The following is a 56,154-nucleotide window of genomic DNA, read 5'->3' as shown; positions in this document are numbered from 1 at the left end:
GCTTCGGCGTCAACATGCTGGCGATCGTCGACGGCGTGCCCCGCACGCTGCGGCTGGACCAGGTCGTCCGGAACTACATCCGGCACCAGATCGAGGTCATCGTCCGGCGCACCCGGTACCGGCTGCGCAAGGCCGAGGAGCGGGCCCACATCCTGCGTGGTCTGGTCAAGGCGCTCGACGCGCTCGACGAGGTCATCGCGCTGATCCGGGCGTCGGAGACGGTCGACGTCGCGCGGCAGGGCCTCATCGACCTGCTCGAGGTCGACGAGATCCAGGCACAGGCGATCCTGGACATGCAGCTGCGCCGCCTGGCGGCCCTGGAGCGGCAGAAGATCGTCGACGAGCTGGCCGAGATCGAGCTCGAGATCGCCGACTACGAGGACATCCTGGCCCGGCCCGAGCGGCAGCGGCAGATCGTCCGCGACGAGCTCATGGAGATCGTCGACAAGCACGGCGACGAGCGGCGCACCCGCCTCGTCGCCGACGACGGCGACGTCACCAACGAGGACCTCATCGCCGTCGAGGACGTGGTCGTCACGATCACCGAGACCGGCTACGCGAAGCGCACCAAGACGGACCTGTACCGGGCGCAGAAGCGCGGCGGCAAGGGCGTGCAGGGCGCAACGCTGAAGCAGGACGACATCGTCGCCCACTTCTTCGTGTGCTCCACGCACGACTGGATCCTGTTCTTCACGAACAAGGGCCGCGTGTACCGGCTCAAGGCCTACGAGCTGCCCGAGGCGAACCGCAACGCCCGCGGCCAGCACGTCGCCAACCTGCTGGCCTTCCAGCCGGACGAGCACATCGCCCAGGTCATGCAGATCAAGGACTACCAGGCCTCGCCGTACCTCGTCCTCGCGACGCGGAACGGCCTGGTGAAGAAGTCCCGCCTCGAGGACTTCGACTCCAACCGCTCCGGCGGCCTGATCGGCATCAACCTGCGCGACGAGGACGAGCTGATCGGCGCGGTGCTCTGCGCCGCGGACGACGACCTGCTGCTCGTCTCCGCCGAGGGCCAGTCGATCCGGTTCACCGCCAGCGACGAGGTGCTGCGCCCGATGGGCCGGGCCACGTCCGGCGTGCTGGGCATGCGCTTCAACGACGGGGACCGGCTGCTGTCGATCGGCGTCGTCCAGCCGGACCGCTTCGTCCTGGTCGCCACCGCGGGCGGGTACGCGAAGCGCACCCCGATCGAGGACTACCCGGTCCAGGGGCGCGGCGGCAAGGGAGTGTTGACCCTCCAGTACGACCGCCGCCGTGGCACGCTGGTCGGCGCACTCATCGTCGGGATCGACGACGAGCTGTACGCGATCACGTCGACCGGCGGCGTCATCCGGACCTCGGCTCGCGAGGTGCGGAAGGCCGGCCGGCAGACGAAGGGGGTCCGCCTCATGAACCTCGGCGAGAACGCCACGCTGCTGGCGGTCGCGCGCAACGCGGAGGACGATGCGGACGCCCCCGAGGTGACCGGCTGAGGCCGGCCCACCCGATGACGCCGTTGTCCTGCACGCCGACCGACGAGGAGTGCTCCACCTCGTGAGCGAGAACGAAGAGCCGGCGACGCCGCCGGGCGCCAAGGACGAGGGGCGCGTGGTCACGGACAGCCCGGACGCCCCCCCGCTGCCCGCCGACGGCGCCGCGGCGCCGGCCGAGGCCGACACGGCCGAGGACCGGACCACGCCCGCGGCGGCCGAGGCGGGGCCGGCCGTGAACGGGGCCGCGTCGTCCGCATCGGCGGCGCCGTCCGGGACCTCGGCCAACGGGTCGGGGTCGAACGGATCCGCGAGGTCCGCGGGTGCGGCGGCCGCGTCGGCGGAGACCGAGGGTGCCTCGGCCCGGCCGGTGCCGAGCCCGCGGCCGGAGGCCGCGTCGAGCCCGGCCGCCGCACCGGGGTCCGAGGGCGCGGAGGTGGGGGAGACCCAGGAGGCCCACCCCGGCACCGCGGCCACGCCGCCGCCGTGGCGACGAGCGCAGGGCGAGGAGGGTGCGGAGACGGCGCGCACGCCTCGGCCCGGCCCGCAGCGCTCGCCCGCGGTGGACTCGCTTCTCAGCGAGGCGCCCACGGCCTACATCGACCGGAGCCGGTCGTCGGACGGGACGCCGGACGCCGCGGCGGCCTCCGCCGCCTCGGGGACCGCGACCTTCCCGGGCGGTTCCCGGGCCGAGGTCCACGCCGAGGTGCCGAACGTGGCCGGCCGGGCCCCGCGGCAGGCGCTGTTGCAGGTCAAGCGGTTCGACCCGTGGTCGGTGCTCAAGCTGGCGCTGGTGCTGGCCGTGGTGCTGTTCTTCATCTGGCTCGTCGCGGTCGGCGTGCTCTACGGCGTGCTCGACGGCATGGGGGTCTGGGACCGGCTCAACGGCACCTACGCCGACCTCGTCTCCGGCGGTGGCCAGAGCGGCGGCGGCTCGCTCATCAGCGCCGGCAGCGTCTTCGGCTTCGCCGCGATCATCGGCGCGATCAACAGCCTGCTGTTCGCGGTCGCGCTCACCGTGGGCGCGTTCGTCTACAACGTCTCCGCCGACCTCGTCGGTGGGATCGAGGTCACGCTCTCCGAGCGCGACTGAGGTCCGCGCCCGTGGCGGCCCCGCGACGGGCCGCCCACCTGCGGATACGCCTCCCGCCCCGGTTCGAGGGGCCGGTGCGGGAGGGCCGCGGGGGCTCCTGTATCGTCGTTCCTGCCGCAAGGGCCTATAGCTCAGTTGGTTAGAGCGCATCGCTGATAACGATGAGGTCGCTGGTTCAAATCCAGCTAGGCCCACTCCTCCCGGCACCGGCTCCGAAGGTGATCGACGTGAAGAAGATCCTCGCTCTCGTCGCCGCAGCCGGCGCCGCCCTCCTGGTCCTCCTGAAGGTCAAGAGCCGTCCCGGCGAGGACCCCTGGCACGAAGCCACGAAGTGAACGCCTGTACCTCGGGTCGCACGCGGTAGCGTGGGTCCCACGGGGACGTAGCTCAATTGGCAGAGCACCGCCTTTGCAAGGCGGGGGTTAGGGGTTCGATTCCCCTCGTCTCCACCACCGCTCACCAGCGGAATCGCTGGTGGGAGATCGACGAGGCCGAGGCGATCGGCAAGGTCACCACGCACGTCCTCGAGCGTCTCTACGCCGAGCTCCGCCGCTGCGCCGCAGCGCTTCGTGTCCGGGCTCGGTGATGGCGTCGGGGAACACCTGCCAACTCCCAGCCCTGTATTGGTCACTGGGGGTCGCCTTGGGAGTGCGGGTTGGCTCCCTGTCGCAGCGACGTTGCGCCGGGTGGTGGGGTCGACGGCGCCTTCGACGTGGAACGCTTCGGGTCGGAGCGGAGGTGGGTCGATGGATCAGATTGATCGGATCGACTTCAGCACGTCCGACCCGGACGAGGCCGCCGCGGTGATCCGCGACAGCTACCGGGTCACCGGCGGGGTGCGCATCTCCGGCGATACCGACGGGTTCGCGTTCTCCCAGAACATCCGCAGCACCGCCGACTTCGCGGTGACCCGGTTCCAGTGCTCGGTCACCGTCGACTACGCCGGGCCGCTGGGTGGGCTGCTGTGCGTCGAGCAGATCCACGCAGGCCGGTTGTCCTTCCGCACGGCCGGGGCCGAACTGCTCACCGTGGCCGGGGACATCTGTCTGGTCCCGCCGCACACGCCCTGGCGGGCCACCAGCGAGGAGATCGACCTCGCCCCGTTGACCCTGGACCGCGACCGAGTCGCCGATCATGCTGCGGGCGTCAGCGGGATCATCCCCGAGGCGCTCCGCTTCACCAGCCTCGAGCCGGTCTCGCCGGCGTCGGCGCGCTACTGGGCGGCGACCGTGGCCCACGTGCGCGAGGAGGTGCTGGGTAACCCGGCCGCCGCCGCCGAGCCCCTGGTCGACGAGGCCTTCCGTACCCTCGCGACGGGCATGCTGACGGTTTTCCCCCAACACGGCGCTGGCAGCCCTGCACGACCGGCCCGCACTCGGATGGGGGTCGGCCGCGCCCGCCGCGCTGCGCAGGGGGCTGGCGTTCATCGACGACAACGCCCAGCGCCCGATCGGGCTGACCGACATCGCCACCGCCGCCCGGATCGGCCCGCGCGGGCTGCAGCAACTGTTCCGCCGGCACTACGGGCGCAGTCCCCTGGAGCACCTGCGCCATGTCCGGCTCGCCCGGGCCCACACCGACCTGCAGACGGCCGACCCCACCCGCGGTGACACCGTCGACACCATCGCCGCCCGGTGGGGCTTTGCCCATCCCGGCCGCTTCGCCAGCCGATATCAGCGACTGCGCCTGCCCACCGGCTAGCGACGACGCCACGGGCTGACACGACAGGCGCGACAAGTCGTCCCTTGTGGACTCGTTGACCACGACGATGACTGCGAACGGTGCGTGGTCATGGGCAGCGGAGGCAACGCGGACGCGGCGACGGCGGCCCTGAACAGGCGACTCCACCAGCGGCTGACTGGCCTTCTACTGATGGTCGGCGAGCGCGTCCTCGACGTCGTGGTAGAGCTTGAGCAGCTGGTCGAGCCCGCTGACCTGGATCGATCGGATGACCGGCCGGGTGCCGTCGACGACGATGCGAAAGGGGCCGGCGGTGGTGAGCTGGTGCTCGGCTTCAGCAGCGCTGTCCACCAGGGTCGCGAGGCCGGCCGACCCCAGCAAGGTCACTCCGGTCAGATCGAGGACCAACGGCCGGGTGCTCAGCCGGTCGAGGGCGTCTGCGATGGCCTTTCGGAGGGAGGGCGTGGTCGTGTAGTCGAGTTCTCCGGCTACGGCGATGACGACGGCGTCGGCGCGCTCTGCGAGGCTGATCGATGCTGGTTCGTTCGCTGGGCGAGTCGGCTTGCCCTCGCTGTCGTACATGACTCGTGAATGTAGCTGCGGCTGCGCTCCGGTGCCTGCGCAAGGGGACTCTGCGGCTGTGCCGTCAGGTGGCGCATCTCGTTCCGGCCGGAACCTAGCGGATCGATCCTATGCTCACCGCCATGTCTGACTGGGAGGGGTGGGTGCCGGATCTTCGCACGCTGTTGGAGCGTGTCGAGGCGGCCCCGCCGGTCGACGCGATCGACGTCGCTGCCGACGAGCTCGCGAGGATGCTGGGAGCGCGTGAGGTCAGCCTTCTCGTCGCGGACTACAGCGGCCGGATCCTCGTCCGCCTCGGGCGCACTCCGGGCGCGGCGGGTGGGCGGGTGCAGGGCAGCGAGAACGCGGAGTCGGTGCCCCTGGCGGGAACCGTGTACGAGGAGGTGCTGCGCACTCAGCAGGTCGTGGTCCGCGAGCTCGACGAGGGCATCCAGGTGACCGCTCCGGTGACCGTGCGCGGAGACGCCATCGGCGCGATGGATCTCGTGCTCACCACCCGCCCGACCACTCGGCAGATCGCGGACATCGCGGGAATCGGACACCTGCTCGGCCACATCGTGGTCGTCAACCGGCGCTACACGGATCTGTTCGAGTGGGGACAACGCACCACCGCCCTGTCGCTGTCGGCCGAGATCCAGCGCCGGCTCCTACCGGCCGCGTTCACCTGCGAGGCGGGGCAGTGCACCCTCGCCGGCTGGCTCGAACCCGCCAGCACCGTCGGCGGCGACACCTTCGACTATGCCCTCGACCGGGGAACCCTGCACCTCTCGATCACCGACGCCGCTGGCCACGACGTGGAAGCGGCGATGCTCGCCACGGTCCTCGTCAGCGCGCTGCGTAACGCTCGACGGGCGGGAAGTGACCTGCATTCGCAGGTCGTCAGCGCCAACGACGAGCTCGCGGCGTACTCCCCGGTGGGCTGGTTCGTCACCGGCCAGGTCATCCGGGTCGACCTGGACCGCGAGTCCGCGATCATCGTCAACGCCGGCCACCCGGGCCCGCTGCGGCTGCGCCGGGGTCGGGTCGAGGAGATCAAGCTGGCCATCGACATGCCGTTCGGCCTCGAGCCAGGCAGGTCCTTCCAGGTGCAGTCGCTCGCGCTCGAACCCGGCGACCGGATCGTGTTCGTCACGGACGGCATGCTCGAGCGGCACGCCGCCGACCTGGACTTTCACACCACGCTTCGGAACACGGCCCACCTGCATCCGCGCGAGGTCGTGCACGCGCTCGGCGCGGCCGTGCTCCGGATCACCGGCGGAAACCTGCGCGACGACGCCACCGTGCTCTGCCTCGACTGGTACGGCGGGTCGGGCGGCCGGGAGGCCCACCACGGGGCCAGCCAGGAGCATGCATCCCCGTGAGCCGGGCGGCCGGACCAATCGCGGCCGGCACCTGGCGGCTCGTCCCCGGGGAGTCAGGGGGCGGTGAGCGGCCTTGACCGTCCGTGGCGCCGGCGCCTCTACCTGGACCAGAAAATCTCATCTCTCCGAGGTAGACATCCACGCACGGCTGTGTGTAACCTCCTGTATGCCAGAGCGAAGAGACGATCGGCGCGGGAGATGACGTAACTACCCGCGAAGCAACACCGGCAAGTCGCAACACCAGCAAGTCGCAACACGGAGGAGAAGGGAAAACAGCACCACTGTCAGACCTGCTGCGGCCCTCGAGGGCCGAGTGGGTACCCGCTCGTCGGAACGGAAGGTGATTCTCGGTTACCACGCGGATGCGTTGTCTCGCAGGAGTCGTTGTTCGAAGTTCTGCGAGTCGAGGAAGCCGACCTTCGAGTCGGTAGATGGTGTGAAGAGCTCAACCCTCGGGGCCCCGGTGCGACTGCACCGGGGCCCCTCGTCTGTGGAGGTGGAATGACCCAAGACCCCAGAACCGCGGCGGACAAGTTCGACGACGAGCACTACCCCGCCTACACGATGGGCCGAGCGGCCGAGATGCTCGGCACGACGGCGGGATTCCTGCGCAGCCTGGACGAGGCGAAGCTGCTCGTCCCGCAGCGCTCGTCCGGGGGCCATCGTCGCTACTCCCGGTACCAGCTGCGGTTGGCCGCTCGGGTCCGGGCACTGGTCGACGAGGGCACGGCGGTGGAGGCGGCGTGCCGCATCGTCGTCCTGGAGGACCAGCTCGAGGACGCCCGGCGCATGAACACGGAGCTGAACCAGCGCGTGCAGGCGGGCGGGCTCATCACGACCACCGACACCGACTCGTCCTGACCGGTCGAGCAGGGAGGCAGGGGGCGACTCCCGCCGCTGCATCCCAGAGGTCGACGCTGACGACGAGAACGCGACCGTACATCCTCCAGGACCCGATCGCGCTGCCCGAGAGCGACCGAACCCGGGCGGCCGCAGATCGCCGGGAAGGGTCCGTCAGTCCCCTGCGGCAGGTGGAGAGGCGTGCGGCGCAGCGCCGACGCCGGCGTAGCGGTTGCGGAAGGGCGCGCCGGCCGCGGGACCGGCGGCGAAGACGAACCCCTCGCCGTCGACCCGGCGTCCGGTGGGGTCACCGGGGGCACGAAGGGCACCGGCGCCGCCGTCGCGCAGCGGCTGCGCGCGGCCGGCGCGGACGTGACGGTGACGGCGAGGTCCCTGCCGGCCGGCGGCACCGATCCGTCCTCGTTCGTCGCAGCGGACGCGACGACTCCCGAGGGGGTGGGAACCGTCGTCGAGCAGGTCGTGCGGAACGATCCAGCGCACCATGCCCCTGTTCGATGCGACCCTGGGCTACGCGGCCGCCTGGCGCGCCGGCGGCCCGCTCGTCACCCACACGGTCACCGAGGTCGAGCCTTCCGCGAACGCACTGGTCGTGACCTGCACGATCTCCGGTGACTTCCCGGGCAGCCCGTTCGCCGGGCTTCAGTTCCACTTCGAGGAGTTCGACGACGAGCAGGTGAAGGTGTTGCGCATCCGTCCGAAGGCTGACTGCACCTCGCCGCGCGGCCGCCCGGTCCGCTCCGATGCGCTGCCGACGCAGGGTTCCGCGTGGCCCTCCCGCGCGGGATCAGCGGTTCGACTCCCCTCGTCCCGACCAGATCGCCCAAGACCGCAACGCCCCGGCCCACCGCGGGTGCGGCGGACCGGGGCGTCGGCGGACGGGTGCCTGCTTACCGCAGGTCGAACCGGTCCAGGTTCATGACCTTGTCCCACGCCTTGACGAAGTCGCGGACGAACTTCTCCTTGGCGTCGTCGGCGCCGTAGACCTCGACGATGCCGCGCAGGATCGAGTTCGAGCCGAAGACCAGGTCGACCGCGGTGGCGGTGCGGACGACGTTGCCGTCGGCGTCGCGGGCCTCGTAGACGCCCTCCTGGTCCTTCGACGTGCTCCACTCCACGCCGAGGTCGAGCAGGTTGCGGAAGAAGTCCTGCGACAGGACGCCCGGCCGGTCGGTGAAGACGCCGTGCTGCGTGCCGCCGGTGTTCGCCGCCAGCACGCGCAGGCCGCCGACCAGCACGGTCAGGTCCTTCGCCGAGAGCTCGAGGTTGTAGGCCCGGTCGACGAGCAGCGCCTCCGGCTCCAGCTTCACGTTCGGCGAGATCCAGTTGCGGAACCCGTCGGCACGGGGCTCGAGGAAGGCGAACGTCTCGACGTCCGTCTGCTCCTGCGAGGCGTCGGTGCGGCCGGGCGCGAACGGCACGGTGATGGTCACACCCGCGTCGGCGGCGGCCTTCTCGACGGCCGCGGCGCCGCCCAGGACGATCGTGTCGGCGAGCGAGACGGGCTTGCCGAAGGCCTGCCGGACCTCGTCCAGCTTGGCGATGACCTCGGCCGTCCCGGCGTTGACCGCCCAGCTCGCCTGCGGCTCGAGGCGCAGCCGGGCGCCGTTCGCGCCGCCGCGCTTGTCGGTGGTGCGGAACGACGCGGCGGACGACCAGGCCGTGTGCACGAGCTGGGAGACCGACAGGCCCGACGCCAGGATCTGCTTCTTGAGCTCGGCGGCGTCGGCCTCCGACAGCAGCTCGTGGTCGACGGCCGGAACCGGGTCCTGCCAGAGCTGGACCTCCTGCGGCACCCACGGGCCGACGTAGCGCGAGACGGGGCCCATGTCACGGTGCAGGAGCTTGAACCACGCCCGACGGTAGGCCTCGGCGAACTCCTCGGGGTTGTCCCGGAACCGCTCGGAGATCTTGCGGTACTCCGGGTCGGCGAGCAGCGAGAGGTCGCTCGTGGCCATCATCGGCGGGTTCTTCTTGCCCGGGATGTGCGCGTCGGGCACGAGCTCCTGGCCCTCGGCCTCCTTGGGCTTCCACTGCTTGGCGCCCGCGGGGCTCTGGGTGAGCTCCCACTCGAAGCCGAACAGCATGTCCCAGTAGCCGTTGTCCCACTGGGTGGGGTTCGGGGTCCAGGCGCCCTCGAGGCCGCTGGTGATGGTATCGGCGCCCTTGCCGGTGCCGTTCTGGTTCTTCCAGCCCAGGCCGCCGGAGAACACCGGGCAGCCCTCCGGCTCCGGGCCGACGAGGTCGGGGTTCCCGGCACCGTGCGCCTTGCCGAAGGTGTGGCCGCCGGCGATGAGCGCGACGGTCTCCTCGTCGTTCATCGCCATCCGGCCGAAGGTCACCCGGATGTCGTGGGCCGTGGCGAGCGGGTCCCCCTCGCCCTTCGCGCCCTCCGGGTTGACGTAGATGAGGCCCATGGTGACGGCACCGAGGGCGCCCTCGAGCTCGAGCGGGGCGTCGCCGCTGTAGCGCTCGTCGCCGAGCCAGGTGTCCTCCGGACCCCAGAAGACCTCGTCCGGCTGCCACACGTCCGGGCGGCCGAAGGCGAAGCCGAAGGTCTCGAAGCCCATGTCCTCGTGGGCCACGTTGCCGGCGAGCACCAGCAGGTCCGCCCAGGAGAGGCTCCGGCCGTACTTCTGCTTGACCGGCAGCAGCAGGCGGCGGGCCTTGTCGAGGTTGCCGTTGTCCGGCCAGCTGTTGAGCGGGGCGAAGCGCTGGGCGCCCTCGCCGGCGCCACCGCGGCCGTCGTGCTGACGGTAGGTGCCGGCGGCGTGCCAGGACATGCGGATGAACAGCGGGCCGTAGTGACCCCAGTCCGCCGGCCACCAGTCCTGCGAGGTGTGCATGACCTCGATGATGTCGGCCTTGACGGCCTCGAAGTCGAGCTGGGAGACGGCCTTCTTGTAGTCGAAGTCGTCGTCGCCGAGCGGGTCCGACTCACGCGAGGTCCGGGTGAGGACGGACAGGTCGACCTGGTTCGGCCACCAGTCGCGGTTGGTCCGGGGCCGGTGCTCGGCGTGGGGGGTGGGCCCGGCGAGGGCCGGGTTCTCGCTCTCGCTCCGGCTCGCGGTGGTGTCGGTGCCCTGCGGGCTCGCGGAGGTGTCGCGGGGCTTCGGGTCGGTCACGTCAGGTCCTTCCTCACGGGGACGCCGGTCCTGGAGGGCCGGCCGGTGGTGGGTGCGGTCTGGTCGGTGGAGGCCGCGCTCAGCGGCCCACGGGCGGGGTTCGGCAGGCGGGGCAGAGGCCCCAGTAGACGACCTCGGCCTCGTGGATCTCGAAGCCGGCGTCGTCGGACGCGGTCAGACAGGGCGTCTGGCCGACGGCGCAGTCGACGTCGCTCACCGTGCCGCAGGAGCGGCACACGAGGTGGTGGTGGTTGTCGCCCACCCGCGCCTCGTAGCGCGCGACCGACCCCGCCGGTTGGAAGCGGCGGACCAGCCCCGCGTCGGTGAGGACGCGCAGGACGTCGTACACGGCCTGGTGCGACACCGACCCGAGCCGCTCCCGGGTCGCCGCGATCAAGGTCTCGGTGTCGGCGTGCGGGTGCTCGTGCACCGCCGACAGCACGGCCTTGCGCGGCGCGGTGACACGCAGCTCAGCACCACGAAGGGAACGTTCGATCTCCTCGCGGCTCTGCACGACGCCGATCCCACCACGAAGAGCTGACTGGATCAAGTCCAGAAAGAGTGGACATGCGGAGACGAATCCGTGAGGGGTGACCGAACCGACGGATGCGGGAGGCGGCCGGCGAGGATGCGGCGTGCCGCCGCCTACGAGGAGCTCACCGCGTGGGCGCGGGGGAGGCAGGCTGCGGGGGCAGCGAGAAGACCTGGCCGACCACCGTGTTGAGCAGGGCGTTCGCCGTCTGCCCGCCGTCCAGGCCGATGGTGAGGTTGCTCCGGACCACGACGGTGACGCCGTTGCCCGGCCGCGGCGCCGCCGCAGCCAGCGTCCGGACGAGCCACGATGGGTGCGTCCCCGCCGACAGCGGGTGGTGGATCGGCGGGTGGGCGGGATGATGGACCACGGGAGAGGGGGGAGCGTGACGGAGGAGGAGCTGGTCGTCGAGTTCGCGCTCACCCGGCTGGACAACCCCGGCGTCGACCTGGAGGAGGTCGCGGCGCTGGTGGTGCGCCGGGTCGGGCCCGAGCGCATGCTCCAGTTCGCCTCGCAGAACCTCGCGACCCGCGGCGAGCTGCGCGGGGCGCTGTTCGAGTCGGCCGTGGAGCACGTGCTCCGCGTGGTCCTGACCCTGCGCGACGGCGCCGGCGACTGAGCGGCCCAGGTCTCCTAGGCGTCGGTCAGGTCGTGCTCGGGGAGCCGGCCCAGGGACTCGAAGGCCGCGCGGAAGGGGCCGACGTCGCCCCGCTCGGTCCAGCGCGCGAGCTGCGCGGCCGAGCGGCGGGTCATCAGCAGGCGGGCGAGGTCGAAGTCCGAGGCGCGGACCAGCACCGGGGCCTCGTCGACGGTGCCGGTGGGCGTCCACCGCCACGTGTCGCCGACGAGGGCGACCGACGGCCCGTCGGGCAGCCGCCCGGCCAGCCGATCGGCGAAGCGGTCCCGGATCGCCCACAGGCCGGGGGTGTCGCGAGCGCCCGGCGCGTGCAGGGCGCCGCGCAGGTCCTGCTCGTGGATGATCACGTCACCGAGCGGGCGGGCGCCGTGCGCGTGCATCCACCCCCGCAGCGGCTCGGCGATCTCCTGCCACTCGGCCACCAGCTCGGCCACGGAGCGCCAGCGCCGCTTCGCGACCTGGGCGGCGGTCCAGGTCTCGTTGTGGTCGTCGGGCTCGTCGCCCGCGACGACGTCCGCCCCGAGGCCGACCATGTGCGAGAACAGGTCACGCACCGTCCAGTCCGGGCACGCCGGCACCCGCACCTCCGGATCGGGCGCGTTCGCCACCAGCGCCACGACCCGCTGCTGCGCCCGGGTCCACTCCTCGATCGGGTCCACGTCGGGGAGCCAACCACCCGGCGGAGGTGCGTGCGAGACGGGATGTCGAGAACGGCGGGCCGGCTCCGACCACCCTCCCGACGGACCCACCACACGGAGGTACCGATGGACTTCGACCGGCATTGCACCGAGATCGTCACCCAGACCGACCTGCTCGTCCGCGACGCCGGCGACGCCGACCTGCGCGTGCCGGTGCCCTCCTGCCCGGGCTGGACCCTCGGCGCACTCGCCCGGCACGTCGACGGCGGCCACCGCTGGGCCGAGGAGATCGTGCGGACCCGGGCCACGGACTTCCTCGACGACACCATCGTCCGCGACGTCCTCGGCGACGACGGCGGGGCGCTGCCCGCGGACCGGCTGCGCGAGGGGTCCGACGGGCTGGCCGCGACCCTGCGGGCCGCCGGTCCGAGCGCGGAGGTCTGGGCGCCCTTCGACTTCCGCAGCACCGGTTTCTGGGCCCGGCGGTTCGCGCACGAGACGCTGATGCACCGGGCGGATGCCGCGCTCGCCGCCGGCACCCCGTTCGTCGTGGAGCCGGAGGTGGCGCTCGACGCCGTGGACGAGTGGATGGAGCTCGACGTCCTGCCGCAGCACTTCGACCTCCGCCCGGAGAAGCGGGAGCTCCTCGCCCCCGGCCGCACGCTCGCGCTGGAGGCCACCGATGCGGACGCGGCGTGGTTCCTCGACCTCACCGGCCCGGTCATCACCTGGCGGCGCGGGACCGGCGAGGCGGCCGTGACCGTCCGGGCGCCGCTCACCGAGCTCCTCCTGCTCGTCTACCGGCGGCGCGGCGACGCGGGCCTGGAGGTCTCCGGGGACGCCGGACTGCTCGCCTTCTGGCTGCACCACGTGGCATTCGGGTGAACACCCGCCGTTCGGCGCCTGCCGGTGACCGGCCACGGCGCGGCCGTTTCCCGTGTGGGTGGGCGCGCGTTGGAGGGGATGCCCGGTCCCCGGCGGAGATCTACGTACCGTGACCGAGCAACCCCGGAGGGTGTGTGGGCGTCTTCCTCTCGGAAGCCACCACACCGACACGAGGAGCGGCAGGGCTTGGGTACGCGGCGCTACGCATCAGCCACACGCACCGGCAGACGCAGGGCGGTGCTCGCCACCGTCGTCGCCGCCATCGGGCTCGGCGGGGCCCTCGTCGCCGGTCCCGCCTTCGCCGAGTCGCCCGCCGCGCAGCGGGCGCACGCGGAACCGCTCGTGGAGGGCACACCCTGTTCGGTCTCGGCCAAGGCCTGCGTGGACCTCGAGTCCCAGCAGGCCTGGCTGATCCAGGACGGGAAGGTCACCCGCGGGCCGGTCCGCATCTCGTCGGGCGGCAACGGCCAGGAGACCCCGGTCGGCCACTCCCTGCGCGTGTACCGCAAGGAGAAGGACCACCTGAGCCAGGAGTCGCGGCTGCCCAACGGTGACCCGGCGCCCATGCCGTGGTCGGTGTTCTTCAACGACGGCGGCATCGCCTTCCACTCCGGCAGCCCCGACCGGTCGTCGGCCGGGTGCATCCACCTGGAGCCCGCCGACGCCGAGGCCTGGTTCAACTACCTGCAGATCGGCGACATGGTGCAGGTGGTCAAGGCGTCGGAGGAGATGGCGGCGCGCAACCCGCAGCCCGCCCAGAAGTAGCCCCGGAACCACCGCCGCGCGACGACGGCCCGGCCGTATCGGCCGGGCCGCGCGCACCCGTGCGTCAGCCGGCCGACCCGGCGACCGCTCGGGTGCGCTCGCGGCGCCGCCGCTCCCGCAGCGGGTGCGCGGCCACGAGGGGTCCCACCTCGGCGAGGACCTCGGCGTCGCGGCCGGTCGGCCGCCCGCAGCGTCGCGCGTTCCTCGATCACGGTCAGCCGCAGCTCCTGCTCGGGGGCGGCCCACGCGTCGTCGGCGAAACTCGGCGAGCGGTCGCCGTGCCACAGCGCGAGCGCGGTGGGGTGCAGCTCCTCAGCGCGGGGCGGTCGGCACGGCCGTGCCGGTCTGCAGCGCCAGCAACGCCAACAGGGCCCCAGCAACGCCAACAGGGCCGGCTCGCTGCTCCGGCCGACCTCGCGGACATCCCCGTCGACCGCGACGGGGCCGAGGAGGGGTACCTCGATCACCCGGTCCGCCACCTCCGGCGCGGGTCCGTCGGCTCGGAGCGCACGGCGGCGACCCACCAACGCGGCGACCTTCCGGGGCGAGCCTGGTGGGCAGCACCACCGCTTGACACGGATACTCCTGCTCTCCATTATTGGACAGCGACGCTATCTGCTATCTGAGGAGGCCGGGATGGTGCGGACGGACGGCGGGCGGATGACCCACGACCACGAAGGCGAGCTGGTGGTCTTCCTCATCGGCATGACGATCAACCGCTGGTGGCGGGTCGACCAGTGGCTGCCCACGCTGCTGGCGATGGGGCCGATGCTGCGGGAGCTGGCGACGGACCCGGACTCGGGTCTGCTCGGCTTCCGTGGACTGCTCGGCGCCGGGGGACCGACCGTGGTGCAGTACTGGAGCTCGGTCGACAAGCTGTACGCCTACGCGAGCGACCGCACCGCCACGCACCGGCCGGCCTGGGCCGCGTTCAACCGGCGCGCGCGGAAGGCACCAGGGGTCGTCGGGGTGTGGCACGAGACCTACCGGGTGGCGCAGGCCGAGAGCGTCTACGTCGGCACGCCGGAGATGGGCCTGGCGAGGGCGACCGGCCGCGTTCCTGTGACGGGCCGCACCGACGCCGCGCGGCAGCGGCTCGAGGCCGGCCGCAGGTCGGCCTGACCGGTCCGACCGCCGGGCGCGCCGGAAGGCCCCGAACGTGCGCTCCGGCCGAGGTCAGGCGCGGCTAACATCGTCACGTGGGGACCATGACACCCGCCGTCGAGGACTACCTCAAGACGATCTTCCTGCTGGCCACGCGCGGGGAGGCCGTCACCACCGGCGCGCTCGCGAAGGAGCTGCAGGTGTCCTCGCCGTCGGTGTCGGCCATGGTCAAGCGGCTGGCCGACGGCGAGCTGGTCCGCCGGGGCCGCACCCTCACCCTCACCGCGGCCGGCGAGCGCGAGGCGCTGCGGGTCGTCCGGCGGCACCGGCTGCTGGAGACGTTCCTGGTCCGGGCGCTGGAGATGCCCTGGGACGAGGTGCACGAGGAGGCCGAGCAGCTCGAGCACGCACTGAGCGACCGGCTGGAGGCCCGGATCGACGCGGCACTGGGCCATCCCACGCACGACCCGCACGGCGATCCCATCCCGGGCGCGGCGGGCCGGCACGACGAGAGCTGGGGCCAGCCGCTCGCCGTCGCCCCGGAGGGTTGCCGCTTCGCGATCGAGCGGGTGTCGGACCGGCGCAGCGACGCCCTGCGCTACCTCGGCGAGCGCGGGCTGCGGCCGGGCGTGGTCGTCGAGGTCGAGGAGCAGGACCCGTACGGCGGGCCCCGATGGGTGCGGGTGTCCGGGGAGCGGGTCGCGCTGGCGCCGCTGCTCACCGGGCTGATCCACGGGCGCGTCGTCGTCCGCTAGCCAGGGACCGCGGAAAGGCCGACGCGCCGGCGGCCCCGGGGGAGGGCCGGCCGGCGCGTCGGAATGGGTGCGCCCGGTTCGGGGTTCCGGGCACCTGGGGAGCGGACGCTCAGCCCGCGAGGGCGGCGATCTGCTGGGCGATGTCGCCCGCGGAGGGAGCCGCCAGGTCACTGCTGGGAAGCGCGGCGTCCTGGGTGTCGAGGTCCTGGTCCGCGGTCGAGGGCAGAGCCGGCAGCTCCGGCGCGGCCGGCAGCTGCGGTGCGGTCGGCAGCTGCGGTGCGGTCGGCAGCTCGGGGCCGGCCAGCGGCAGCGTGGCCTGCGGGGTGGCGAGCTCGCCACCCGTGTTCGGCAGGTGGCCCTGCAGGGCCCCCGGGAGCTCCGGCAGCGCCGGCGCGTCGTGGGCCGCCTCGTGCGAGGCAGCCGGGAGCTCACCCGCGGTGGAGCTGTTGCCGCTGCTGTCGAAGGACACGTTCGGGGTCTCGAGGTTCGCGACACCCGGCACCGAGAAGGAGCTGAAGTCCGTCGGCAGCTGCGGGGCGGAGTCGAGCGACGGGGCCTCCAGCGCCGGGGCCTCGGGCAGGGCGGTGGCCTCCGTCGGCAGCTCGGGCGTCGCGGGCAGCGACGGCAGGTCGGCGGCGAACGCCTGGCCCGCGAAGGCGGCACCGAGTGCGGCGACACCGGCGACGGTGGCCGTCGTGGCAAGCGTGCGCCTGGCGAGACTGCTCATGACTGGGGGTCCTTCCGATCGGGGGAAACCGGATGTCGGGCATCGGTAACTCGCGTGTGGATCTGCGGGGCCAACGAAGCCGTCGTTACCGGGTTGTGCCCCGACGCCGTGCTTCACCCGATGCGGTGGGAGCAAAGACGCAGGTCACACGCGTTTCACCACGTCGGGGGAGCGGCGGTGCTTGACGGCGCGAACATCTCGGTCCCGTCACGCCGTCGGGCGCCTCGACGCGGCCCCGGTCCACTCGGGAAGATCGGTCGCGTGGGTGTTCGGGGACTGCTCGCGGCCGGCGTCGGCGCGGGGCTGGGACTGGTGGGTGCGGGCGCGGTCGGCGTCGGCCGGCACTACGCCGCCGTGCTGCTCGACCCCGTGCGGGTCGTCGCCTATCCCGAGCGGGTGCTGCGGGCCGACGCCGAGGCCGTGACCCTGGCCGGCAGCCGGCTCGTCCGCCAGCCCGGGGTGTGGGGCCTGCGCTGGGAGGAGGGGCTCGCGGTGCTCGGCCGCGTGCTCGCCGACGACCGGCACGGGGTCCGCCGGGCCCTGCTGTCCGGGCCCGTCCCGCCGGAGGGGCCCGCCGTCGTCGACGCCGGACCGTTCGACCCGGACCCGGGGGCGCGCGGTCTGCCGGTCCCCGTGGCCCGGGCCGCGACCCCGCTCGGCCCGGCGCCGGCGTGGGAGGTCCCGGGTCCGCGCGACGTCTGGGCGGTCGCCGTGCACGGGCGGGGCGGGCGCCGGCGCGAGGCGCTGCGGATCCTCCCCGCGCTGCACCGGCTCGGCCTGCCGAGCCTGGTGATCAGCTACCGCAACGACGACGACGCCCCGCCCAGCCCCGACGGCCGCTTCCACCTCGGCGACACCGAGTGGGAGGACCTCGAGGCCGCGGTCCGGTACGCGCAGGAGCGCGGAGCCCGGCGGATCGTGCTCGTCGGCTGGTCGATGGGCGCGGCGATCGGCGGCGCCTTCCTCGACCGCTCGCCCGCCGCCGAGCTCGTCGACGCCGTGGTGTGGGACGCGCCGCTCGTCGACTGGCGGGCGACGCTGCGCCGGCAGGCCCGGAACCGGCTGCTGCCACCGCAGCTGATCCCGATCGCGACCGCGGTCACCCGCCGCCGGATCGGCATCGACTTCGACGACTTCGACCTGCTCCGGCACCCGCCGGCCCGGCGCCCGCCCACCCTCCTCGTGCACAGCACGCCGGACACCGCGGTGCCGGTCGGGCCCAGTCGCGCGCTCGCCGCGGCCGGCCGCGAGCTCGGCTGGCCCATCCGGTACGTCGAGGTCGGCGGGGTGGAGCACACCGCCGCCTGGAACGCCGACCCCGAGCGCTACGAGCGCGCGGTCGCGGCCTTCCTCACGGAGGTCCTCGGTCAGGAATGACCGTTGCGGGCCGCCGCCGGTGACCCGGCCGTGTCCTCGACGTCGACGTCGACGGTCGCGGGCGGGTTCGTCGCCGGCGGCTCGGCGGCCTGCTCGACGGGCTGCGGGCGCCGGGACAGCACGAACCACCCGACGATCGACAGGGCCGTGACGAGCAGGCCCGCGCCGATCCACCACCAGCGGCGCCGGGCCGGGGTGCCCGGGTCGATCCGGGCGGCCAGCTCGCGGCGGGCGGTGAGCACGCCCTCGTCGAGCCGTTCGAGGGCCGTCGCGGCGGCCGCGCCGGCGACGGCCTCGGCCTGGCCGGCGAGCCGTCCCGCGCGCTCGGCCAGCACCGGGAGGTTCTCCTCCACCTTGCCGGCGACCTCGTGGGCGAGTTCCTCGACCGTCCCGCCCAACGCGGCCAGAGCGGCCTCCGCCTGGTCGCGGGCGCGGCCGAGCGCCTCGCGCGTGCCGGTGGGGATGCTGGGGGCGTTCATGGGGCCTCCGCTCGTGGTGTGCCGGGGTGGCGTGCCCCACCGACCCTGGCACGATGGACGACGTGACTGCACCAGGCAACTCGAAGCAGACCGCGACGCTGCGGACGTCCGAGGGCGACATCCGGATCCTCCTCTTCCCGGACCACGCGCCCAAGACGGTGGAGAACTTCGTCGGTCTCGCGACCGGCAAGAAGGAGTACTCGCAGCCGAACGCCGCCGGCGGCGACAGCGGGCCGTTCTACGACGGCTCGGTCTTCCACCGCGTGATCAGCGGCTTCATGATCCAGGGCGGCGACCCGACCGGCACCGGCCGGGGCGGCCCGGGCTACCAGTTCGGGGACGAGTTCCACCCCGAGCTCAAGTTCGACCGTCCCTACCTGCTGGCGATGGCGAACGCGGGGCCCGGCACCAACGGCTCGCAGTTCTTCATCACCGTGGGCCCGACGCCGCACCTCAACCGTCGCCACACCATCTTCGGCGAGGTGGCCGACGCCGAGTCCCGCGCCGTCGTCGACACCATCGCGAGCACCGCGACCGACCGCGCCGACCGGCCGCTCACGGACGTCGTGATCCAGCACATCGACGTCGAGTAGGACCCGGGTGACGTACCCCGCCGGACCGCCCGAACCCACGGCGGCGCTGCCCGCCTGCGCCCGGCACCCGGACCGGCCGACCGGGCTGCGCTGCACACGGTGCGGCCGGCCAGCGTGCCCGGAGTGCCTGTGCGACGCCGCGGTCGGCCAGCAGTGCGTCGACTGCGTGTACCAGGGCGGCCGGGGCGTCCGGCGGGGAAGGACGGTGGCGGGCGCCGCGCCCGGCGGCCGTCCGCTCGTGGTGCCCGTGCTCGTGGCGCTCAACGTGGCGCTGTACGTGTTCACCGCCGCCCAGGCGCGCAGCATCGGGTCCAACGAGGCCGCGCCGCTCTTCCGCGAGTGGGTGCTGGTCCCGGGGCTGGTGGCCACCGGCGACTGGTGGCGGCCACTCACGGCGGGCTTCCTGCACTACGGGCCGCTGCACCTCGTGTTCAACATGATGGCGCTGTGGATCATCGGGCGGGAGCTCGAGCCCGTGCTGGGGCGGGTCCGCTTCCTCGCGGTCTACCTGGTGGCGCTGCTCGGCGGCGCGGCCGCCGTGATGCTGTTCTCCCCGCCCGCATCGCTCGTCGCCGGCGCCTCGGGCGCCGTGTTCGGGCTGATGGGCGCGCTCTTCGTGGTCGCCCGGCGGCTGCGGGTCCCGACCGGCCAGGTCGTGGGACTCGTCGTGGTGAACCTCGTGCTGAGCGTGGTCGTGCCGGGGATCTCGCTGGTCGGCCATCTCGGCGGGCTGGTGCTCGGCGCCGCCGCCACGGCCGCGCTGGTGCACGTGCCGAACGTGCGCAACCGCACGGTCCTGCAGGCCGGGGCGCTGGTCGTGCTCACGGTCGCGGTGCTCACGGTCATCGCCGGGCGGGCCGTCGCGGTCGCCTTCGTCTGAGCCGGTCCGTGCCCCGGGTGGGCCGGGGAGCATCGTCGGTCCCCGGCCACCGGCTCACTCCGGCTTGCTGCACCCGCAGCCGGTGGAGCAGCCGTCGGTCCCACGCATCGGCGTCCTGGCGATCATGGTGATCTCCCTTTCCTCGTCGGCAGATCGAGCCTAGGAAGCCCGTGGCCGCCGGGGCGAGCCTCCGGAGGTGGCACGCGTGCCCGCCGACGCTCGGCGGAGGGTGAGGATCACTGGGCCGTCAGGGTGATCAGCAGGGATCCACCAGGTGCACCCCGGGAGGGGCCCGTCAGCCGTGATCATTCGTCATGGACGCAGAGCGTTTCGACCGTCCCCGTCCACAGCTGGTGATCACGACCGGGGCGCGGTGGCTTCGACCGTCCCCGTCCGTCGACGATGATCACTACCTGGGCCCGGGCCGGCGCTGATCTTCCACAGGAAGCGCCGTCCACGACAGGGAATCCCGAGCCCCGAGACCAGCACCACCGCCGGGGCGAAGCAGTGCGTCATCCGTGACTGCGGCTCATGAGGACAGGCCGACCGCTGGGAGGCTCGGCGCCGTCATGATCACTTGTTCGGGACCCAGCCGGTCGGCTTTCGTCCCTCCTGGTCCATGCAGGGTGATCCCACCCTGGGGGCACGCGAAGCCCTAACCATGATCACCTGTCAGGGAAGCAGAGCGTCGAGTTTCGACCACTCTCGTCCATAGGCGGTGATCAAGACCTGGGACACGCACCCCGGGCCGTGATCATCAGCCTGGGATGGAGAGGGTCGAGATCCGACCCTTCTCGTCCAGGAACGGTGATCACGGCCCGGGGTGGTGCGTGCCGCAGGCCGTGATCATGGGTTGCGGGTGGGGAGGGTCGAGGTCCGCACCTTCTTGTCCCGGAACAGTGATCACAGGCGGGGGTGATGCTTGCCCCAGGCCGTGATCATCGGTCGCGGGCAGAGCGGGTCGAAATCCGGCCCTTCTCGTCCCGGAACGGCGATCACAGCCCGGGGAGATGCGTGCCGCGGGTCGTGATCATCAGCCCGGGTCGGGGAGGATCGAGATCCGACCCTGCTCGTCCAGGAACAGTGATCACAGGCCGGGGTGCGACGCGCCGCAAGTCGTGATCATCAGTCACGGGTGGGGAGGGTCGAGATCCGACCTTTCTTGTCCCGGAACAGTGATCACAGGCGGGGGTGATGCGTGCCGCGGGTCGTGATCATCAGCCCGGGTCGGGGAGGGGCGAGATCCGACCTTTCTTGTCCAGGAACAGTGATCACAGGCCGGGGTGCGACGCGCCGCAAGTCGTGATCATCGGTCGCGGGTGGGGAGGGTCGAGATCCGACCTTTCTCGTCCGGAACGGCGATCGCAGCCCGGGGTGATGCGTGCCGTGGGTGTGATCATCAGCCCGGGGCGGAGAGGGTCGAGATCCGCCCCTTCTCGTCCAGGAACAGTGATCACAGCCCGGGGTGAAGCGCACCCCGGACCCATGATCGTCCGGTCCGCACAGCGAAGACCGACGGGCCGTTCAGGAGCGGCTGGACCGTTCAGGAGCGGTTGGGGAGATACGGCCGGAGGACCTCGGCGACGTCCTCGGGGTCGGCGCCCAGGTCCAACCGGCCCAGCACGACGAGCCGTTCCTCGCCGCCGACCAGCAGGTCCAGCTCGAGGAGGCTGGTCTCGCGGCCGAAGCGCCGCGTCCGCAGCACGCGCACCCGCTGCACCGCGGGCCAGTCGACCGACCGCCTGCGGGTGAGGCTCCGGACCTCGAGTCCGTGGCGGTGCAGGGCCAGCCGGGGCCGGGCGATCGTGCCCACCAGTGCGGCGTACGCGAGCCCGAGTGCGGCGACGCCGGCGATCAGCCGTCCGGCCGGGTCGGCGTCGCCCAGCAGCAGGACGACGAGCCAGCCGACGGCGCCCGCCGCGAGGACCCAGGCCAGCGCGACGAGCCCTGCGGTCGGGGCCCACTGGTGCTCACGCATGGTAGCTGTCAAGGTTATCCACAGGGCTTGTCCACAGTGGGGATGAATAACACACCTGTAGTTTTCGCTGTTCAAAGCCCTGCGGAGGCAGATATGGCCTGGATCACGCTGTGTAACTACTTGATCGACTAGCGCCAGCGCATCGACATGAGCAGCGCGATGACGATCAGCCCGAAGCCCACGAGGAAGTTCGCGCCGCCCAGCGCCTGCATGAAGGGGATCGCGTCGCGGGCCAGGTAGTCGGTGATCAGCCAGGCCAGCCCGAGCAGGCCGACGCCCAGCATGATGACGACGTACGCGGGATGGGTGGGGCCCTTGATCTTCACCGGCTTCCGGTCGGCCGCCGGGGGCGTGTAGGCGACCTTCTTGCGGACCTTGGACTTGGGCATCGGGGACCTCGTGGAGCGATCGGTGCGGTGACACGGGGGTGGTGCGCGCCGGTCGCGCGCACCGCTCGCGACCACCGTAGCCGACGCGCGGGCGGCGCGGGCCCGGTACGAGGCCCGCGATCAGCGCGAACACCGCGGATCGGACACACCGGTACCCGGCGCGGCGCGCCGGGGAAGGGTCAGACCTGGGCGGTCAGGGCCGCGACCTCGTCGCCGAGCCGGCGGACGAGCTCCTCGGGCACCTCGTGCCCGGCGCTCGCGAGCCAGTTGGCCAGCATCCGGTGCCCGCCCTCGGTGAGCACGGACTCGGGGTGGAACTGGACACCCTCGATCGGCAGGTCCTTGTGCCGCACCGCCATGATCAGGCCGGTCTCCGTGCGCCCGGTGACCTCGAGCTCGACCGGCAGCGTGTCCGGCCGGATCGACAGCGAGTGGTATCGGGTGGCCGTGAAGGGCCCGGGCAGGCCGCGCAGCACGCCGACGCCCTCGTGGAACACCAGCGAGGTCTTGCCATGCAACAGCTCCGGGGCCCGCTCCACCACGCCGCCCCACGCCACGCCGATGGCCTGGTGGCCGAGGCAGACCCCCAGCAGCGGCAGGTTGCGGTCCCCGGCGGCCTTGATGACGTCGATGCTGCGGCCGGCCTCCTCGGGGGTGCCGGGGCCGGGGCTGACCAGCACCGCGCCCACCTCACCGAGCTCGTCGAGCCCGGCGGAGAGGGCGTCGTTGCGCACGACGACCGGCTCGACGCCGAGCTGCGCGAGGTACTGGACGAGGTTGTAGACGAAGCTGTCGTAGTTGTCGACGACCAGGACGCGCATCAGTTCCCGCCTCCGAAGAAGCCGCCGCCGCCGTTCCCGGACGACTGACCGACGACCAGTGTGACGGTGTCCTCCGGGTCGACGGACTTCCCGGCCGAGGGGTCGGTCCGGACCACCCGGTTGTTCTGCGAGGAGTCGTTCACCTGCGTGGCCTGCAGCTGGTAGTTCCGGATGCCGGCCGAGCGCAGCTGGTCGACGGCGTCGTTGACCGACTGGCCGACGACGTTGGGCATCTGCACCTGGTTGCCGCGGGAGATCTGCAGCGTGATGGTGGTGCCCGGCGCGACCCGGGTCCCGGCCGCGGGGTTGGTGCCCACGACGGAGCCCTCCTGGCCGCCGCCGTCGACGTTCTGCGTCTGCACGGAGGTGAACCCGGAGTTGGCCAGCGTCTGCTTGGCCTGGTCCTCGCTCTGCCCGCTGACGTCCGGCACCGAGACGGTGGTCTGCTTCGTGCCGACGACGACCGAGACGGCGCTGCCGCCCGGCGCGTCGACGCCGGCCGCGGGCGACGAGGAGATGATCTTGCCGACGAGACTCGAGTCCGAGGTCTCCTGCGTGTTCTGCTCGCCGAGCTTGAGGCCCCGCTGCTGCAGCAGCGCCGCGGCCTCGTCCGTGGTCTTGCCGGACAGCGCCGGCACGGTGGCCGACGCGGGGCCGGTGCCCACGTAGATGGTGACGCGGCTGCGCTCGGCGACCTGCACGTTGGACCCGGGATCGGTGCGCGTGACCTTGTTGGTCAGCGCCACGTCGGACGCCTCCTGCTTGAGGTCCACGAGCAGCCCGGCGTTGACGACGGCGGTGCGCGCGGCGTCGGGATCCTGCCCGACGACGTTGGGCACGGCGACCTGGTCGGGCTGCGCCGGCCCGCCGAACACCTGGTAGGCGAAGAAGCCGATCAGACCGAGCGCGGCGAGCACCGCGACGACGATCCCGACCGTGCGCCCGGTGCGCCGGCGCGGCTCCTCGTCCTCCCAGGTCTGTGCGGGCGGCGGCGGGGCGTGCCGGCCGCCGCCGGAGATCCGCCGGGTGGCGGCGGTCTGCTCGGCGAGCAGCGCGGTGCGCTCGTCCTCGCTCATCACCATCGGCGCGAGCGGCTGCTGGCCGTTGCGCACGCGGATGAGATCGGCGCGCATCTCGGCGGCCGACTGGTACCGGTTGGCCGGGTTCTTCGACAGCGCCTTGAGCACGACGGCGTCGAGCGCGGGCGGGATCTGCGGGTTGACGTCCGACGGGCGCCGCGGGTCCTCCCGCACGTGCTGGTAGGCGACCGCGACCGGGGTGTCGCCGGTGAACGGCGGCTCGCCGGTGAGCAGCTCGAAGAGCACACAGCCCGCGGCGTAGACGTCCGACCGCGCGTCGACCTGCTCGCCGCGCGCCTGCTCCGGGGAGAGGTACTGCGCGGTGCCGATGACGGCCGCCGTCTGCGTGACGTTCTGCCCCTCGCCCAGCGCGCGGGCGATGCCGAAGTCCATCACCTTCACCGCGCCGTTGCGGGTGATCATGATGTTCGCGGGCTTGACGTCCCGGTGGATGATGTTGTGCCGGTGGCTGAAGTCGAGGGCGGCGCAGACGTCGGCCATGACCTCGATGACCCGCTGCTGGGACAGCGGGCCGGTGGTCTTGACGATCTCGCGGAGCGTCTGGCCGTCGACGTACTCCATGACGATGTACGGCAGCGGGCCGAACTCGGTCTGGGTCTCGCCGGTGTCGTACACGGCGACGATCGCGGGATGGTTGAGGGCCGCGGCGTTCTGGGCCTCCCGGCGGAACCGCAGCTGGAACTGCGGGTCGCGCGCGAGGTCGGCGCGCAGCACCTTGATCGCGACGTCCCGGCCCAGCCGCGTGTCCATCCCGCGATGGACCTCGGACATGCCGCCGTAGCCGAGCGTGTCGCCCAGCTGGTAGCGCTCGGAGAGCAGCTTGGGGGTCGTCATCGGGTCCGGTTCCTGAGGGGGTGGGGGGCGGGTCTCATCATGCCCGGGCCGTGCGACGCCGCGGTCCCCGGCCACCCCGAACGTGCGCCGACCCGGCGACTGCGAGGGCTCACCGGGCCTCCTCCGTGCGGGTCGGGACGGCCGTGGGTCCGGCCGGTGCCGCCGGACGGGCGAGGACGGCCACCTGGCCGGACACGCTACCCGGCGGGGTGCTCGTGTGCGTTCCGTCCGGTACGGGCCCGGTGGACGGTGCGGGGGCGTCGGCGAACAGCTTGGGGACCGTGAGCGCCGCCACGACGACGGCCGCCACGATCAGCAGCACGAAGGCCACGAGCAGCACCTGGCCCGAGCGCTGCGACTGCTGCCGGGCGACGAGCTTGAGCGGCTCGGTCGGCGGCGCGGGCGCGACCGGCGGCCGGGGCGGGGGCGTGCGTGACGCGGCCCCGGGGGTCGGCGGCCCGGAGGCCGTGCGGGTCGCGCTCCCGGGCGCCGGGGTCGCGGTGCGCGCGGAGCCGCCGGGACCGGTGGGGTTCGGCGAGGGCCGGGGGGCCTCGCCGCCCGGGGTCGGCGAGCGGAGCGCCTGCGGGCCGGAGGCGGTGCCGCCGGGTGACGGGCGCCCGCCCGGGTCCGGCTCGGCGGTCCGACGCCCCGACCCGGACCGGTTCGGGGCCGGCGTGGCCGGCCCGCCGCGCGCCGGGGACTCGGGCCGCGCCTCCGGCCGGGTCCCGGGCGCGGGCGACGCGGTGGCGGGCGAGGGGGTGGAGGACGCGGCAGGGGAGGACGAGGCGGTGGCAGGCGAGGCGGGCGAGTGCGACCCGGGGGGAGACACCGTGGGAGACGCCGTGGGAGACACCGGCGGCAGGGACGGGATGGAGGAGACCTCGGCCGACCCCACCGCACGGGAGCCGCCCGACGACGTCGCCGACGGCGAGGACGCGCCCCGGCTCCGGTCCCGCCCCCGGGTGGCCCGCCGCTCCCGCTTGCTGCGGCGGCGGTGCGTGGTGGGGCTCTCGGCGGCGCCGGCGGGCTCGCCGGCGGCAGCCCCGACCGGTCCGGCGGACGGCAGCCGCAGCCCCTGGGCGGTCATCCGGTTCGGGGTGGGCAGCGCCTCCTCGCGGCGCACCGCGGCGACGGCGGCGGCGAGCTCGGCCCCGTCGGCGTACCGCCGGTCCGGGTCCTTGACCAGGATCGTCTCGATCAGCTGCCGGACCCGCCACGGCACGGACTCCGGCAGCGGCGGCGGCTCGTCCCGGACCTGCATCATCGCGACGGCCACGGCGTTGTCGGCGCGGAACGGGCGGTGGCCCGCCAGGCACTCGTAGCCGACGATGCCGAGCGAGTAGACGTCGCCCTCCGGCCCGGCCTCGCCGCCGCTGGCCTGCTCCGGCGCGATGTAGTGGGCCGTGCCCATCACCATGCCGGTGCGCGTGACCGGGACGGCGTTGGCGGCCTTGGCGATGCCGAAGTCCGTGAGCTTCACGGTGCCGTCGACGCGGATGAGGATGTTTCCCGGCTTCACGTCCCGGTGCACGAACCCGCGCTCGTGGGCCGCGTAGAGCGAGTGGGCGGCCTGCTCCATGATCCGCATCGTCTCGCCGGGGTCCATCGGGCCGCGCGCGATCACCGCGGACAACGGCTCGCCCCGCACCAGCTCCATCACCAGGTACGCCGTGCGCCGGCCGTCCTGGGTGACCTCGTCCTCGCCGTAGTCGTGGATGGCCGCGACGCCGGAGTGGTTGAGCGAGGCCACCGTGCGGGCCTCGATGCGGAAGCGGTGGAGGAACTCGTCGTCGTCGGAGAGCTCGCCGCGCAGCACCTTGACGGCCACGTGGCGGCCGAGCCGCTCGTCGAGCGCCTCCCAGACCTCGCCCATCCCGCCGACGGCGATCCGCCGTTCCAGCTTGTAGCGGTCGGCGATGAGCCGGCCCGCGGCGAGGCTGCCGGGGACGGGGAGCGGGCCGCCCGCGGCCGTCACTGGCCGCCCCGCAACGCCTCCGCGATCACGGCCCGCCCGATCGGGGCGGCGACGGACCCGCCGGTCGCCTCGAGGGCCCGGTCGCCGCCGTTCTCCACGAGGACGGCCACCGCGACCTGCGGGTCGTTCGCCGGGGCGAAGGCGACGTACCAGGCGTGCGGCGGGGTGTTCTTGGGGTCGGTGCCGTGCTCCGCGGTGCCCGTCTTCGACGCGATCTGGACGCCGGTGATCTTGCCGCCGCCCGAGGTGCGCGCCTCGGAGCCGAGCATCAGGTCCGTGAGCGTGGAGGCGACGCCGGCCGGCATCGAGCGGCCGAGCCGGTCCGGCTCCGTGGTGTCGATGACGTCGAGGTTGGGGCCCTGCACCTCCTTGATGAGGTGCGGCGCCATGGTCTGCCCGCCGTTGGCGATCGAGGCGACGATCATGGCGTTCTGCAGCGGGGTCAGCCGCACGTCCCGCTGGCCGATCGCGGACTGCTGAACGGCCGCGGTGTCCGGCAGGTCGCCGACGCCCGAGGCCGTGACCGGCATCGGGATCGACAGGTCGGAGCGCCCGATGCCGAACGCGTCCGCCTGGGCCCGGATCTTGTCCGCCCCGAGCTCGCCGCCGAGCTGCGCGAACGCCGTGTTGCAGGAGCGCGCCAGCGCCTCGCGCAACGACGCGGTCTGGCCGGTGCCGCACTGGGTGCCGGCGTAGTTCTCCAGCGTGGTGTTCGTGCCGGTCAGCGTGATGTTCGGGGCCGCGGTGAGCTGGCTGTCCGGGGTGTAGCCGTTCTGCAGCGCGGCCGCGGTGTCGACGAGCTTGAACGTCGACCCCGGCGGGAAGGTCTGGTCGATCGCGCGGTTCGGCAGGGTCGCCGGGTCCGCATTGTTGTCGGCCTTCCACGCCTGCTGCTGGGTGCCGGAGCTGTGGCTGGCCAGCGGGTTCGGGTCGAACGACGGCGTGGACACCATCGCCAGGATCTCGCCGGTCTTGGGCTGCAGGGCCACGACCGCGCCCTCGTAGCCCTTCTTCGACATCTCCTCGTACGCCCGCTCCTGCACGGACGGCTTGACCGTGAGCACGACGTTGCCGCCGCTCGGGTCCCGCCCGGTGATCAGGTCCGAGAGCCGGCGGGCGAACAGCCGGTCGTCGCTGCCGTTGAGCACCGGGTCCGCGTACCGCTCGATGCCGCTGGAGCTGTAGATGACCGAGTAGTAGCCGGTCAGCGGCGAGTAGGCCGGCCCGTCCGTGTACTGGCGCTGGTACTTGAGCCGGTCGTCCGTCTCGACGCTCTGCGCGAGCACCTGCCCGTCGGCCGAGATCTGGCCGCGCTTGCGGGCGTACTCGGCGAGCAGGACCCGCTGGTTGCGCGGGTCGTCCCGGTAGTCGCCGGCCTTCACGACCTGCACGTAGGTCAGGTTGCCGAGCAGCAGCAGGATCAGCGCCATCACGGCGATGGCGATCCGGCGGATCGGGGTGTTCACGGGCGGCCCCCCGTCGGGCCGGGGAGGGGTCCGGTCGTCGGGCCGACGGCCGGGCGCTGGACCAGTTCGGTGCCGGCATCGGCGATCGGGACGGCGGGGGCGGCGGGCCGGCGCGTGAGCGGGGCCCGCGCCGCGTTCGAGATCCGCAGGAGCATCGCGACGAGAGCGTAGTTCGCCACGAGCGACGACCCGCCGTAGGACAGGAACGGCAGGGTCAGGCCGGTCAGCGGGATCAGCTTGGTGACGCCGCCGATGACCACGAAGATCTGCAGCGCCACCGCGAACGACAGGCCGGTGGCCAGCAGCTTCCCGAAGCTGTCCCGCACCGCGAGCGCGCTGCGCAGGCCGCGGGTGATCAGCACCAGGTAGACGACCAGGATCGAGGCCAGCCCGATCAGCCCCAGCTCCTCGCCGAGCGAGGACCAGATGAAGTCGCTCTCGGCGAAGGGCACCAGGTCGGGGCGGCCCGCGCCCAGGCCGGTGCCGCCGACGCCGCCGGTGCCGAGCCCGAACAGTGCCTGCGCGATCTGGTAGCCGCGGTTCTCGTAGTCCGAGAAGGGGTCCAGCCACACCTGCACGCGGACCTGCACGTGTCCGAACAGCTGGTAGGCGATCAGCGCGCCGATCACGAAGAACCCGAGGCCGATCAGCATCCAGGACACGCGCTCGGTGGCCGCGTACAGCAGGACCAGCAGGATCCCGAAGAACAGCAGCGAGGAGCCGAGATCGCGCTCGACCACGAGCACGCCGACCGAGAGCCCCCACGCCACCAGCAGCGGCGCGAGGTCGCGGGCGCGCGGCAGCTCCATGCCGAGGAACCGGCGCCCGGCCGTGGAGAACAGGTCCCGCTTCTGCACCAGGAACGCGGCGAAGAAGATGATCAGCAGGATCTTGGCGAACTCGCCGGGCTGGATGCCGGCGCCGCCGACGCGGATCCACAGCTTCGCGCCGTTGACCTCGGAGATCGACGACGGCAGCAGGCCGGGCAGGGCCAGCAGCACCAGGCCGACGAGGCCGCAGGTGAAGCCGTAGCGCGCCAGCGTGCGGTGGTCGGAGACCCGCCACAGCACGGCGATGAACAGGGCCAGCCCGACGGCCGTCCACAGGATCTGCTTGAACACCAGCGAGTCCGGCACGGGCTGGCCGAGCAGTGCCGCGCGGTCCTGGTCGGCCAGGTCGAGCCGGTGGATCATCACCAGGCCCAGGCCGTTGAGCAGGGCGACCGAGGGCAGGATCAGCGGGTCGGCGTAGGGCGCGAACCTCCGCACCGCCAGGTGCGCGAGCGTGAGCACCACCAGGTACGCCAGCCCCACGTAGAGCAGCGTCGGGGTGAGCTCCTGCTCCTGGTTCGCCTCCACCAGCACCAGCGCGCCGGTCACGATGACCGCGGCGAACACCAGCAACAGCAGCTCGATGGTGCGCCCGGTGGGCAGCACGGGGCCGCCCTCCCGGCCGTTCGCCCCGCCCGGCCGGGCCGCCGTCGACTCCGGGGCCGCCATCAGCTCGCCGGCCGGCAGGTCAAGCCCGGCTCGGGGGTGACGGTCGGCAGCGGGGTGGTGTCGGTGGGCGGCGCGTTCGGGTCGGGCTGCGCGGCACCGGCGGGGGCCGGCGGGGCGGCCGGCGTGGGCGTGGCGGGCTGTTCGACGGGGCAGACCGGCAGCATGCGCTGGTGCAGCCGGGCGACGGTGCCGCGCGCGGAGTCGAGGCCGTCCGAGGCGGGGATGCCGGCGGCGACCGTGCTGCGCGCGTCCTCGGGCAGGTCGGACAGGGTGATGTCCGTCCGCTCGGCCACGGTCTGCAACGGCACGCCCAGCACGCTCCCGCGCACCCCCTGGTAGATCACGACCTGTTGGGCCTCGGTCCCGACGTAGTACTGCTGCAGCACCCAGCTGCGCGCCAGCCACCCGCCCACGGCGAGGAGGACGAGCAGACCCGCGACCGCGATCCCGACCCGCACCGCGGTGCGCCGGTGCGGGCGGTCCGGCCGGGGCGCGGTCGCCGGCTCGACGCGGCGGGGCAGGGCGCGGGGGAGGGTGGTCGCCGAGGCCCGCGACGCGGCCGTGTCGGCGCCGGCGATCCCGTCGTCGCTGCCGTCGCCCGCCGCGCCCCCGATGATCGGGGCGTCGTCGCCGTAGTCCACGTCGAGGACGTCGGCGACGATGCAGGTGATGTTGTCCGGGCCGCCGCCGCGCAGGGCCAGCTCGATGAGCCGGTCGGCGCACTGGCGGGGGTCGCGGTACTCGCGCAGGGTCTCGGCCAGCGTCTCGTCGCTCACCGGGCCGGACAGCCCGTCCGAGCAGAGCAGGTAGCGGTCGCCGGCGCGGGCCTCGCGGATGGTCAGCGAGGGCTCGACCTCGGCCCCGGTGATCGCCCGCAGCAGCAGCGAGCGCTGCGGGTGGGTGTGCGCCTCGTCCTCGCTGATCCGGCCCTCGTCGATCAGCGACTGGACGAACGTGTCGTCCTTGGTGATCTGGGTGAAGGCCCCGTCGCGGAGCTGGTAGCACCGCGAGTCGCCGACGTGGACCAGGCCGAGCCGGTTGCCCGCGAACAGGATCGCGGTCAGCGTGGTGCCCATGCCCTCGAGGTCGGGGGACTCGGCGACGTGCCGGGTGATGGCCGCGTTGCCCTCGAAGGTGGCCTCGCGCAGCTCGGCCAGCAGGTCGTCGCCGGGCTGGTCCTCGTCGAGCGGGGCCAGGGCGGAGATGACCAGGGACGACGCCACCTCGCCGGCGGCGTGCCCGCCCATCCCGTCGGCCAGCGCCAGCAGCCGCGGACCGGCGTAGACCGCGTCCTGGTTGTTCTGCCGGACGAGCCCGCGATCGCTGCGGGCGGAGTAGCGCAGGACCAGCGTCATGAGCGCAGCTCGATCACCGTCTTGCCGATACGGACAGGGACCCCCAGGGGCACCCGGGTGGGTCCGGTGACCTTAGCCCGGTCCAGGTAGGTCCCGTTCGTCGACCCGAGGTCCTCGACGTACCACTCCTCGCCCTGCTGGCTGATCCGCGCGTGCCGGGTGGAGGCGTAGTCGTCGTCGAGCTTGAGGGTCGAGTCGTCCGCGCGGCCGACGAGGATCGGCCGCGAGTCCAACGTGATCCGGGTGCCGGCCAGCGGCCCCTGCGTGACCAGCAGCTGCCGGGCGGTCCGGCTGCGTCCCGCGCGGGCCGTGACCCGCCCGCCACCGGGCATGATCGCCCGCAGGCCGGACGCCGCGTAGAGGTCCGACCGGACCACCCGCAGCGCGACCAGCACGAACAGCCAGAGCAGGGCGAGGAAACCCGCTCTGGTCAGCTGCAGCACCAATTCGGGCACTCGCCGGGCACTCCGATCTCGTGAGGTGGGCAGGGGACGAAGCAGGGACGGTGCAGCCTACCGACCCCGCCCGCACGACCTCCCGCCCGGACCGCGGGTCGGCTCAGCCCTGGGTGCGGAAGACCAGGCTGGAGTGCCCGACCCGGATCACGTCGCCGTCCGTGAGCTGCCACTGCTGCACCGGGTTGCCGTTCACGGTGGTGCCGTTCGTGGAGCCGAGGTCCGACAGCGTGGCGGCGTGCCCGTCCCAGCTGATCTCCAGGTGCCGGCGCGAGACGCCGGTGTCCGGGAGCCGGAAGTTGGAGTCCTGCCCGCGCCCGATGACGTGCGTGCCCTCGGTCAGCGGGTAGCTGCGGCCCGAGCCGTCGTCGAGGGTCAGCGTGGCCTGCAGCTGCTGGCCGTAGCCCGGCTGGCCGCCCCAGCCCTGCTGCTGGCCGTAGCCCTGCTGGTCGTAGCCGCCGTCGTAGCCCTGGTCGTACTGCTGGCCGTAGCCGTCGTACCCGGGCTGCGCGTAACCCTGCTGGCCGTACTGGGGCTGGCCGTAGCCGGGCTGGGCGTAGGCCTGCTGGCCGCCGTACTGCTGGCCGCCGTCGTAGCCCTGGTCGTAGCCCTGCTGCGGGTAGCCGCCCTGCTGGCCGTAGCCCGGCTGGCCGCCGTACTGCTGGCCGTAGCCCTGCTGCTGGCCGTAGCCCTGGTCGTAGCCCTGCTGGGGGTAGCCGCCCTGCTGGCCGTAGGCCTGCTGGTCGTACCCGCCCTGCTGGTCGTACCCGCCCTGCTGGCCGTAACCCTGCTGGCCCTGCTGGCCCTGCTGGCCGTAGCCCTGCTGGCCCTGCTGACCGTGCTGGTCCTGCGGCGGCGCGTACGTCTGCTGGCCGTACGGGGCGCCACGGTCGTAGCCGTACTGCCCGTTCTCCTCGGGGTGGCCCGGTTGCTGGCTCATGGGTGCTTCTCCTGCGTTGCGTGCTCGTCCGGAGGATCGACGGGAAGCGTCGGGGTCCACGGCCGAGCGGGTGCGGAACTGTCCCGTGTGCAGCGCCTCGGAGCGCTCCAGGAAGACTACGACCTCGCCGTAGGTGTCCCATCCCTGGTCGGCGAGTTGCGCGGCGACGTGCGCGGAGAGCGAGTCGGTGACTCCCGCGGTGTCGCCCGCCATGCGGTCCAGATCGGCGGGGCTGAGCTGCACGGTGTAGGCGTTGGGTGCGAGCACCCGGCCCCCCGCGAGCTGCCGGAGATGGTCCTCGGCTTCCCTGAGCAGCGCCTGGGCGACCTCCTGGGGAACGACGCTGCCTCCGAAGACCCGCGCGAAGGCGTCGTCCACCATCCCCTGGAGGCGGCGTTCGAAGCGATCGACACGGCCCACTCGATCTTCCTTTCCGTCCGCTCGGCGTGTTACCGGCGTGTCCGATGGTATCCGTGGTAGGCCCACGTCCGGTGACACCCGACCCGGTGGTGCGGTGACCGTCCGCCCGCGCGCGCCAAGTCGACGGGTGACGATCGCGTAGGGGACCCCCCTCGCACGGGGCTCCCCGGTGCCGTGCTAGCTTTTCCCAGTCGCTCGGGCGAGTGGCGGAATGGCAGACGCGCACGGTTCAGGTCCGTGTGTCCGAAAGGACGTGAGGGTTCAACTCCCTCCTCGCCCACCATCACCAGAAGGCCCGCCGGATCCGGCGGGCCTTCGTCCGTTCTCGGGTCGCCGAGCCGTCCGTTCCGTGCGCCGACCGGTCGGCCCAGCCCCGCTGCCCGCTCGCGGCGCTCACTCGCGCATGGCGGGCCGGTCCGGGTGGTCGGCCATCACCAGCACGTCGGCGGCGTCGGACGGGTCGCGCTCGCGCGCGTAGCGCTCGAACACGGGCAGGGTCCAGCGCTCGTCCTCCGGGGTGCGGCGGGCGAGCGCGGCCCGGCCCATGTGCAGGTGCGCCACGAGCTCGAAGGGCAGCCCGCGGCCCAGCAGCAGGGCGCCCGCGACCACCACCACACCGGCCGGACCCAGCTCGCGGTACTCCTCGCGGTAGGCCCGGTCGCGCGCGGCGTCCCAGAGCCGGGGCAGCACCCGCCCCGCGCCGTCCGGGCCGGCGGGGTCGAGGACCTCCCGGCGAAGCGCGCCCTCGTCGAGCCAGCCGTCGAGGTACATGTCCTCGTCGTGGTGGCCGTACTCCAGGCGCAGCGAGGCGGGCCGCAGGAAGTCCCCGGCCCGCACGACCACGGTCTCCCGCCCGCGCAGCCGCAGCCCGTCGGCCACCGCCTCGGCGAGCTCGGCGGTCCCGGTCGGCGGCGGGCCGTCGACCGCGACGCGGACCCGCCCGGGAAGCGCGTCGATCCGTGCGGTCAGGTGCTCCGCGAGCGCCTCCCGGCTCACCGCGCGGATCGAGCGCGTCGGCGTCACTGGCGGTAGTTCTCCACGGTCGAGGCGTCGCGGGTGGTCGCCTCGTCCGGGTCCTGACCGGCGGCCCGGCGCGCGTCGCGCTGGCGCAACAGGTCCCAGCACCGGTCCAGGTCGACCGCGATCCGGTCGAGCCGGGCCTTCTCGTCGTCGCTCAGCGCCTTCCCGATGTGGGAGCGCTCGAGCCGGTGCTCCTCCTCGACGAGCTCGGTGATCCGATGGCGCAGGTCGGCATCGTCCGTCATGGGTGGATCCTCCGCTGTGGTGCTTGCTGCGAGATCGCTGCGGATCCGACACTAGTCGCGTGACCTCGGGACAGGGCGGCTCGCTGGTCCGGGCGCTGCGGGTGCTCGAGGCCGTCTCCGCGCTGGGCGACGGGGTCACGGCCAAGGCCATCGCCCGCCGGCTCGGCTGCCCGTTGCCCACCGTTTACCGCGCACTCGGCACCCTGGTCGAGGAAGGCTACCTGGTGCGGCTCAACGCGGTGCGGGGTTACGGGCTCGGCTACAAGGTCGCCGAGCTGCACCGCGGCCTCACCACGCAGGTCCGGCCGTCGGCGGCGGTGCGCGGGCTGCTCCACGAGGTGCACGACGGGGTGGGCGCCGCCGCGTACCTCGCCGTCCGGCGCGACGTCGACGTCGTGGTCGCCCACGTCGACCGGTGTGCCGAGCACCCCGGGCCGCTGGGCCTGCGCGTCGGCGAGCCCGCCCCCGTGCACGCGACGGCCCTGGGCAAGGTGCTGCTCGCGGGCCTCGCCCCCGCCGAGCTCGGCGAGGTGCTGGAGAGGACGCCGCTCACCGCCTACACCCCACGGACCCTCGCGGACCGCCGCGGCCTGGACCGGGAGCTGCAGCGCATCCGGGCGGCCGGCGCGGCCGTGGAGGTCGAGGAGTTCCACCGCGGGGTCGCCGGCGTGGCCGTGGCGCTGCGGGGCGCGACGGCGGCGGTCGGGGTCGCGGTGAGCCGGGCCGAGTTCTCCGCGCGGCGCTGGGAGCTGGAGCACGCGGTCCGCGAGGCGGCGGACCGCGTGTCCCGCGTTCTCACCGCGTGAGCAGGCCCGCCAGGGTGTCGAGCTCGGCCAGGGTGTTCGCCTCGGCGTCCGGCCCGTCCTGGTCGGTGAGGGTGAACAGCACCCGGTCGACGCCCGCCTTCGCGTAGGAGTCCACGGCGTCGGGCTCGGGCACGGCCCCGAAGATCGTCACGGACAGGTGGTCGCGGCCGGCGTCGGCCGTGCGGCGGCGCAGCTCGGTGATCCGCTCGGCGAAGGCGTCGAGCTCGCGCAGCCGGACCCGCAGCGGGATCCAGCCGTCGCCGTGCGACAGGACGCGGTCGAGCACCGTCGGCCCGCCGCCGCCGATCAGCACGGGCGGCGCGGCCGTCGGCTTCGGCCAGGACCACGACGGGTCGAAGTCGACGTACTCGCCGTGGTACTCCGCCTCGTCCTGCGTCCAGATCGCGCGCAGCGCCTCGATCCGCTCGAGCATCTGCGCGGTCCGGTTCCGCGGGTCGATGCCGTGGTGCGCCATCTCCTCCTTGTTCCAGCCCGGCCCGACCCCCAGCTCCACCCGCCCCGGCGCGAGCCGCTCGACGCTCGCCACCTGCTTGGCCAGGTTGATCGGATGGTGCTGGTTGATCAGCGTCACGGCGGTGCCCAGCGCGATCCGGTCGGTGACGGCGGCCATCGCACCCAGCGCGACGAACGGGTCGAACGTGTGGCTGTACTGGCGCGGCAGCTCGCCGCCCCCCGGCCACGGGGAGCGCCGGCTCGTCGGGATGTGGGTGTGCTCGGTGAGGAACAGCGACGAGAATCCACGCTCCTCGACGCCCCGGGCGAGGACGAGCGGGTCGATGCCGTAGTCGGTCAGGAAGGTGCTGACGCCGATGTCCATCGTCGGACTGTGCCATCAGCGCGCTTCCGTCGCGCCGGACGGGCGTGCGGCGCGTTACGTTCTGACCATGGCGCCCCGCACCGAACCCCCGTTCCGCGCCGACCACGTCGGCAGCCTCCTGCGACCGAAGGCCCTGCTCGACGCCCGCGCGCAGTACGCGCCCGGCTCGCCCGAGCTGGAGGCGGCGGAGGACGAGGCGATCCGCGACGTCGTGCGGCTGCAGGAGGAGATCGGGCTGCGGTCCGCCACGGACGGCGAGTTCCGCCGCACCTCCTGGCACATGGACTTCATCTACCAGCTCGGCGGCGTCACCAAGACCGACGAGCAGATCCGGGTGCGGATGGTCAACGCCGAGGGGGAGGGCGCCTTCACCTCGGCCGGCCTGGCGATCACCGAGAAGGTCCGGCTGCGCGAGCCGATCTTCGCCGACGCCTTCCGGTTCCTCGCCTCGTGCACCACGAGCGCGGTGCCGAAGCTGACGATCCCGTCGCCGAGCATGGTCCACTACCGCGGCGGCACGGCGGCGATCGACCGCTCGGTGTACCCGGACGTCGAGGAGTTCTGGGCGGACCTGTCGGCCGCCTACGCCGACGAGGTCCGTGCCCTCGGCGAGCTCGGCTGCCGCTACCTGCAGCTCGACGACACCAGCCTCGCCTACCTCAACGACCCGGCCCAGCGGGCCGAGCACGCCGCCGACGACGCCGAGCACCTGCACGAGCGCTACATCCGCCAGATCAACGCGGCGATCGCGGACAAGCCGGAGGGCATGCGGATCACCACGCACATGTGCCGCGGCAACTACCGCTCGTCGTGGGCCGCGGAGGGCGGCTACGACTTCGTGGCCGAGGCGCTGTTCGGTGAGCTCGCCGTCGACGGCTTCTTCTGCGAGTTCGACGACGAGCGCTCCGGCGGGTTCGCCCCGCTGCGGTTCGTCCCGCCGGGCAAGCAGGTGGTGCTCGGGCTCGTGACCACCAAGAACGGCCGGCTCGAGGACGCCGACACGCTCAAGCGCCGCATCGACGAGGCCGCGAAGTACGTCCCGCTCGACCAGCTCTGCCTGTCCCCGCAGTGCGGCTTCTCGTCGACCGTCGAGGGCAACGTCCTGACCGTCGACGAGGAGATCGCCAAGCTCCGGCTGATCGTGCAGGTGGCGGAGGACGTCTGGGGCTGACGTCGGGGCGGCGGTTCTGTCGGGGTCCGGCGCTACCGTGCGCGCATGGCCTACGACGAGGGTCTCGCCGCGCGTCTCCGCAGCCTGCTCGCGGACGAGCCCGGGCTGACCGAGAAGCGGATGTTCGGTGGTCTCGCCTTCCTGCTCGGCGGCCACATGGCCGTCGCCGCGAGCGGGCGGGGCGGGCTGATGGTGCGGGTCGACCCGGCCCGCACGCCGGAGCTCGTCGCGCTCCCCGGCGTCGAGCGGATGGTGATGCAGGGACGGGAGATGGACGGCTGGCTGCGCGTCTCCGGCCGGCCCGAGGTCGACGACCTCCCCGAGGCCGACCTGGCCCGCTGGGTCGCCGAGGGTGTGGGCTTCGTGAGGACACTGCCGCCGAAGTGAGGTGAGCACCAGCGCTGTTCGATCATGCTCCGACCGCGCCGGTGCCGAGCCCGACCGGGTGCGTGTGATCGTGAAGTGCGCCACGCCGGGCTAGGCTCGGGCGGGTGAGCGAGGGGCCTGCGGGCTGGGGCGAGCCGCTGTACGAGCGTGTGCTGGCCGGTGTCCCGGAGGGCGCGTCGGTGCTCGACGTCGGGTGCGGGCCGGGCGTCTTCGCCGGCTTCGCGACGAAGCGCGGGCTCACGGTCACCGGGATCGACGCGGACCGCTCCGCCGTCGCGGCGGCGCGGCGCGAGGTGCCGGAGGCGACGTTCGAGATCGGCGACGCCCACCAGCTCGCCGGGTCCTACGACCTCGTCGCGCTCGTCCAGGTACTCGCGCACGTCACCAACCCGCTCAAGGTGCTGAAGGAGGCGGCGCGGGTCGGCGGGCTGGTCCGCGCGACGGTCTGGGGCCGCGAGGAGGAGTCCGACGTCCGGCTCTTCGGCGAGGCCCTCGCCCCGTTCCTGCCGCCGCGCGGGGCCCGGCGCGCGCCCGCCGGCCCGCCTCCGCTGACCGAGCCCGACCGCTTCCGGAAGATCGCCACGACCGCCGGGTTGCAGGTCGTCGCGCTCGACGAGGTCGAGTGCCGCTTCGACTACCCGGACGAGGACGCGCTGGTCGGGCCCCTGCTCACCTCGGACATCGGGCGGTTCGCGGCCAACCGGGCCGGTCCCGCGGCGGTCCGCGACGCGGTGCTCGCCGCCTTCGCCCCGCGGCGCCAGGGCGACGGGTACCGGCTCCGGAATCTCTTCCGGGTCCTCGACGCCCGCCCCGCCTGACCCGCGCGACCTCTGTGCGGAGCCGCCGATCGCGGCGCTCGTGCGGCAACGGCTCCGCCCGCAGCCGTCCCGGCACACTGCCGCCGGTCACGAGCAGCGCCGGTCACGAGCAGCGCCGGTCACGAGCAGCGCCGGTCACGAGCAGCGCCGGTCACGAGCACCACCGGCATGCGCTGATCGCCGTTCCCGTGCAGCCGGGGTTCTGCCATCGGCTCTCTGCACCCGACCGGGCGACCACGGTGGTGGCCGGTGGAGCTGGTCGCCGCTCCGTGCAGCCAGGAGAAGCCCGTTGACGCCCCCGTGCTCTCGTCCGTAGCTTGAGTTCGTGTCGAAAACTCAGCTCGTCACCGTCGGCGCCGCGGCGCTCGCCCCGTTCGTGGTGTTCGCGAGCTTCCCGCTGCCGATCGTGGCGCTGCCGGCGATCGGGGCGGACCTGGGCGTCGGGATCGCCGAGCTGAACCTGCTGGTCAGCGGATACGCCCTCGGCCTCGGCGCCTTCCTGCTCACCGGCGGCTCGCTCGCCGACCGTTTCGGCGCGGCCCGGGTGTGGATCGGCGCGATGATCGGGTTCGCGGTCTTCTCCGCCCTCTGCGCCCTCGCGACGAGCGTGCCCCTCCTCGTCGCCGCCCGGATCGTGGAGGGCGGGGCGGGCGCGGCCCTGATGGCGTCCTCGCTGAGCCTGATCGCGGCCGCGGTCGAGCCGCAGCGGCGGGCCGGCGCGGTCGCGCTGTGGGGCGCGGCGATCGGCGCAGGGCTCTCGAGCGGCCCGGTCGGGGCGGGCCTCGCGCTGGAGTTCGGGCGCTGGCGCCCCGCGTTCGCCGTGCTCGCCGCCGTCGCGGCCGCGGCGGCGCTGCTCGGCGTCCTCGCCCTCCCCGCTCCCCGCGGGGCCGCCCGCGGTCGGTTCGACCTGGTCGGGACCGTACTGCTCACGGTCGGGCTCGGCGGGCTGATCCTGGGCGTGAGCTGGGCCGGCGCCGACGCCTCCGCCCCGCGGGTGTGGATCGCCTTCGGGCTCGCCCTGGTGCTGCTGCCGGTCTTCGTGCTGCAGCAGCGCCGGCGCGCGGTGCCGATGTTCGACGTCGGGCTCCTCCGCCTGCCGACCTACGCCGGTGGCCTGGTCGCGGGGATGGCGATGGCGCTGTCGATCCTGTCGATGCTGGTGCTGCTCGGCCCGTACCTGCAGGTGGTGTTCGGGCTCTCGGCGCTGCAGGCCGGGCTGTGGTTCCTCCCGGCGACGCTCCTGTCCACTCTCGTCGCCCTCTTCGGCGCCCGGATCGGCGCGCGGTTCTCGCTGCGCACGCGGCTCACCGCCGGCCTCGGGCTCTCCGCGGCCGGGCTCGCCGCCCTGGCCTTCGTGCAGACGTCGTGGACGTTCCCGCTGCTGCTGCCCGGGCTCGTCCTCGCCGGGTTCGGCATGGGCCTGGCCAACCCCGCGCTCGGCGCCGCCGCGGTGGTCGGGGTGCCGCCGGAGCGCAGCGGGGTCGCCGCGGGGGCGGCCAACACCGCGCGGCAGCTCGGCAACGCGCTCGGCATCGCCGTGCTCGGCACGATCATCCACGCCGGCGCGCTGGCCTCGGCCCGCACCGCGCTGCCGGTCGCCGCCGATCTGCTCGCCGCCGGCGACCTGCGCGGCGCGGCCGCCCTGGCCCCGGCGGACGCCGTGCAGGCGGCCTATGCGCTCGCCCAGACCAACGGCGTGCGGCTGGCCCTCGAGGTGTCGGCGGTCCTGGCCTTCCTCGGGGCCCTCGTCGCCGCGTTCCTGCTCCGCCCCCGCGCCGACCAGTCCCGTGCGCATGATGGAACCATAATGCGCACAATCAGGCTCCGTGAACGCGTTATGGAACCATAATGCGCACAATCCGGCTCCGTGAACGCGTTATGGAACCATAATGCGCAATTCTCCCGGACCGTGAGCGCATTGTGGTTCCCTCACGCGGCGTCAGGAGCGCCGGGCGATCTGGTCCGCGAAGAGGCTGGGCGGCAGGCCGTCCGCGACGGCCCGGACGTCCTTCTCCAGTGCCGCGGCCAGGTCGTCGAAGGACCAGGGTCCGTCCGAGTGGACCTCGGCCACGACCGTCGGGTTCGCGTAGAGGCTCACCTCGAAGCCCACCGAGCCCAGCACGCGTCCGGTCAACCAGGCCGACCGCTCGCTCGCCAGGTAGAGCGCCAGCTCGGCGATGTTGGCCGGGGACCGCACCGGGTCGCCGTCGAGCGGCCGGTCCGCGACCGCGCAGTCCTTCTCCGCCACCCTGGCCACGAGCCGGGTCGCGGCGGCCGGCGCGATCGCGTTCGCGGTTACGCCGTACCGGGACAGCCCCTGGGCCAGCGAGTACGTCAGCCCGACGATCCCCATCTCGGCGACGGCGTAGGCGGCCTGCCCCGGCGAGCCCTCGAGTCCGGAGTGCGACGTGAAGTTCACGATCCGGAAGTGGCCGTCGGGCCGGCGCTGGGCGCGGAAGTGCGCGGCCGCCGCGCGGAGGCGGAGACGTGCCCGCGCAGGTGCACGCGGATCACGTCGTCCCACTCCGCGTCGGACATGTTGAAGATCATCCGGTCGCGAAGGATGCCCGCGGCGTTGACCACCACGGCCAGGCCGCCGAACTCGTGCACGGGGGTCTCCACCAGCCGGGTGCCGGTCGCGGTGTCGGAGACGTCGCCGCCGTCGGCCACGGCCCGGCCGCCCGCGGCCCGGATCTCCGCGGCGACCGCCACGGCCCGGCCCGCGTCGGCACCGCTGCCGTCCGTCCCGCCGCCCAGGTCGTTGACGACGACCGCCGCGCCCTCCGCGGCGAAGCGCCGGCAGATCGCGGCCCCGATCCCGTTCGCGCCGCCGGTGACGACCGCGACCCGCCCCTCGAGGACCCCCGTCACGCCGCCGCTTTCAGGAGGCCGCGGTCCAGGACCACGGCGCCGTCGGAGTCCCGGGTCGTGCGGAACGCCGCCCCGCCCGTCTCGTCCCGCCAGATCGACACCGTGAGGCGGTCGCCGGGGTAGACGGGTGCGGTGAACCGGCCCTCGATCGCACCGAACCGGGCCGGGTCGCCGTCGAGGACGGTCCGGAGCAGGATGCGGGCGGTGAAGCCGTACGTGCACATGCCGTGCAGGATCGGCCGGTCGAAGCCGCCGCGGCCCGCGAAGGCGGGGTCGGTGTGCAGTGGGTTGCGGTCCCCGGTCAGCCGGTAGACCAGCGCCTGGTTGGGCGCGGTCGCGAAGGGGATCTCGTGGTCCGGCGGGCCGTCCGGCAGGGGCGGTGCCTGTGCCCCGCCGCGCGGGCCGCCGAACCCGCCCTCGCCGCGAATGAACGCCGAGCCGACGGTGGTGGCCAGCGGCGCGCCGGTGGCGGCGTCGACGGCCTCGCAGGTGGTCTCCACCAGCGCCCCGCTGCCCTTGTCGTACACCCCGGTGACCTGCGCGGTCACCCGCGCGCGGCCCTCCACCGGCAGCGGTGCGTGCAGCCGCACGGACTGCTCGGCGTGCACGAGCTTCGTGTGGTCGATGTGGCCGAGCGGAACGCCGCCGCCCCGGGTGACGATCGCGGCGTAGGTCGGCAGCGCGAGGGTCGCGAGGCCCTCGGTGTTGTCCGTGGTGAGGGCGAGCTCGTCGAGCGGGTCCTCCTGTCCCGCGCCGACGGCGAGTGCATAGAGCAGCACGTCGTCACGGGTCCAGGCGAACTCCGCGGGCTCGCCGCGGGTGCCGAGCAGGTCGGGCGCGAGGGGCATCAGATCTCCTTTGATCCAGCTGCATCAAAGTTAGCCCGATGATCCGGTGCTCGACCAGCCCGGAGAACGACGGACCGGGGCCACCACCCCCGCGGGACCCCGGTCGTCGCTCAGCGACTCACGCCCTGGCCTTCGCCTCCTCCGAGTAGCGCGTCTTCAGCAGGGACTTGCAGTACTCGCCGTTGGTCTCGATCCCGACCCGCTGCAGCCGTGCCCGCCGCAGGTGCAGCGGCACCTGGGCGGACGTGACCCGGCTGCCGTCCGGGTGGACGAGCAGCGGCGCGTCGTTCTCGTAGGGCAGCCCGATCGCCATCCGCCGGTCCCGGAGCCGGCGCAGCTCCATGGAGTCCGGGATGTCGGCCAGGGTGAGCTCGGCGAGCTCGTCCGGGCCGAGACCCTCGTCGACCAGCGGCCGCGCGAGGCGGTCCTGCCCGGCCAGCGCCGCCTTCGCGAGGAAGACGTGCCGCAGCTCGTCGAGCTCCGCCGTCGCCTCGCCCTCGAACGAGCCGACGAACCCGGCGTGTGCGGCCACCCCGCCGTTGATCTCCTCCGACGCGTGGTGGTCGGCCAGCGAGACCACCGCGCGGGTGACCCCGGGGACCGCCGAGACCGCGTCGTAGGCGTCGGCGACCATGAGGAAGGAGAAGTTGGGGGCGCAGAAGAACGTCGGCAGGCGCAACCCCACGGTGACTTCCCCCGAGGGGGAGACGGTGCACGACTCGACGAAGTCGAGGTCCGTGATGGGCTCGTCCAGCTCCGGGTCGAGCACCGTCCCCAGCGCCCGCCAGACCTCGGCGGGCAGATCCGTCATGCCTGGGCACCCGCCTTGTCCTCGACGAGCTCCTCGCCCGGCTGCATCGGCTCGTCGGCCGAGGTCGGCAGCTGGCACTCCGCCGGCACCGGGATGTCGTAGAGCTTGGCGGCGTTGAGCCCGAGGATCTTCTTCTTCGAGGCGGTGGTGAGCCGCGGGTAGTCGGCGAACTGGTCGTCGTCGGGCATCTGCCAGTCGACCAGGCCCTCGACCTGCCACTTCGGCGTCCAGATGTTGTAGTCGGAGCCGAAGGTCATCTTGTCCTCGCCGACCCAGAACAGCAGCTCGCCCATGACCTTGGCGAAGAACTTCGGGCGGGCGTGCATCAGGCCGCCCACGACCACGGAGAGGCCGGCGTAGACGTTGGGCTCCTGCACCGCCATGAAGCAGAAGTCCTCGATGCGCGGCAGGCCCACGTGCTCGACGATGAAGTTGAGCCCCTGGAAGTCCGTGGCCGCGTGGTCGACGTCGGCCACGTCGAAGGCGTCCTTGTCCAGCGGCCAGATCGTCGGGCCCTTGTGGACGTGGACGTTCTTGATGCCCAGCTCCTGGGCGGCCTGGAGGAACTCGTACGCCTCGGGGTCGGTCAGCTTGTACCCGCGGGAGGCGCCGTTCCACTCCGCGGTGTAGAGCTTCACGCCCTTGAGGTTGTACTTCTTCGCGTCGGCCTCGAGCTGCTTCATGCCGGCGTCGCCCTCACGCGGGTCGAAGCGGCCGTTCACGATGAGCTTGTCGCCCCAGCGGTCCAGGAGCTGGGCGTTCTGCTCGATCGTGTTGAAGCCCTCCTTGTACCACTCCTTGAGGTAGGTCGACTGGAAGATCGCGTGGTCGACGTGCCCCTCGATGAACATGTCGCGCTCGAAGTCCTCGGGCGTGACCTTGAGGTACTTCTCCCAGTCCCAGTGGGTCTCGGGCGGGCCGAGCTGGTGGTAGCCGTAGAAGCAGTCGATCCAGCCCTTGGCGTACTGCTCCTTGCCTTCGACCCAGTTCTCCTTCGACGCGTCCCAGAAATGGCTGTGCGCATCGACGATGAAGTACTTCTCGCCGTCCTTCTCGTACATGTGGTGGTTCCTTCCGTCAGCATCGGTGCTGGTCAGAGGGGGTGGATCAGGGGACGAGGATCGCCCGGCCGCGGACCCGGCCGGCGTCGAGGTCGTGGAGGGCGTCGAGCGCCGCGTCCAGCGGGTACTGCTTGGTGTGCAGGGTGACCTTCCCGGCCTGCGCCAGGACCATGAGCTCGGTGAGGTCGGCGTAGGTGCCGACGATGTTGCCGATGACGTTCTTCTCGCCGCCGACGAAGTCGAGCGTCGGGGCCTTGAACTCACCGCCGTACCCGAGGATGTACTGGGACCCCGCGGGGGCGGTCATCTGCCAGGCGTCCAGCTCGGCGCCCTGCTCGGCCACGAAGTCGAACACCACGTCACCGCCGCGGCCGTTCGTGAGGTCCTTGACGGCGTCGACGTGGTTGCCGTCGGCCTGGACGGTCTCGTCGGCCCCGATCTGCTTGGCGAGCGCGAGCGCGTCCGGGTTCTTGTCGACGACGACGATCCGGGTCCCCGTGATCGCCGCGAGCGTCTGGATCGCGATGTGCCCCAGCCCGCCCGCGCCCTGGACCACGGCGGTGGTGCCGGGGTAGAGGTCCGGTACCGCCTTGCGCACCGCGTGGTAGGCCGTGATGCCCGCGTCGGCCAGCGCGGCGACGTCGGCCGGGTTGGTGTTCGGGTCGAGCTTGATGCAGGCGCGTGCGGTGGTCCGCAGGTACTCGGCCATGCCGCCGTCGTTGTTCGACAGGCCGGGGAAGAACGCGTTCTCGCACTGCATGTCCCGACCGCGGCGGCAGGCCAGGCAGAGCCCGCACGACGGCTGCGGGTGCAGGATCACCGTGTCGCCCACGGCGACGTTGGTGACCCCGTCGCCGACCGCCTCGATCCAGCCGGCGTTCTCGTGGCCGATCACATACGGCAGCGTGGGGTTCTGCGCCGCCGCCCAGTCCCCGTTGATGATGTGCAGGTCCGTACGGCAGACGCCGGCGCCCCCGATCTTGACGATCACGTCGAGCGGGCCCTGGAGCTCGGGCTCAGGGATGTCGTCGATCTTCGGATCGGAGTGGTACTCGTGCACCCGGACGGCTTTCACGCCCGTACCTCCTCGGAGTCGGTGCCGCTGTGGTCCCGATCACCGTCGATCACGGTGTGCGGTGTCACAAGGCGGCACATTCCGCCATGCGAGAAAAAGGGCGAATCGGGCGCGCACGGTGTTCACCCGGTGCGGCGAAGCGATCATGAGAAGTCCATCGACAGCCCGCTGAGCTGCAGTGACGCGAAGAGAACGGGTGGCGGGGAGCGCGTCCGGCCGGGTGTCTCATCCTGCGACGGCCTGCCCTTCGGGGGAGGAGCGGAGCCCGATCCCGCCGTGTTGGTTCCACGTGGAACGCACGGAGGCCGTCGAACGGCGGACCTGCGCGAGCGCCGCTAGCGTCGCGCCCATGCGGACCGTCATCGCGGGAGGACACGGCAAGATCGCGCTCCGGTTGGCCACGCTGCTGGCGAACCGGGGCGACGAGGTGGTGGGCGTGGTGCGCAACCCGGACCACCGCGCGGACGTCGAGGCGACGGGAGCCGCGGTGGCCGTGGTGGACCTCGAGCAGGCGGCGCCGGCGGACCTGGCGCCGCACCTGGGGGGCGCCGACGCGGTGGTCTTCGCCGCCGGCGCCGGCCCGGGCAGCAGCGCCGAGCGCAAGAACACCGTCGACCGGGCCGCGGCCGAGCTGCTGGCCGACGCCGCGGCCCAGGCGGGGGTCCGGCGCTACCTGCTGATCTCGTCGACCGGGGTGGACCAGGAGCCGGACCCGGACCGCGGGGAGGTCTGGGTGGCCTACATCCGGGCCAAGAAGGCGGCGGAGGACGCCCTGCGCGCCCGGCCGGACCTCGACCTCACGATCGTCCGCCCGGGCCCGCTGACCGACGACCCCGGCGTCGGCCGGGTGGCGCTGTCGAAGAGCCACCTCGACCGCACCGCGATCACCCGCGACGACACCGCGGCCGTCCTCGCCGCGCTGCTCCAGGCCCCCGGCACCGCCGGGCTGACCCTGGAGCTGATGGGCGGCGACACCGACATCCTCGAGGCCGTCGTGGCCGTCCAGGAATGACGGCAGGCCCCCGGTCGGGCCGGTCCTGCCGCGACCCCGGCGCACCCGGGCATGATCGGGCCGCCGCGGGCTATCCCGCGATGTCGGGACGGGAGGAGTTCGGGTGAGCGAGCACGAGTTCGACGTCATCGTGATCGGGGCGGGCCCGGTCGGGGAGAACGCCGCCGACTACGCCCACCGCGGGGGCCTGTCGGTGGCGCTGGTCGAGGCCGAGAAGGTCGGCGGGGAGTGCTCCTACTGGGCCTGCATCCCGTCGAAGGCACTGCTTCGCACCCCCGGCGCGGTCGCCGCCGCGCGCCGGCTGCCGGGGGTGACCGCCGAGTTCGACCCCAAGGCCGTGTTCGCGCGCCGGGACACCTTCACCTCCCGCGGCGACGACTCGGGCCAGGCCGAATGGGTGGCGTCGGCCGGGATCACGCTGGTCAGGGGGCACGGGCGGCTCGCGGGGGAACGGGCCGTGACCGTCGGCGACGACGTCTACCGGGCCCGGCACGCCGTCGTCGTCGCGACGGGGAGCGCCCCCGTCACGCCGCCGGTCGACGGCATCGACACCGTCCGGACCTGGGGGTCGCGCGAGGCGACCTCGGCGGACGAGGCGCCGGGCCGGCTCGGCGTGCTGGGCGGCGGCGTGGTCGGCTGCGAGATGGCGCAGGCCTACGCCCGCCTCGGCTCACAGGTCACGATGCTCGTGCGCGGCGACCGGCTGCTGACCTCGGCCGAGCCCGTCGCGGGGGAGAAGGTGGCCGAGGCGCTGCGGGCCGACGGGATCGATCTGCGGCTCGGGCAGGGGCTCGACGGCGTGGCCAAGTCCGGCGACGCCGTCGCGCTCACGGTGGGTGGCGAGACGATCGAGGTCGACGAGCTGCTGGTCGCCACCGGGCGCCGCCCGCGGACCGGCGACGTCGGGGCCGAGAGCGTCGGGCTGGAGCCCGGGAAGCCGTTCGTGATCGACGACTCGGGCCTGGTCCAGGGGGTCGAGGGCGGCTGGCTGTACGCGACCGGCGACGTCACCGGCCGCGCGCCGCTCACGCACATGGGCAAGTACCAGGCGCGCATCGCCGGCAACGCGATCGTCGCGCGGGCGAGCGGGGCCAGGCTCGACACCGGGGCCTGGGGCGAGCACGCGATGACGGCGGACCACCACGCCGTGCCGCAGGTGGTGTTCACCGATCCCGAGATCGGGCACGTGGGAAGGACGGCCGACCAGGCGCGCGGGGCGGGGATCCCGGTGCGCACGGTGGAGATCGACATCGCCGTCGCGGGGTCGTCGCTGCACGCCGACCGCTACGACGGCGCCGCGGTGCTCGTCGTCGACACCGCGCGGGAGGTGCCGGTCGGCGCCACGTTCGTGGGGCAGGACGTCTCCGAGCTCGTGCACTCCGCGACCGTGGCGATCGCCGGCGAGGTGCCGCTCGGGCGGCTGTGGCACGCGGTCCCGTCGTTCCCGACGATCGGTGAGGTGTGGCTGCGGCTCCTGGAGACGTACCGGGCGGGCTGAGCCGCCCGCGTACCGTGGGCGGACGTGCTCGACCTGACCGACCTGCGCGCCGACTGCGGCCGCTGCACCGGGCTGTGCTGCGTGGCGCCGGCGTTCGCGCGCTCCACCGATTTCGCGTTCGCCAAGCCGGCGGGCACCCCGTGCCGACATCTGCAGGACGACGCCCGTTGCGGGGTGCATGCCGAGCTGCGGCCGCGCGGCATGGTCGGCTGCACCGTCTTCGACTGCTTCGGCGCGGGGCAGGCGCTGTCGGCGCGGGCGGACTGGCGCACCGGGGACCGCGCGTCGGTGTTCGCCGCGTTCCCGCAGCTCAGGACTTTGCACGAGCTGCTGTGCTACCTGGTGGAGGCGCACTCGCTGGCGAGCGGTGGCCTGGCCGACGACCTCGGTGCGGCGATCGCGCGGACCGAGGAGCTCGCGGGCCTGGACCCCGCGGAGCTGGCCGCGCTCGACGTCGAGGCCCACCGCCGCGCCGTCAACCCCCTGCTGGTCGCGGCGAGCGAAGCAGCGCGCGGCGACGGGCCGGACCACCGCGGCGCCGACCTGGTCGGTGCCCGCCTGCGCGGCGCGGACCTGCGGCGGGCGAGCCTGCGGGGCGCGCTTCTGCTGGGTGCCGACCTGCGGGGGGCGGACCTGCGGGGCGCCGACGTGACGGGCACCGACCTCCGGGGTGCGCGGCTGGAGGGTGCGGACCTGCGCGGGGTGCTGTTCCTGGTGCCGCCGCAGCTCACCGCGGCGCAGGGGGACACCACGACCCGCCTGCCCGCCGGGTTCGAGCCACCGGCCCACTGGGCTACCCCTGCCCCCGTTCGCCCGCGCGGCCAGGGCCGGCGCTCCCGGCAGCGCTGATCGAAGATCGCGGGTCGAGGAGCGCACCCCGGCTCCCGATCCACCGTCGACCATCACGAACGAGGAGCGCACCCCGCGATGAGCGCGGACCCCCTCCGGTGCAGACGATCCCCGCGGGGTCATCGCGGGAGGCGTGGTGCAGGAGCCGCTGCAGAGCGGCTGACGCACCGCAACCGCGTCCGGTTGTGATCGCGAGGTGAGCAGCGGAGTCCGCGGTGAAGCGCGAGGCGCGCTCCGCATCCGCCGATCATGATCGGGGGGGCGGGAGTCGTGGTGCAGGGACCCGCATGCGGGCGGCTGGAGTCCCGCGCTCGCGTCCGGCTCTGATCGCGAGGTGCGGAGCGGAGTGCACGGTGAGCGCCGGGTGCGCTCCACATTTGCTGATCATGGTCGGGCGTGGTGCGGGAGTCGTGGTACTGGAGCCGCGTGTGGGCTGTGGGAGTCCCGCAGGTCCGCGGCCGCTCTCACAGTGCCTCGACAGGCCGGAAGATCCATCCGGGCGTCACTGCATCGCTGCGACGACAGCAGCACCGTCACTGTCGCCGCTGAGTGATCATTCCGAGCGCTACGTGGCGGTGGGGGCGGCAGCGCTCCTGTCACGCTCGGCGAGCCGCGGCCCCAGGGCGCGAGCCGCGCGAGCCGCGCGAGCCGCGGGATCAGGGGGCGGTCTGGCTCAGGGCGGCGGCGACCCCGATGGTCACCGCCATGACCGTGACCTCCACCCCGGCCCATCGCAGGACGGGGAGCGTGCCCCGTTGCAGTCGCCGGCGGGCGAGGCCGCCGAGCAGGGCCAGGACGACGATCAGCCCGGTCTTCGCGAGGATCAGCGCGCCGTAGCTGCTGGTGACCAGGTCGCCCGGGGCGGGCAGCCGGAGCAGCGCATTGGCCACACCCGTCACCGCGGTGCCGACCAGGCACACGGTGGCGATCCGGGAGAAGCGGGGCAGCCCCTTGTCGAGCAGCGCCCGGTGGGGCGCGACGAGCAGGAGCAGCACGCCGAGCCCGCCGACCCACAACGCGGCGGCACCGACGTGGAACGCCACCGCGACCACCGCGAGGGAGTGCTCCGGCGACGAGCCGGTGTGGCCGGTGACGGCGGGAGTGAGCGACCCGAGCAGGGCCGCGACCAGCACGACCCGCCCCGGCACCGACTCCGGGCTGCGCATCCGGGCGATCGCGCAGCCCAGCACCGCGGCCGCGCACAGCGCCGTCAGGACGGTCCCGCGGCCGGCGGCGACCCGGGTGACGAAGGCGCCGACGTCGCCCGCGGTGAGCGCGCCGAGGGGGCGGTCGACCGCCTCGGCCGTGCGCACCGCGACCGACACCAGCACCGCGGCGAGCCACGCGCCCGCGACCACGACCGTCGCGCGGTCGCCCCGCCGGATCACCGTGGTGCCGCGGGCGTCGCGCGCCGAGGTCGGCACCAGCACGGTGACCAGGCCGAGCCCGACGCAGGCGACCGCGGCCGCGTCCGTCAGGCCCCGGAGGGCGGTGGCCGCGAGGGTGATCCCCGCCGACCGGGCGAGAACCGCGGCGAGCAGGGCGGCACCGACCGCGAGCGCGGCCCACACGAGCGGGGCCGCCCGCTCGGCGGACAGACCCCGGCTCGCGGTCGGCGCCCCCATCAGGCCCGGCCCGTGCGGTCGTCCCGGTGCCTCACGACCGGCCCAGCCGCATCGCGACGGCCACCCCGGCGCCCACCAGCACCACGGCACCCACGATCCACGGCCAGACCGGCATGCCGCCGGACTCGGCCGGGGCCGCCTGCGCCGCCGGGGCGGCACTCGGGGCCGCGTCGGCCGACGGCGTCGCCGCGGCGGCGTGCCCGGTGCCCGTCCCGGCCGTGGTCAGGGTGAACCCGACCTTGCCCGAGACGGGGTGGCCGTCGTCGGAGAGCACGCGGTAGCCGATCTCGTAGCGGCCGGCCGGGCCGAGCGGCCCGAGCGTCGCGCTGACCGAGTCGCCCTGGGCCTGGACCTCGCCGTCGACGTAGTCCGCGCCGTCCGGGCCGATGACCGTGATCGTGTTGAAGCCCTGCTGCATGGTGTCGCTGAAGGTCAGCGTGACCTTCTGCGGCCCGGTGGCCAGGCTGGCGCCGTCGGCCGGGTCGCTGCCCTCGAACTCCGCGTGCGCGAGGGCCGGGGTGGCACCGAGCAGCAGGACGAGCCCGGCGAGCAGGCCGGCGGCGGCGAGACGGGCCAGGCGGATCACGTGTCGCTCCCCACCTTGTCCTCGTCGGTCCTCGGAGCCGGGGTCGGGGCGGGACGACGGCTGCGCAGCAACGCCCCGCCGCCCAGGCCGAGCCCGAGCGCGCCGAGCAGCAGGCCGATGCCGCCGAGCCAGCGGGCGGTGGTGTCGGTCGTCGACGCGGCCGTCTGCTCGGTGCCCGCGGCCGCGGCGCCGTCGTGGCCGCCGTGCCCGCCGGCCGCGGCGGGCGTCAGGGTGACGGTCGGGGCCGGGTGCTCCGGCTCCGCGCCGCCCGGGGTGCTCGGCTCGTCCCAGGCGACGACGCGGCCGTCGTCGTAGGTCTGCGTGGCGGGCAGGACCAGCTGGTCGGTGCCCGTCGGCAGCGGGCCGAGCGACAGCGGGAAGTCGACGAACTGGCCGGGCCCGATCCGGGTGCCCGGCTGGGCGGTCCAGGTGACCTTCAGGACCCCCTGGGTGACCTGCTGCCCGTTGACGTCGACGGGCGCGGGCAGCGCGCCCTTGGTGACCTCGGCCGTCCAGCCCGCCTGCGGGGTCGTGCGGGCGGAGGTGATCGGGTGGTCGGTCGGGAAGGTGACCTCGACCTTGGTGGTGCCCGCGGTGTCGGACTCGTTGGGCACGCGCATCGAGATCACGGCGTAGCCGCCCTGCTCGGCGGTGCTGGGCTGGGCGGTGACGTGCGCGAACGCCGGGACGGTCCCGGCGAGGAGGAGGCCGCCGGCGGCGGCGGTGACGGCCGCCGCGCGCAGCGCGGTACGGCGGGTGCGGGTGAACACGGTCTTGTCCTCTCGGCGCGCCGGCTTCGGCGCGCGGGGTGCGGACCGGCCCTCGGGGACCGGCGGGTGCGATCAGGTGGCGGGGATCGGACCCGGTGCCGGTGGACCCCGGCGGAGGACGGCGCCGACGACGGCGCGGCGGACGTGCCCGGCCACCCCGGCCGCGGGCACGGCGAGCGTGCGGAGCGGGGCGTCGGCGGGCGGCGGCGCGGACCGGCGCGGCAGGATCCGGCGCAGCGCCCGGGCCAGTGCCGAGAGCAGCCGGTCGACGTCGCGCAGCAGCAGGCCGGAGAGCACCGTGGCGACGGCGTGGCCCGCCAGCATCTGCGGACCGGACGCGACGCCCGTGTGGTCGTGCCCGAGGAGCACGAGCAGCTCGTGCTGCACCACCTGGCCGCCGCCGAGCACCAGCAGGGTGCCGACCGGCCCGCGGACCCGCTCGGCGGTCGACGTGACGGCCAGTGCGAGCAGCGGGAGCAGCACGACGAGCAGCCCGAGGTCGCCGAGGGTGCCGCCCCCCGCCAGGTGGCCGAGGGCGGTCAACAGGGTGCTGAGCGAGGCCAGGACGGCCCCGCGCAGTACCCGCGCGGGGGTCGGACCGGTCGGTGGGCCGGCCCCGAACGGGCCAGGCCGGGACTGCATGGGCACAGACGGTAGCCGAGGCCCGGCGCGGCGGCGGTGTGGGTCCGGTTACGGGCGGATCCCGAGGAGGTCGAGCAGCTGGTCCTCGACCCGGTCGAGCTCGCCCGCGACCGCGCGGAACGCCGTGCGGCGGCGCCCGGACGGCATCTGCTCGGCCGCCCGGACGGCCACCGCGAGGTCGGCGAGCCGGGGGCGCATCTCGCGGACGAACGAGGTCGCGGCCGGGCCGGCGTCGGGTGAGGTCTCCAGCTCGGTGAGGGCCTCGCCCGCACGGGAGATGCGGGCGTGCAGCGCGCCCCCGCGGCCGCTGTAGCGGCCGAGCTGGTCCGCGGGCACGCCGAGCCGGCGGGCCCGGTAGGTGTCCCACTGCTCCCGGGCGACCGCGCCGGCGGCGATCGCGTAGGGCGCGAGCAGCGGCGCGACGGCCTTCCCGACCGCGATGAGCCGCTTGGTGTTCGCGGGCGTGAGGTCCTTGGGGGCGGCGGTGCCGGCCTCCTTGGAGAGCGCCTTCTGCGCCTTCCCGGCCTCCTTGCGGGCCTTCTTCGCCGCCTTGCGCCCGGGCTTGTCCGAGGTCACGGCCTCGACGGCGGCCAGCGCGGTCCCGGCGGCCCGGCTCACCGGGTCGCCGGCCTGCTCGGCCGCCCTGCGGGCCTTGCGCTCGGCCTTGTCCGCCGCCTTCGCGGCCTTCTTCTCGACCTTGGTGGCCTTCGCGGCGGCAGGCGACCCACCTCGTCGCAGTGCCATGTCTCCGGTGCCTCCCGCGTCGCGTACCCGTTTCCGGTGATCAGCGGCAGCCTAGAGGGCGTGGCGCGCCGTGGCGGACGCGGAGTTGTCGGTGTCGGTCTCTACCCTCGGGTGTGTGACGGCGACGATCAGCGGTGCGGGCGGGCAGGCGGGCCCCGGTGGCCCCGTGCCCGGGCGCGGCGAGGGGTCGGCGCCCGCTCCCCACGGCGGAACCCGTGTCCCCCTGCTCGATGCGGCGGCGACCACCCGGTGCCGGCGCCGGGTGCACCTGGACCACGACCCGTCGGCGGCCTCGGCGCCGCGGGCCCTGCCCGATCCGGCGCTGGAGCAGCGCCGGGCGGACGTGCGGGAGCACCGTGCCCGGATCGCGGAGGCGGTGGCCGGCGCGCAGCCCGCGGCGTGGCGGGCGGTGCCGGAGGGCCTGCCCGCGGCGGAGCGCGCCCGGCTGACCGGGGAACTGGTCGCCGCGGGCGCCGGCGTGATCGGCGGGGCCGTCCTGCCCGTCGACCCGGCGGGCCGGCGCGGCTCGGCCGAGTTGCTGGTGCGCGTGCCCGGCGGCGGGTACGTGCCCGTGATCGTCGTGCGGCACCGGATCACCGATCCCGGCGCCGGTGCGGCCACCACCCCGCTGACCGCGCCGTTCCCGCAGCGCGCGGTGGTGGACGAGGAGCGGAAGGTGCGCTCGCAGCCGCGGGACCTGCTGCGGCTCGCGCACCTCACGCGGATGCTGCGGACCGCGGGCTGGGCCCCGCCCGCGGAGGTGGAGGGCGCCGCCCGCGGTGGGGTCGTCGGCCTCGACGCCGACGTCGTGGTATGGCACGACCTGCGGGCCGGGCACTGGCCGGGCGACCGCAGCACCCTCGAGGAGTACGACGAGCGGTTCGCCGACCGCGCGGCCGTCGCCCTGGCGGCGGCCACCGGGGCCGAGCCGTTGGCCGAGCCCTCGCGCGTGCTGGAGTGCCGGCGGTGCCCGTGGTGGCCGACCTGCGAGGCGCGGCTCACCGCGGAGCGGGACGTGAGCCTGGTCGTCCGCGGCGACACGGCGGTGGCGCTGCGCGAGATCGGGATCCGCACGGTCGACGAGCTGGCCGACCTGGATCCGCGGGCCGAGCCGCCCGTGCCGCTGCCCGGCACCCCGTACCCGGACGTCGTGGCGCTGGCCCGGGGCTGGCGGCGCGGCCTGGCCGTGGCCCGCCGGGTGGAGCGGGTGCCGGTCTACCGGGCGGACGTCGAGGTCGACGTCGACATGGAGAGCTTCGGCGAGTCCGGCGCCTACCTCTGGGGCGCGGCGCTGTCGTACCCGGGCGGCCGGCGCGAGGGCGACCAGCCGGAGGGCTACCGCGCGTTCGCCACCTGGGAACCGGTCCCCACACCGGACGAGGGGCGCTCCTTCGCCGAGTTCTGGACCTGGCTCTCGGGCGTCCGGGCCGCCGCCGAGCGGACCGGCCGCACGTTCGCCGCCTACTGCTACAACGAGCAGGCCGAGAACCGCTGGCTGCTGTCCTCGGCCACCCGGTTCGCGGGCATGCCCGGCGTCCCACCGGTCGAGGAGGTCCGCGCGTTCATCGCCGCCGAGTGGTGGGTCGACCTGTTCGCGGTGGTCAACGAGTGGTTCCTGTGCGCACAGGGCAAGGGGCTGAAGAAGATCGCCCCGGTGGCCGGGTTCAGCTGGCGGGACCCGGAGGCCGGCGGGGAGAACTCGATGCGCTGGTACCGGGACGCGGTGGGCATGGACGGCGCCCCGCCGGACCCGGCGCAACGCCTGCGGCTGCTCGACTACAACACCGACGACGTGCTGGCCACGCAGGCGTTGCGGGAGTGGATGACCACCCGCGCGGTCGACGAGGTCCCGCTCGCGTCGGAGCTGTGACCGTGTCCGGAATCCGCCGGCGCGTGCCGGGAGGACCGGAGCATGCTGGTCGGGTGCAGCTGAGCTGGGGGACCGTCGCCGCGCCCGAGCCGATCGGGGCGCTCACCGTCGCGGTGAGCGAGGCGGGCCTGTGCCTGGTCGGGTTCGGGGCGGTGCCGGAGCGCGCGCTGGCCGCCGCAGCGCGGTTGGGCGCCGAGCCCGTCGAGGACCCGCGCGGGACCGCCCCGGCGGCGGCGCAGCTCGCGGAGTACCTGGCCGGCGGGCGGCGGACGTTCGAGCTGCCGCTGGACTGGCGGCTCACCCACGGCACCCAGCGCACCGTGCTCCAGGCGCTGTTCGCGCACGTCCCGTACGGGGCGACCACGACCTACGCGGAGCTCGCCGCGCTCAGCGGGGCCTACGAGGGCCACGGCTACACCGCGGCCCGCGGGGTCGGCTCCATCATGGGCTCGAACCCGATCCCGGTCGTCGTGCCCTGCCACCGGGTCATGGCCGCGGGCGGGCTCGGCGGGTTCGGCGGGGGCCGCGCGACCAAGGAGTGGCTGCTCGCCCATGAGGGTGTGCTGGCCCCGACCCTGTTCTGATCTCCCGGCCGCGACCCCTTCCGCCGCGGACCGGCCGAGGACCGCCCGCGAAAGGAGGTGCTGATTCTCCAGCGCTGCTTCGGGCCCGTGCTTCGACGGTCGTGATCGTCGGTTCGGACCGAAGGCAGCCACATCCGGCACTCTGCGGTCCCCAGCGGTGATCATGCGTGCGGGTGGGTCCGGCCCGCCCTGCTCACGGGGCCACCGCGCACGGGCGGTCGTGGGCGGATCCTGCTGTCGGGACGGCCCTCCGGTCGGCGTCGGTGGCCGGCCGGTGCGAGGGTGGGAGCGTGGCACCCCGCACGTACGAGAAGCTCGGCCCCACCGGCGCGGCCGCGAGCACCCACCATCTCGGCACCTCCACCGCCCTGACCGTGCTGGCCCGGGGCGGCAACGCCTTCGATGCCGCCGTCGCGGCCGGGTTCGTCCTGCAGGTCGTGGAACCGCACCTGTGCGGCCCCGGCGGCGAGGTCCCGATCGTGTTCGCCACCGCGGCCGACCCGCGGCCCGCGGTGCTCTGTGGACAGGGCGTCGCGCCGGCCGGGGCGACGATCGACCACTACCGCGCCGAGGGCTGCACCATCGTCCCCGGCACCGGGCTGCTCGCGGCCACCGTCCCCGGCGCGTGGGACGCCTGGCTCACCCTGCTGCGCGACCACGGCACCTGGGAGCTGGCCGACGTCCTGGCGCCCGCGCTCGGCTACGCCGCCGGCGGGTTCCCGCTGGTCCCGCGGATCCCGGCCACGATCGCGACCGTCGCGGAGCACTTCCGTCGGCACTGGCCGGGCTCCGCCGCGCAGTGGCTGACCGACGGCGGCATCCCCCGTCGCTCCCACCGGTTGCCGGCGCTCGCGGCGACCTGGGAGCGGCTGCTCGGCGAGGCGCAGGGGCCGAGCCGGGAGGCGCGCATCGACGCCGCCCGGGCGGCCTGGTACCGCGGGTTCGTCGCCGAGGCCGTCGACCGCTTCTGCCGTACGCCGGTGCGCGACGAGACCGGGCACGACCACGCCGGCGTGCTCACCGCCGACGACCTGGCCGGCTGGTCGGCCACCTACGAGGACGCCCTGGTCGTCGACGCCGGCGCGGGCTGGCAGGTCGCGAAGTGCGGCCCGTGGTCGCAGGGCCCGGTCCTGGCCCAGACGCTCCGCCTGCTCGACGACACCGACCTCGCCTACACCGACGGGGTCGCCACCGCCGACACCGTGCACACCACGGCCGAGGCCGCCAAGCTCGCCTTCGCCGACCGGG

At 73.8% G+C, this 56,154-nt stretch carries 56 protein-coding genes, 3 tRNA genes and 1 pseudogene (2 of these 60 cut by a window edge); 29 read left to right on the top strand and 31 right to left on the bottom strand.

What is annotated here, in order from left to right; genetic code table 11:
- The 7 genes and pseudogenes from gyrA to LWC35_RS40775 all read left to right on the top strand — a co-directional run.
- On the top strand, positions 1-1,475 hold the 3' portion of the coding sequence (gene gyrA, locus LWC35_RS03000) for a DNA gyrase subunit A (protein ID WP_232868300.1). Its footprint begins 1,048 nt before the window's first position; 1,475 of the gene's 2,523 nt are visible here — the last part of the coding sequence; the start codon falls outside the window, past its left edge; its stop codon occupies positions 1,473-1,475.
- Between the two features lie 433 nt (positions 1,476-1,908).
- Positions 1,909-2,565, top strand: a complete 657-nt coding sequence (locus LWC35_RS41220) for a DUF3566 domain-containing protein (protein WP_443690200.1) — start codon at positions 1,909-1,911, stop codon at positions 2,563-2,565.
- Positions 2,566-2,685: 120 nt separating this feature from the next.
- Positions 2,686-2,759, top strand: a tRNA-Ile gene (locus tag LWC35_RS02990).
- 33 nt (positions 2,760-2,792) lie between these two features.
- The gene (locus tag LWC35_RS40080; protein ID WP_232868299.1) at positions 2,793-2,900 is read left to right on the top strand and encodes a DLW-39 family protein; all 108 of its coding nucleotides are present in this window, start codon (positions 2,793-2,795) and stop codon (positions 2,898-2,900) included.
- A gap of 41 nt (positions 2,901-2,941) precedes the next feature.
- Positions 2,942-3,017, top strand: a tRNA-Ala gene (locus LWC35_RS02980).
- A gap of 294 nt (positions 3,018-3,311) precedes the next feature.
- Positions 3,312-3,881, top strand: a pseudogene (locus LWC35_RS02975) (AraC-like ligand-binding domain-containing protein); the annotation flags it as partial.
- A 31-nt stretch (positions 3,882-3,912) separates the two neighbouring features.
- Positions 3,913-4,266 carry a helix-turn-helix transcriptional regulator gene (locus LWC35_RS40775; protein ID WP_372462986.1) on the top strand — a complete coding sequence of 118 codons (354 nt, stop codon included), beginning with the start codon at positions 3,913-3,915 and terminating at the stop codon, positions 4,264-4,266.
- 165 nt (positions 4,267-4,431) lie between these two features.
- Here the strand turns inward: LWC35_RS40775 and LWC35_RS02970 are convergent, their stop codons facing one another.
- Positions 4,432-4,827, bottom strand: a complete 396-nt coding sequence (locus LWC35_RS02970; protein WP_232868297.1) for an anti-sigma factor antagonist — start codon at positions 4,825-4,827, stop codon at positions 4,432-4,434.
- A 122-nt stretch (positions 4,828-4,949) separates the two neighbouring features.
- Here LWC35_RS02970 and LWC35_RS02965 point away from each other — a divergent pair, with 122 nt between their 5' ends.
- Together LWC35_RS02965 and LWC35_RS02960 are read left to right on the top strand one after the other, a co-directional pair.
- Positions 4,950-6,188 carry a PP2C family protein-serine/threonine phosphatase gene (locus LWC35_RS02965; protein WP_232868296.1) on the top strand — a complete coding sequence of 413 codons (1,239 nt, stop codon included), beginning with the start codon at positions 4,950-4,952 and terminating at the stop codon, positions 6,186-6,188.
- A 501-nt stretch (positions 6,189-6,689) separates the two neighbouring features.
- A complete protein-coding gene (locus LWC35_RS02960; RefSeq protein ID WP_232868295.1) occupies positions 6,690-7,049 on the top strand; it encodes a MerR family transcriptional regulator in 360 nt (119 codons plus the stop codon).
- A gap of 887 nt (positions 7,050-7,936) precedes the next feature.
- Here the strand turns inward: LWC35_RS02960 and katG are convergent.
- From katG to LWC35_RS02945, 3 genes are all read right to left on the bottom strand, one after another.
- Positions 7,937-10,171, bottom strand: a complete 2,235-nt coding sequence (katG, locus tag LWC35_RS02955) for a catalase/peroxidase HPI (protein WP_232868294.1) — start codon at positions 10,169-10,171, stop codon at positions 7,937-7,939.
- Between the two features lie 79 nt (positions 10,172-10,250).
- Entirely contained in the window at positions 10,251-10,685 is a 435-nt protein-coding gene (locus LWC35_RS02950) for a Fur family transcriptional regulator (RefSeq protein WP_232868293.1), read from the bottom strand.
- 142 nt (positions 10,686-10,827) lie between these two features.
- Complete coding sequence (locus tag LWC35_RS02945) at positions 10,828-11,073, bottom strand: hypothetical protein (protein ID WP_232868292.1); 246 nt, start codon at positions 11,071-11,073, stop codon at positions 10,828-10,830.
- A gap of 15 nt (positions 11,074-11,088) precedes the next feature.
- Here LWC35_RS02945 and LWC35_RS02940 point away from each other — a divergent pair, with 15 nt between their 5' ends.
- Positions 11,089-11,322 (top strand): hypothetical protein, encoded by a 234-nt coding sequence (locus LWC35_RS02940; protein WP_232868291.1) that lies wholly within the window; start codon positions 11,089-11,091, stop codon positions 11,320-11,322.
- Between the two features lie 14 nt (positions 11,323-11,336).
- Here LWC35_RS02940 and LWC35_RS02935 read toward each other — a convergent pair whose 3' ends face one another.
- Positions 11,337-11,999, bottom strand: a complete 663-nt coding sequence (locus LWC35_RS02935; protein WP_232868290.1) for a maleylpyruvate isomerase N-terminal domain-containing protein — start codon at positions 11,997-11,999, stop codon at positions 11,337-11,339.
- 105 nt (positions 12,000-12,104) lie between these two features.
- On the opposite strand from LWC35_RS02935, the gene LWC35_RS02930 reads away from it, so the two are divergent.
- The 4 genes from LWC35_RS02930 (at position 12,105) to LWC35_RS02915 (ending at position 15,487) form a co-directional block, all read left to right on the top strand.
- Entirely contained in the window at positions 12,105-12,863 is a 759-nt protein-coding gene (locus LWC35_RS02930) for a maleylpyruvate isomerase family mycothiol-dependent enzyme (protein ID WP_232868289.1), read from the top strand.
- Positions 12,864-13,100: 237 nt separating this feature from the next.
- Entirely contained in the window at positions 13,101-13,628 is a 528-nt protein-coding gene (locus LWC35_RS02925; protein ID WP_232868288.1) for a L,D-transpeptidase, read from the top strand.
- Positions 13,629-14,264: 636 nt separating this feature from the next.
- Positions 14,265-14,750 carry a DUF4188 domain-containing protein gene (locus LWC35_RS02920; protein ID WP_232868287.1) on the top strand — a complete coding sequence of 162 codons (486 nt, stop codon included), beginning with the start codon at positions 14,265-14,267 and terminating at the stop codon, positions 14,748-14,750.
- Between the two features lie 86 nt (positions 14,751-14,836).
- Positions 14,837-15,487, top strand: coding sequence for a metal-dependent transcriptional regulator (locus LWC35_RS02915; protein WP_232868321.1), 651 nt, complete (start codon positions 14,837-14,839; stop codon positions 15,485-15,487).
- Positions 15,488-15,596: 109 nt separating this feature from the next.
- On the opposite strand, the gene LWC35_RS02910 is transcribed toward LWC35_RS02915, so the two are convergent.
- Complete coding sequence (locus LWC35_RS02910) at positions 15,597-16,214, bottom strand: prolipoprotein diacylglyceryl transferase (protein ID WP_232868286.1); 618 nt, start codon at positions 16,212-16,214, stop codon at positions 15,597-15,599.
- 261 nt (positions 16,215-16,475) lie between these two features.
- On the opposite strand from LWC35_RS02910, the gene LWC35_RS02905 reads away from it, so the two are divergent.
- Positions 16,476-17,591, top strand: coding sequence for an alpha/beta hydrolase family protein (locus LWC35_RS02905; protein ID WP_232868285.1), 1,116 nt, complete (start codon positions 16,476-16,478; stop codon positions 17,589-17,591).
- Here the strand turns inward: LWC35_RS02905 and LWC35_RS02900 are convergent.
- Positions 17,582-18,070, bottom strand: coding sequence for a hypothetical protein (locus LWC35_RS02900; RefSeq protein WP_232868284.1), 489 nt, complete (start codon positions 18,068-18,070; stop codon positions 17,582-17,584). The two genes, LWC35_RS02905 and LWC35_RS02900, sit on opposite strands and share 10 nt — an antisense overlap.
- Before the next feature lie 53 nt (positions 18,071-18,123).
- On the opposite strand from LWC35_RS02900, the gene LWC35_RS02895 reads away from it, so the two are divergent.
- The gene (locus LWC35_RS02895; protein WP_232868283.1) at positions 18,124-18,663 is read left to right on the top strand and encodes a peptidylprolyl isomerase; all 540 of its coding nucleotides are present in this window, start codon (positions 18,124-18,126) and stop codon (positions 18,661-18,663) included.
- Positions 18,664-18,670: 7 nt separating this feature from the next.
- Positions 18,671-19,543, top strand: a complete 873-nt coding sequence (locus LWC35_RS02890; RefSeq protein ID WP_232868282.1) for a rhomboid family intramembrane serine protease — start codon at positions 18,671-18,673, stop codon at positions 19,541-19,543.
- 1,543 nt (positions 19,544-21,086) lie between these two features.
- Here LWC35_RS02890 and LWC35_RS02885 read toward each other — a convergent pair.
- From LWC35_RS02885 to LWC35_RS02840, 10 genes are all read right to left on the bottom strand, one after another.
- Complete coding sequence (locus tag LWC35_RS02885) at positions 21,087-21,521, bottom strand: PH domain-containing protein (protein WP_232868281.1); 435 nt, start codon at positions 21,519-21,521, stop codon at positions 21,087-21,089.
- 128 nt (positions 21,522-21,649) lie between these two features.
- The gene (gene crgA, locus LWC35_RS02880; protein ID WP_232868280.1) at positions 21,650-21,910 is read right to left on the bottom strand and encodes a cell division protein CrgA; all 261 of its coding nucleotides are present in this window, start codon (positions 21,908-21,910) and stop codon (positions 21,650-21,652) included.
- 179 nt (positions 21,911-22,089) lie between these two features.
- Positions 22,090-22,731 (bottom strand): aminodeoxychorismate/anthranilate synthase component II, encoded by a 642-nt coding sequence (locus tag LWC35_RS02875; protein WP_232868279.1) that lies wholly within the window; start codon positions 22,729-22,731, stop codon positions 22,090-22,092.
- A complete protein-coding gene (pknB, locus tag LWC35_RS02870; RefSeq protein WP_232868278.1) occupies positions 22,731-24,665 on the bottom strand; it encodes a Stk1 family PASTA domain-containing Ser/Thr kinase in 1,935 nt (644 codons plus the stop codon). Before pknB ends, LWC35_RS02875 begins: the two co-directional genes overlap by 1 nt.
- A gap of 109 nt (positions 24,666-24,774) precedes the next feature.
- Positions 24,775-26,640 (bottom strand): serine/threonine-protein kinase, encoded by a 1,866-nt coding sequence (locus LWC35_RS40770; RefSeq protein ID WP_372462984.1) that lies wholly within the window; start codon positions 26,638-26,640, stop codon positions 24,775-24,777.
- Entirely contained in the window at positions 26,637-28,106 is a 1,470-nt protein-coding gene (locus tag LWC35_RS02860) for a peptidoglycan D,D-transpeptidase FtsI family protein (protein ID WP_232868277.1), read from the bottom strand. The genes LWC35_RS40770 and LWC35_RS02860 overlap by 4 nt, the downstream gene beginning before the upstream one ends.
- Positions 28,103-29,605 carry an FtsW/RodA/SpoVE family cell cycle protein gene (locus tag LWC35_RS02855; protein WP_232868276.1) on the bottom strand — a complete coding sequence of 501 codons (1,503 nt, stop codon included), beginning with the start codon at positions 29,603-29,605 and terminating at the stop codon, positions 28,103-28,105. The genes LWC35_RS02860 and LWC35_RS02855 overlap by 4 nt, the downstream gene beginning before the upstream one ends.
- A complete protein-coding gene (locus LWC35_RS02850) occupies positions 29,605-30,960 on the bottom strand; it encodes a PP2C family protein-serine/threonine phosphatase (protein ID WP_232868275.1) in 1,356 nt (451 codons plus the stop codon). The genes LWC35_RS02855 and LWC35_RS02850 overlap by 1 nt, the downstream gene beginning before the upstream one ends.
- Positions 30,957-31,415: an FHA domain-containing protein FhaB/FipA gene (locus tag LWC35_RS02845; protein WP_232868274.1), complete on the bottom strand. Its 459-nt coding sequence runs from the start codon at positions 31,413-31,415 to the stop codon at positions 30,957-30,959. Before LWC35_RS02845 ends, LWC35_RS02850 begins: the two co-directional genes overlap by 4 nt.
- A 103-nt stretch (positions 31,416-31,518) precedes the next feature.
- Positions 31,519-32,775 carry an FHA domain-containing protein gene (locus LWC35_RS02840; RefSeq protein WP_308194448.1) on the bottom strand — a complete coding sequence of 419 codons (1,257 nt, stop codon included), beginning with the start codon at positions 32,773-32,775 and terminating at the stop codon, positions 31,519-31,521.
- 197 nt (positions 32,776-32,972) lie between these two features.
- On the opposite strand from LWC35_RS02840, the gene LWC35_RS02835 reads away from it, so the two are divergent.
- Positions 32,973-33,058 (top strand) — tRNA-Leu (locus LWC35_RS02835).
- A 110-nt stretch (positions 33,059-33,168) separates the two neighbouring features.
- Here LWC35_RS02835 and LWC35_RS02830 read toward each other — a convergent pair.
- Positions 33,169-33,798, bottom strand: coding sequence for a nucleoside/nucleotide kinase family protein (locus LWC35_RS02830; protein ID WP_232868273.1), 630 nt, complete (start codon positions 33,796-33,798; stop codon positions 33,169-33,171).
- Positions 33,795-34,040, bottom strand: a complete 246-nt coding sequence (locus tag LWC35_RS02825) for a DUF2630 family protein (RefSeq protein ID WP_232868272.1) — start codon at positions 34,038-34,040, stop codon at positions 33,795-33,797. The genes LWC35_RS02830 and LWC35_RS02825 overlap by 4 nt, the downstream gene beginning before the upstream one ends.
- A gap of 59 nt (positions 34,041-34,099) precedes the next feature.
- On the opposite strand from LWC35_RS02825, the gene LWC35_RS02820 reads away from it, so the two are divergent.
- A complete protein-coding gene (locus LWC35_RS02820; RefSeq protein WP_232868271.1) occupies positions 34,100-34,846 on the top strand; it encodes an IclR family transcriptional regulator in 747 nt (248 codons plus the stop codon).
- Here LWC35_RS02820 and LWC35_RS02815 read toward each other — a convergent pair.
- Positions 34,836-35,684 (bottom strand): LLM class F420-dependent oxidoreductase, encoded by an 849-nt coding sequence (locus LWC35_RS02815; protein ID WP_232868270.1) that lies wholly within the window; start codon positions 35,682-35,684, stop codon positions 34,836-34,838. The genes LWC35_RS02820 and LWC35_RS02815 overlap by 11 nt on opposite strands.
- A gap of 67 nt (positions 35,685-35,751) precedes the next feature.
- On the opposite strand from LWC35_RS02815, the gene LWC35_RS02810 reads away from it, so the two are divergent.
- The 4 genes from LWC35_RS02810 (at position 35,752) to LWC35_RS02795 (ending at position 39,909) form a co-directional block, all read left to right on the top strand.
- Positions 35,752-36,855 carry a 5-methyltetrahydropteroyltriglutamate--homocysteine S-methyltransferase gene (locus tag LWC35_RS02810; protein ID WP_232868269.1) on the top strand — a complete coding sequence of 368 codons (1,104 nt, stop codon included), beginning with the start codon at positions 35,752-35,754 and terminating at the stop codon, positions 36,853-36,855.
- 45 nt (positions 36,856-36,900) lie between these two features.
- On the top strand, positions 36,901-37,242 hold the full coding sequence (locus tag LWC35_RS02805) for a TfoX/Sxy family protein (protein WP_232868268.1): 342 nt from the start codon (positions 36,901-36,903) through the stop codon (positions 37,240-37,242).
- A 104-nt stretch (positions 37,243-37,346) separates the two neighbouring features.
- Positions 37,347-38,060 (top strand): class I SAM-dependent methyltransferase, encoded by a 714-nt coding sequence (locus LWC35_RS02800; protein WP_232868267.1) that lies wholly within the window; start codon positions 37,347-37,349, stop codon positions 38,058-38,060.
- 325 nt (positions 38,061-38,385) lie between these two features.
- Complete coding sequence (locus LWC35_RS02795; RefSeq protein ID WP_232868266.1) at positions 38,386-39,909, top strand: MFS transporter; 1,524 nt, start codon at positions 38,386-38,388, stop codon at positions 39,907-39,909.
- Positions 39,910-39,999: 90 nt separating this feature from the next.
- Here LWC35_RS02795 and LWC35_RS38885 read toward each other — a convergent pair whose 3' ends face one another.
- The 6 genes from LWC35_RS38885 to LWC35_RS02770 all read right to left on the bottom strand — a co-directional run bounded on the left by LWC35_RS38885 (position 40,000) and on the right by LWC35_RS02770 (position 44,726).
- Positions 40,000-40,479, bottom strand: a complete 480-nt coding sequence (locus LWC35_RS38885) for an SDR family oxidoreductase (protein ID WP_308194447.1) — start codon at positions 40,477-40,479, stop codon at positions 40,000-40,002.
- Positions 40,476-40,931 (bottom strand): SDR family NAD(P)-dependent oxidoreductase, encoded by a 456-nt coding sequence (locus LWC35_RS38880; protein WP_308194446.1) that lies wholly within the window; start codon positions 40,929-40,931, stop codon positions 40,476-40,478. The genes LWC35_RS38885 and LWC35_RS38880 overlap by 4 nt, the downstream gene beginning before the upstream one ends.
- Positions 40,928-41,779 (bottom strand): MaoC/PaaZ C-terminal domain-containing protein, encoded by an 852-nt coding sequence (locus LWC35_RS02785; RefSeq protein WP_232868265.1) that lies wholly within the window; start codon positions 41,777-41,779, stop codon positions 40,928-40,930. Before LWC35_RS02785 ends, LWC35_RS38880 begins: the two co-directional genes overlap by 4 nt.
- Positions 41,780-41,897: 118 nt before the next feature.
- Positions 41,898-42,590 (bottom strand): iron-sulfur cluster assembly protein, encoded by a 693-nt coding sequence (locus tag LWC35_RS02780; protein ID WP_232868264.1) that lies wholly within the window; start codon positions 42,588-42,590, stop codon positions 41,898-41,900.
- Entirely contained in the window at positions 42,587-43,651 is a 1,065-nt protein-coding gene (locus tag LWC35_RS02775; protein ID WP_232868263.1) for an amidohydrolase family protein, read from the bottom strand. Before LWC35_RS02775 ends, LWC35_RS02780 begins: the two co-directional genes overlap by 4 nt.
- Before the next feature lie 46 nt (positions 43,652-43,697).
- Positions 43,698-44,726: an NAD(P)-dependent alcohol dehydrogenase gene (locus LWC35_RS02770; RefSeq protein WP_232868262.1), complete on the bottom strand. Its 1,029-nt coding sequence runs from the start codon at positions 44,724-44,726 to the stop codon at positions 43,698-43,700.
- 349 nt (positions 44,727-45,075) lie between these two features.
- Between LWC35_RS02770 and LWC35_RS02765 the strand changes: the two genes are divergently transcribed.
- From LWC35_RS02765 to LWC35_RS02755, 3 genes are all read left to right on the top strand, one after another.
- Complete coding sequence (locus tag LWC35_RS02765) at positions 45,076-45,738, top strand: NAD(P)H-binding protein (RefSeq protein ID WP_232868261.1); 663 nt, start codon at positions 45,076-45,078, stop codon at positions 45,736-45,738.
- Between the two features lie 103 nt (positions 45,739-45,841).
- Complete coding sequence (locus LWC35_RS02760; RefSeq protein WP_232868260.1) at positions 45,842-47,236, top strand: dihydrolipoyl dehydrogenase family protein; 1,395 nt, start codon at positions 45,842-45,844, stop codon at positions 47,234-47,236.
- Between the two features lie 24 nt (positions 47,237-47,260).
- The gene (locus tag LWC35_RS02755; protein WP_232868259.1) at positions 47,261-48,085 is read left to right on the top strand and encodes a pentapeptide repeat-containing protein; all 825 of its coding nucleotides are present in this window, start codon (positions 47,261-47,263) and stop codon (positions 48,083-48,085) included.
- 656 nt (positions 48,086-48,741) lie between these two features.
- Here LWC35_RS02755 and LWC35_RS02750 read toward each other — a convergent pair.
- From LWC35_RS02750 to LWC35_RS02730, 5 genes are all read right to left on the bottom strand, one after another.
- Positions 48,742-49,710, bottom strand: coding sequence for a CopD family protein (locus tag LWC35_RS02750; RefSeq protein WP_232868258.1), 969 nt, complete (start codon positions 49,708-49,710; stop codon positions 48,742-48,744).
- A 31-nt stretch (positions 49,711-49,741) separates the two neighbouring features.
- Positions 49,742-50,287 carry a copper resistance CopC family protein gene (locus LWC35_RS02745; protein WP_269803503.1) on the bottom strand — a complete coding sequence of 182 codons (546 nt, stop codon included), beginning with the start codon at positions 50,285-50,287 and terminating at the stop codon, positions 49,742-49,744.
- 5 nt (positions 50,288-50,292) lie between these two features.
- Positions 50,293-51,066, bottom strand: coding sequence for a YcnI family copper-binding membrane protein (locus tag LWC35_RS02740; RefSeq protein ID WP_232868257.1), 774 nt, complete (start codon positions 51,064-51,066; stop codon positions 50,293-50,295).
- Positions 51,067-51,138: 72 nt separating this feature from the next.
- Positions 51,139-51,708, bottom strand: a complete 570-nt coding sequence (locus LWC35_RS02735) for a hypothetical protein (RefSeq protein WP_232868256.1) — start codon at positions 51,706-51,708, stop codon at positions 51,139-51,141.
- Between the two features lie 48 nt (positions 51,709-51,756).
- A complete protein-coding gene (locus tag LWC35_RS02730; protein ID WP_232868255.1) occupies positions 51,757-52,452 on the bottom strand; it encodes a DUF6474 family protein in 696 nt (231 codons plus the stop codon).
- A gap of 223 nt (positions 52,453-52,675) precedes the next feature.
- On the opposite strand from LWC35_RS02730, the gene LWC35_RS02725 reads away from it, so the two are divergent.
- The 3 genes from LWC35_RS02725 to LWC35_RS02715 form a co-directional block, all read left to right on the top strand.
- Positions 52,676-54,322 carry a TM0106 family RecB-like putative nuclease gene (locus tag LWC35_RS02725; protein ID WP_269803501.1) on the top strand — a complete coding sequence of 549 codons (1,647 nt, stop codon included), beginning with the start codon at positions 52,676-52,678 and terminating at the stop codon, positions 54,320-54,322.
- Between the two features lie 53 nt (positions 54,323-54,375).
- Positions 54,376-54,906 (top strand): methylated-DNA--[protein]-cysteine S-methyltransferase, encoded by a 531-nt coding sequence (locus LWC35_RS02720; protein WP_232868254.1) that lies wholly within the window; start codon positions 54,376-54,378, stop codon positions 54,904-54,906.
- A 290-nt stretch (positions 54,907-55,196) separates the two neighbouring features.
- Positions 55,197-56,154: the 5' portion of a gamma-glutamyltransferase family protein gene (locus tag LWC35_RS02715; RefSeq protein WP_232868253.1), read on the top strand. Its footprint extends 878 nt past the window's final position; only the first 958 of its 1,836 coding nucleotides appear in the window; the start codon lies at positions 55,197-55,199; its stop codon lies off the right edge, out of view.

It is taken from the genome of Pseudonocardia kujensis (genome assembly GCF_021283305.1).
Taxonomy (GTDB): Bacteria; Actinomycetota; Actinomycetes; order Mycobacteriales; family Pseudonocardiaceae; genus Pseudonocardia; species Pseudonocardia kujensis.
Note: the sequence above shows the minus strand (reverse complement) of the source record. Positions and strands in the feature narration are given on the sequence as shown.

Coding starts and splice junctions, on each gene's coding strand:
- LWC35_RS02970 (WP_232868297.1), bottom strand. CDS start 4,827: ATGTACGACAGCGAGGGCAAGCCGACTCGCCCAGCGAACGAACCAGCA.
- LWC35_RS02965 (WP_232868296.1), top strand. CDS start 4,950: ATGTCTGACTGGGAGGGGTGGGTGCCGGATCTTCGCACGCTGTTGGAG.
- LWC35_RS02960 (WP_232868295.1), top strand. CDS start 6,690: ATGACCCAAGACCCCAGAACCGCGGCGGACAAGTTCGACGACGAGCAC.
- LWC35_RS02930 (WP_232868289.1), top strand. CDS start 12,105: ATGGACTTCGACCGGCATTGCACCGAGATCGTCACCCAGACCGACCTG.
- LWC35_RS02920 (WP_232868287.1), top strand. CDS start 14,265: ATGGTGCGGACGGACGGCGGGCGGATGACCCACGACCACGAAGGCGAG.
- LWC35_RS02915 (WP_232868321.1), top strand. CDS start 14,837: ATGACACCCGCCGTCGAGGACTACCTCAAGACGATCTTCCTGCTGGCC.
- LWC35_RS02910 (WP_232868286.1), bottom strand. CDS start 16,214: ATGAGCAGTCTCGCCAGGCGCACGCTTGCCACGACGGCCACCGTCGCC.
- LWC35_RS02900 (WP_232868284.1), bottom strand. CDS start 18,070: ATGAACGCCCCCAGCATCCCCACCGGCACGCGCGAGGCGCTCGGCCGC.
- LWC35_RS02895 (WP_232868283.1), top strand. CDS start 18,124: ATGGACGACGTGACTGCACCAGGCAACTCGAAGCAGACCGCGACGCTG.
- LWC35_RS02885 (WP_232868281.1), bottom strand. CDS start 21,521: ATGCGTGAGCACCAGTGGGCCCCGACCGCAGGGCTCGTCGCGCTGGCC.
- crgA (WP_232868280.1), bottom strand. CDS start 21,910: ATGCCCAAGTCCAAGGTCCGCAAGAAGGTCGCCTACACGCCCCCGGCG.
- LWC35_RS02875 (WP_232868279.1), bottom strand. CDS start 22,731: ATGCGCGTCCTGGTCGTCGACAACTACGACAGCTTCGTCTACAACCTC.
- pknB (WP_232868278.1), bottom strand. CDS start 24,665: ATGACGACCCCCAAGCTGCTCTCCGAGCGCTACCAGCTGGGCGACACG.
- LWC35_RS02855 (WP_232868276.1), bottom strand. CDS start 29,605: ATGGCGGCCCCGGAGTCGACGGCGGCCCGGCCGGGCGGGGCGAACGGC.
- LWC35_RS02850 (WP_232868275.1), bottom strand. CDS start 30,960: ATGACGCTGGTCCTGCGCTACTCCGCCCGCAGCGATCGCGGGCTCGTC.
- LWC35_RS02825 (WP_232868272.1), bottom strand. CDS start 34,040: ATGACGGACGATGCCGACCTGCGCCATCGGATCACCGAGCTCGTCGAG.
- LWC35_RS02815 (WP_232868270.1), bottom strand. CDS start 35,684: ATGGACATCGGCGTCAGCACCTTCCTGACCGACTACGGCATCGACCCG.
- LWC35_RS02810 (WP_232868269.1), top strand. CDS start 35,752: ATGGCGCCCCGCACCGAACCCCCGTTCCGCGCCGACCACGTCGGCAGC.
- LWC35_RS02805 (WP_232868268.1), top strand. CDS start 36,901: ATGGCCTACGACGAGGGTCTCGCCGCGCGTCTCCGCAGCCTGCTCGCG.
- LWC35_RS02785 (WP_232868265.1), bottom strand. CDS start 41,779: ATGCCCCTCGCGCCCGACCTGCTCGGCACCCGCGGCGAGCCCGCGGAG.
- LWC35_RS02780 (WP_232868264.1), bottom strand. CDS start 42,590: ATGACGGATCTGCCCGCCGAGGTCTGGCGGGCGCTGGGGACGGTGCTC.
- LWC35_RS02775 (WP_232868263.1), bottom strand. CDS start 43,651: ATGTACGAGAAGGACGGCGAGAAGTACTTCATCGTCGATGCGCACAGC.
- LWC35_RS02765 (WP_232868261.1), top strand. CDS start 45,076: ATGCGGACCGTCATCGCGGGAGGACACGGCAAGATCGCGCTCCGGTTG.
- LWC35_RS02750 (WP_232868258.1), bottom strand. CDS start 49,710: ATGGGGGCGCCGACCGCGAGCCGGGGTCTGTCCGCCGAGCGGGCGGCC.
- LWC35_RS02735 (WP_232868256.1), bottom strand. CDS start 51,708: ATGCAGTCCCGGCCTGGCCCGTTCGGGGCCGGCCCACCGACCGGTCCG.
- LWC35_RS02730 (WP_232868255.1), bottom strand. CDS start 52,452: ATGGCACTGCGACGAGGTGGGTCGCCTGCCGCCGCGAAGGCCACCAAG.